The 55,811-nt window shown below is 69.2% G+C and carries 55 protein-coding genes (2 of these 55 only partly in view); 26 read left to right on the top strand and 29 right to left on the bottom strand.

Features of this window, described 5'->3' with window-relative positions; translation table 11 throughout:
* The 8 genes from phoU to KF889_10235 form a co-directional block, all read right to left on the bottom strand.
* Window positions 1-606, bottom strand: the 5' portion of a protein-coding gene (phoU, locus tag KF889_10270; GenBank protein ID MBX3499818.1) for a phosphate signaling complex protein PhoU. It extends 99 nt beyond the left edge of the window; only the first 606 of its 705 coding nucleotides appear in the window; its start codon is at window positions 604-606; its stop codon lies beyond the left edge, outside the window.
* Window positions 607-626: 20 nt separating this feature from the next.
* Window positions 627-1,442: a phosphate ABC transporter ATP-binding protein gene (locus KF889_10265; GenBank protein MBX3499817.1), complete on the bottom strand. Its 816-nt coding sequence runs from the start codon at window positions 1,440-1,442 to the stop codon at window positions 627-629.
* A 15-nt stretch (window positions 1,443-1,457) separates the two neighbouring features.
* Window positions 1,458-3,194, bottom strand: coding sequence for a phosphate ABC transporter permease PstA (gene pstA, locus KF889_10260; protein MBX3499816.1), 1,737 nt, complete (start codon window positions 3,192-3,194; stop codon window positions 1,458-1,460).
* Between the two features lie 32 nt (window positions 3,195-3,226).
* Complete coding sequence (locus KF889_10255; protein MBX3499815.1) at window positions 3,227-5,845, bottom strand: ABC transporter permease subunit; 2,619 nt, start codon at window positions 5,843-5,845, stop codon at window positions 3,227-3,229.
* 93 nt (window positions 5,846-5,938) lie between these two features.
* Entirely contained in the window at window positions 5,939-6,916 is a 978-nt protein-coding gene (locus KF889_10250; protein MBX3499814.1) for a phosphate ABC transporter substrate-binding protein, read from the bottom strand.
* A 167-nt stretch (window positions 6,917-7,083) separates the two neighbouring features.
* Window positions 7,084-8,466, bottom strand: a complete 1,383-nt coding sequence (locus KF889_10245; protein ID MBX3499813.1) for a hypothetical protein — start codon at window positions 8,464-8,466, stop codon at window positions 7,084-7,086.
* Between the two features lie 137 nt (window positions 8,467-8,603).
* The gene (locus tag KF889_10240; GenBank protein ID MBX3499812.1) at window positions 8,604-8,978 is read right to left on the bottom strand and encodes a hypothetical protein; all 375 of its coding nucleotides are present in this window, start codon (window positions 8,976-8,978) and stop codon (window positions 8,604-8,606) included.
* A gap of 75 nt (window positions 8,979-9,053) precedes the next feature.
* A complete protein-coding gene (locus tag KF889_10235; GenBank protein ID MBX3499811.1) occupies window positions 9,054-11,342 on the bottom strand; it encodes an NADP-dependent malic enzyme in 2,289 nt (762 codons plus the stop codon).
* Between the two features lie 164 nt (window positions 11,343-11,506).
* Here KF889_10235 and mutS point away from each other — a divergent pair, with 164 nt between their 5' ends.
* Both mutS and KF889_10225 read left to right on the top strand, forming a co-directional pair.
* Window positions 11,507-14,140 (top strand): DNA mismatch repair protein MutS, encoded by a 2,634-nt coding sequence (gene mutS / locus KF889_10230; protein MBX3499810.1) that lies wholly within the window; start codon window positions 11,507-11,509, stop codon window positions 14,138-14,140.
* A gap of 265 nt (window positions 14,141-14,405) precedes the next feature.
* On the top strand, window positions 14,406-15,395 hold the full coding sequence (locus KF889_10225; protein ID MBX3499809.1) for an MBL fold metallo-hydrolase: 990 nt from the start codon (window positions 14,406-14,408) through the stop codon (window positions 15,393-15,395).
* A 230-nt stretch (window positions 15,396-15,625) separates the two neighbouring features.
* Here KF889_10225 and KF889_10220 read toward each other — a convergent pair whose 3' ends face one another.
* The gene (locus KF889_10220; protein ID MBX3499808.1) at window positions 15,626-16,642 is read right to left on the bottom strand and encodes a methionine synthase; all 1,017 of its coding nucleotides are present in this window, start codon (window positions 16,640-16,642) and stop codon (window positions 15,626-15,628) included.
* Window positions 16,643-16,703: 61 nt separating this feature from the next.
* Between KF889_10220 and KF889_10215 the strand changes: the two genes are divergently transcribed.
* Window positions 16,704-17,453 carry an S-methyl-5'-thioinosine phosphorylase gene (locus KF889_10215; protein ID MBX3499807.1) on the top strand — a complete coding sequence of 250 codons (750 nt, stop codon included), beginning with the start codon at window positions 16,704-16,706 and terminating at the stop codon, window positions 17,451-17,453.
* 26 nt (window positions 17,454-17,479) lie between these two features.
* The gene (locus KF889_10210; GenBank protein ID MBX3499806.1) at window positions 17,480-18,451 is read left to right on the top strand and encodes a tripartite tricarboxylate transporter substrate binding protein; all 972 of its coding nucleotides are present in this window, start codon (window positions 17,480-17,482) and stop codon (window positions 18,449-18,451) included.
* Window positions 18,452-18,597: 146 nt separating this feature from the next.
* Here KF889_10210 and nth read toward each other — a convergent pair whose 3' ends face one another.
* Window positions 18,598-19,245, bottom strand: a complete 648-nt coding sequence (nth, locus tag KF889_10205; protein MBX3499805.1) for an endonuclease III — start codon at window positions 19,243-19,245, stop codon at window positions 18,598-18,600.
* Window positions 19,246-19,332: 87 nt separating this feature from the next.
* On the opposite strand from nth, the gene KF889_10200 reads away from it, so the two are divergent.
* Complete coding sequence (locus KF889_10200; protein MBX3499804.1) at window positions 19,333-19,833, top strand: DUF2244 domain-containing protein; 501 nt, start codon at window positions 19,333-19,335, stop codon at window positions 19,831-19,833.
* Between the two features lie 83 nt (window positions 19,834-19,916).
* Here KF889_10200 and dapB read toward each other — a convergent pair whose 3' ends face one another.
* Complete coding sequence (gene dapB / locus KF889_10195; GenBank protein MBX3499803.1) at window positions 19,917-20,714, bottom strand: 4-hydroxy-tetrahydrodipicolinate reductase; 798 nt, start codon at window positions 20,712-20,714, stop codon at window positions 19,917-19,919.
* Window positions 20,715-20,776: 62 nt separating this feature from the next.
* Here dapB and KF889_10190 point away from each other — a divergent pair, with 62 nt between their 5' ends.
* Entirely contained in the window at window positions 20,777-21,301 is a 525-nt protein-coding gene (locus KF889_10190; GenBank protein MBX3499802.1) for a hypothetical protein, read from the top strand.
* On the opposite strand, the gene KF889_10185 is transcribed toward KF889_10190, so the two are convergent.
* From KF889_10185 to dnaK, 3 genes are all read right to left on the bottom strand, one after another.
* Window positions 21,258-21,881, bottom strand: coding sequence for a DNA-3-methyladenine glycosylase I (locus KF889_10185; GenBank protein ID MBX3499801.1), 624 nt, complete (start codon window positions 21,879-21,881; stop codon window positions 21,258-21,260). The two genes, KF889_10190 and KF889_10185, sit on opposite strands and share 44 nt — an antisense overlap.
* Before the next feature lie 20 nt (window positions 21,882-21,901).
* A complete protein-coding gene (gene dnaJ, locus KF889_10180) occupies window positions 21,902-23,032 on the bottom strand; it encodes a molecular chaperone DnaJ (GenBank protein ID MBX3499800.1) in 1,131 nt (376 codons plus the stop codon).
* A gap of 109 nt (window positions 23,033-23,141) precedes the next feature.
* A complete protein-coding gene (dnaK, locus tag KF889_10175; GenBank protein MBX3499799.1) occupies window positions 23,142-25,082 on the bottom strand; it encodes a molecular chaperone DnaK in 1,941 nt (646 codons plus the stop codon).
* A gap of 256 nt (window positions 25,083-25,338) precedes the next feature.
* Here dnaK and KF889_10170 point away from each other — a divergent pair, with 256 nt between their 5' ends.
* Window positions 25,339-26,115, top strand: coding sequence for an AAA family ATPase (locus KF889_10170; protein MBX3499798.1), 777 nt, complete (start codon window positions 25,339-25,341; stop codon window positions 26,113-26,115).
* A 20-nt stretch (window positions 26,116-26,135) separates the two neighbouring features.
* Here the strand turns inward: KF889_10170 and grpE are convergent, their stop codons facing one another.
* Window positions 26,136-26,771 carry a nucleotide exchange factor GrpE gene (gene grpE, locus KF889_10165; GenBank protein MBX3499797.1) on the bottom strand — a complete coding sequence of 212 codons (636 nt, stop codon included), beginning with the start codon at window positions 26,769-26,771 and terminating at the stop codon, window positions 26,136-26,138.
* Between the two features lie 113 nt (window positions 26,772-26,884).
* Window positions 26,885-27,991 (bottom strand): heat-inducible transcriptional repressor HrcA, encoded by a 1,107-nt coding sequence (gene hrcA, locus KF889_10160; GenBank protein ID MBX3499796.1) that lies wholly within the window; start codon window positions 27,989-27,991, stop codon window positions 26,885-26,887.
* 62 nt (window positions 27,992-28,053) lie between these two features.
* Here hrcA and KF889_10155 point away from each other — a divergent pair, with 62 nt between their 5' ends.
* The 4 genes from KF889_10155 to KF889_10140 are packed head-to-tail and all read left to right on the top strand — an operon-like array spanning window position 28,054 to window position 31,042.
* On the top strand, window positions 28,054-28,503 hold the full coding sequence (locus tag KF889_10155; GenBank protein ID MBX3499795.1) for a hypothetical protein: 450 nt from the start codon (window positions 28,054-28,056) through the stop codon (window positions 28,501-28,503).
* 19 nt (window positions 28,504-28,522) lie between these two features.
* On the top strand, window positions 28,523-29,242 hold the full coding sequence (gene rph / locus KF889_10150) for a ribonuclease PH (GenBank protein MBX3499794.1): 720 nt from the start codon (window positions 28,523-28,525) through the stop codon (window positions 29,240-29,242).
* Between the two features lie 10 nt (window positions 29,243-29,252).
* A complete protein-coding gene (locus KF889_10145; protein ID MBX3499793.1) occupies window positions 29,253-29,870 on the top strand; it encodes a non-canonical purine NTP pyrophosphatase in 618 nt (205 codons plus the stop codon).
* Window positions 29,867-31,042, top strand: a complete 1,176-nt coding sequence (locus KF889_10140) for a coproporphyrinogen III oxidase (protein MBX3499792.1) — start codon at window positions 29,867-29,869, stop codon at window positions 31,040-31,042. Before KF889_10145 ends, KF889_10140 begins: the two co-directional genes overlap by 4 nt.
* Window positions 31,043-31,118: 76 nt before the next feature.
* Here KF889_10140 and KF889_10135 read toward each other — a convergent pair whose 3' ends face one another.
* Window positions 31,119-32,318 (bottom strand): porin, encoded by a 1,200-nt coding sequence (locus KF889_10135; protein MBX3499791.1) that lies wholly within the window; start codon window positions 32,316-32,318, stop codon window positions 31,119-31,121.
* A 478-nt stretch (window positions 32,319-32,796) separates the two neighbouring features.
* Here KF889_10135 and KF889_10130 point away from each other — a divergent pair, with 478 nt between their 5' ends.
* The 3 genes from KF889_10130 to KF889_10120 all read left to right on the top strand — a co-directional run bounded on the left by KF889_10130 (window position 32,797) and on the right by KF889_10120 (window position 36,682).
* The gene (locus tag KF889_10130; protein ID MBX3499790.1) at window positions 32,797-33,378 is read left to right on the top strand and encodes a DUF3576 domain-containing protein; all 582 of its coding nucleotides are present in this window, start codon (window positions 32,797-32,799) and stop codon (window positions 33,376-33,378) included.
* A gap of 164 nt (window positions 33,379-33,542) precedes the next feature.
* Window positions 33,543-36,137: a leucine--tRNA ligase gene (leuS, locus tag KF889_10125; protein ID MBX3499789.1), complete on the top strand. Its 2,595-nt coding sequence runs from the start codon at window positions 33,543-33,545 to the stop codon at window positions 36,135-36,137.
* On the top strand, window positions 36,134-36,682 hold the full coding sequence (locus KF889_10120; GenBank protein ID MBX3499788.1) for a hypothetical protein: 549 nt from the start codon (window positions 36,134-36,136) through the stop codon (window positions 36,680-36,682). The genes leuS and KF889_10120 overlap by 4 nt, the downstream gene beginning before the upstream one ends.
* 85 nt (window positions 36,683-36,767) lie before the next feature.
* Here KF889_10120 and KF889_10115 read toward each other — a convergent pair whose 3' ends face one another.
* The 3 genes from KF889_10115 to KF889_10105 are packed head-to-tail and all read right to left on the bottom strand — an operon-like array spanning window position 36,768 to window position 38,722.
* A complete protein-coding gene (locus KF889_10115; protein ID MBX3499787.1) occupies window positions 36,768-37,670 on the bottom strand; it encodes a shikimate dehydrogenase in 903 nt (300 codons plus the stop codon).
* 3 nt (window positions 37,671-37,673) lie between these two features.
* The gene (locus KF889_10110) at window positions 37,674-38,261 is read right to left on the bottom strand and encodes a Maf family protein (GenBank protein MBX3499786.1); all 588 of its coding nucleotides are present in this window, start codon (window positions 38,259-38,261) and stop codon (window positions 37,674-37,676) included.
* Complete coding sequence (locus KF889_10105; protein MBX3499785.1) at window positions 38,261-38,722, bottom strand: copper chaperone PCu(A)C; 462 nt, start codon at window positions 38,720-38,722, stop codon at window positions 38,261-38,263. Before KF889_10105 ends, KF889_10110 begins: the two co-directional genes overlap by 1 nt.
* Before the next feature lie 133 nt (window positions 38,723-38,855).
* Between KF889_10105 and KF889_10100 the strand changes: the two genes are divergently transcribed.
* Genes KF889_10100 through dnaQ form a run of 5 tightly spaced genes read left to right on the top strand, consistent with a single transcriptional unit; the run spans window position 38,856 to window position 41,784 of the window.
* Window positions 38,856-39,830, top strand: a complete 975-nt coding sequence (locus KF889_10100) for a quinone oxidoreductase (GenBank protein MBX3499784.1) — start codon at window positions 38,856-38,858, stop codon at window positions 39,828-39,830.
* 39 nt (window positions 39,831-39,869) lie between these two features.
* On the top strand, window positions 39,870-40,100 hold the full coding sequence (locus tag KF889_10095) for an AbrB/MazE/SpoVT family DNA-binding domain-containing protein (protein ID MBX3499783.1): 231 nt from the start codon (window positions 39,870-39,872) through the stop codon (window positions 40,098-40,100).
* Complete coding sequence (locus KF889_10090) at window positions 40,090-40,428, top strand: type II toxin-antitoxin system PemK/MazF family toxin (GenBank protein MBX3499782.1); 339 nt, start codon at window positions 40,090-40,092, stop codon at window positions 40,426-40,428. The genes KF889_10095 and KF889_10090 overlap by 11 nt, the downstream gene beginning before the upstream one ends.
* Before the next feature lie 4 nt (window positions 40,429-40,432).
* Complete coding sequence (gene coaE / locus KF889_10085) at window positions 40,433-41,104, top strand: dephospho-CoA kinase (GenBank protein ID MBX3499781.1); 672 nt, start codon at window positions 40,433-40,435, stop codon at window positions 41,102-41,104.
* Window positions 41,101-41,784, top strand: coding sequence for a DNA polymerase III subunit epsilon (dnaQ, locus tag KF889_10080; protein MBX3499780.1), 684 nt, complete (start codon window positions 41,101-41,103; stop codon window positions 41,782-41,784). Before coaE ends, dnaQ begins: the two co-directional genes overlap by 4 nt.
* A 69-nt stretch (window positions 41,785-41,853) precedes the next feature.
* On the opposite strand, the gene secB is transcribed toward dnaQ, so the two are convergent.
* Window positions 41,854-42,324, bottom strand: a complete 471-nt coding sequence (secB, locus tag KF889_10075) for a protein-export chaperone SecB (GenBank protein ID MBX3499779.1) — start codon at window positions 42,322-42,324, stop codon at window positions 41,854-41,856.
* A 143-nt stretch (window positions 42,325-42,467) separates the two neighbouring features.
* Here secB and KF889_10070 point away from each other — a divergent pair, with 143 nt between their 5' ends.
* Window positions 42,468-43,256: a gamma-glutamyl-gamma-aminobutyrate hydrolase family protein gene (locus KF889_10070; protein MBX3499778.1), complete on the top strand. Its 789-nt coding sequence runs from the start codon at window positions 42,468-42,470 to the stop codon at window positions 43,254-43,256.
* A 48-nt stretch (window positions 43,257-43,304) separates the two neighbouring features.
* Complete coding sequence (gene gtdA, locus KF889_10065; protein MBX3499777.1) at window positions 43,305-44,354, top strand: gentisate 1,2-dioxygenase; 1,050 nt, start codon at window positions 43,305-43,307, stop codon at window positions 44,352-44,354.
* A gap of 39 nt (window positions 44,355-44,393) precedes the next feature.
* Here the strand turns inward: gtdA and KF889_10060 are convergent, their stop codons facing one another.
* From KF889_10060 to KF889_10050, 3 genes are all read right to left on the bottom strand, one after another.
* Complete coding sequence (locus KF889_10060) at window positions 44,394-44,789, bottom strand: hypothetical protein (GenBank protein MBX3499776.1); 396 nt, start codon at window positions 44,787-44,789, stop codon at window positions 44,394-44,396.
* Between the two features lie 65 nt (window positions 44,790-44,854).
* Window positions 44,855-45,571 (bottom strand): EI24 domain-containing protein, encoded by a 717-nt coding sequence (locus KF889_10055; protein ID MBX3499775.1) that lies wholly within the window; start codon window positions 45,569-45,571, stop codon window positions 44,855-44,857.
* 51 nt (window positions 45,572-45,622) lie between these two features.
* A complete protein-coding gene (locus KF889_10050) occupies window positions 45,623-46,381 on the bottom strand; it encodes a DUF1223 domain-containing protein (GenBank protein ID MBX3499774.1) in 759 nt (252 codons plus the stop codon).
* 372 nt (window positions 46,382-46,753) lie between these two features.
* Between KF889_10050 and KF889_10045 the strand changes: the two genes are divergently transcribed.
* From KF889_10045 to KF889_10035, 3 genes are all read left to right on the top strand, one after another.
* Window positions 46,754-47,497, top strand: a complete 744-nt coding sequence (locus KF889_10045; GenBank protein MBX3499773.1) for an ABC transporter ATP-binding protein — start codon at window positions 46,754-46,756, stop codon at window positions 47,495-47,497.
* A 139-nt stretch (window positions 47,498-47,636) separates the two neighbouring features.
* Window positions 47,637-48,512 (top strand): metal ABC transporter permease, encoded by an 876-nt coding sequence (locus KF889_10040; protein ID MBX3499772.1) that lies wholly within the window; start codon window positions 47,637-47,639, stop codon window positions 48,510-48,512.
* 136 nt (window positions 48,513-48,648) lie between these two features.
* Window positions 48,649-49,713, top strand: coding sequence for a DNA polymerase III subunit delta (locus KF889_10035; GenBank protein ID MBX3499771.1), 1,065 nt, complete (start codon window positions 48,649-48,651; stop codon window positions 49,711-49,713).
* 117 nt (window positions 49,714-49,830) lie between these two features.
* On the opposite strand, the gene KF889_10030 is transcribed toward KF889_10035, so the two are convergent.
* Complete coding sequence (locus KF889_10030) at window positions 49,831-50,547, bottom strand: haloacid dehalogenase type II (protein MBX3499770.1); 717 nt, start codon at window positions 50,545-50,547, stop codon at window positions 49,831-49,833.
* A gap of 103 nt (window positions 50,548-50,650) precedes the next feature.
* On the opposite strand from KF889_10030, the gene KF889_10025 reads away from it, so the two are divergent.
* Both KF889_10025 and KF889_10020 read left to right on the top strand, forming a co-directional pair.
* Entirely contained in the window at window positions 50,651-51,097 is a 447-nt protein-coding gene (locus KF889_10025; protein ID MBX3499769.1) for a hypothetical protein, read from the top strand.
* Window positions 51,084-51,272 carry a hypothetical protein gene (locus KF889_10020; protein ID MBX3499768.1) on the top strand — a complete coding sequence of 63 codons (189 nt, stop codon included), beginning with the start codon at window positions 51,084-51,086 and terminating at the stop codon, window positions 51,270-51,272. Before KF889_10025 ends, KF889_10020 begins: the two co-directional genes overlap by 14 nt.
* Here the strand turns inward: KF889_10020 and KF889_10015 are convergent.
* The 4 genes from KF889_10015 to dapA form a co-directional block, all read right to left on the bottom strand.
* Window positions 51,245-52,774 carry a bifunctional 3-(3-hydroxy-phenyl)propionate/3-hydroxycinnamic acid hydroxylase gene (locus tag KF889_10015; GenBank protein MBX3499767.1) on the bottom strand — a complete coding sequence of 510 codons (1,530 nt, stop codon included), beginning with the start codon at window positions 52,772-52,774 and terminating at the stop codon, window positions 51,245-51,247. The two genes, KF889_10020 and KF889_10015, sit on opposite strands and share 28 nt — an antisense overlap.
* Before the next feature lie 9 nt (window positions 52,775-52,783).
* Window positions 52,784-54,205, bottom strand: coding sequence for a 4-hydroxyphenylacetate 3-hydroxylase (locus KF889_10010; GenBank protein MBX3499766.1), 1,422 nt, complete (start codon window positions 54,203-54,205; stop codon window positions 52,784-52,786).
* A gap of 107 nt (window positions 54,206-54,312) precedes the next feature.
* Window positions 54,313-55,134, bottom strand: a complete 822-nt coding sequence (locus KF889_10005) for an isocitrate lyase/phosphoenolpyruvate mutase family protein (GenBank protein MBX3499765.1) — start codon at window positions 55,132-55,134, stop codon at window positions 54,313-54,315.
* Between the two features lie 240 nt (window positions 55,135-55,374).
* A protein-coding gene (gene dapA / locus KF889_10000) for a 4-hydroxy-tetrahydrodipicolinate synthase (GenBank protein ID MBX3499764.1) crosses the window boundary here: on the bottom strand, window positions 55,375-55,811 show its end. Its footprint extends 478 nt past the window's final position; 437 of the gene's 915 nt are visible here — the last part of the coding sequence; its start codon lies off the right edge, out of view; it ends in the stop codon at window positions 55,375-55,377.

The following is a 55,811-nucleotide window of genomic DNA, read 5'->3' as shown; positions in this document are numbered from 1 at the left end:
GTGATCGCCGATGCGCTCGATGTTCTTGGCCATGAACATCAGATGGGTGCCGGCCGTGATCGTGCGCGGGTCTTCCATCATGTAGGTCAGCAGCTCGCGGAACAGGCCGTTGTAGACGTCGTCGATCTCCTCGTCGCGCAGCCACACGGTGCGCGCCGCGGTCACGTCGTCCTTGGCGAAGGCGTCGAGCACGTCCTTGAGGCAACTCTGCACCAGTCGCCCGATGCGATCGATGCCCGACACCGCGCGCGGCGGCGAGCCGCTCTGGGCGAGGACGATGGCGCGCTTCGCCGTGTTCTTGGCGTAGTCGGCGATGCGCTCGAGCGAGGCAGTGATCTTGATCGCCGACAGGATGTGGCGCAGGTCGACGGCCATCGGCTGGCGCAGCGCCAGCATGCGCAGCACGCGTTCCTGGGCGTCGCGCTCGAGCGCGTCGACGCGCGCGTCGCCGGCGATGACCTCCTCTGCGACCGCCGTGTCGCGGTCCCGTACCGCGAGCAGTGCGCGCGACAGCAGGGACTCCGCGAGCCCGCCCATTTCGCTGATCGTCGCGTCGAGGGCCTGCAGCTCCTCGTCGAAGCTCTTGACCAGATGCTCGTTCGCCATCGCTCTTCTCCCCGCCTCGCTCAGCCGAAGCGGCCGGTTATGTAGGCCTGCGTGCGGTCCGACTTCGGATTGGTGAACATCGTCTTGGTGTCGCCGTACTCGATCAGCCGTCCGAGGAACATGAACGCGGTGTTCTGCGAGACGCGCGCTGCCTGCTGCATCGAGTGCGTGACGATCACAATGGTGTAGTGGCCGCGCAGCTCGTCGATCAGCTCCTCGATCCTCGACGTCGCGATGGGATCGAGCGCCGAGCAGGGCTCGTCCATCAGCAGCACTTCGGGGTCGCCGGCGATGGCGCGGGCGATACAGAGGCGCTGCTGCTGGCCGCCCGACAGGCCGAGCGCGCTCTCGTTGATGCGGTCCTTGACCTCGTCCCACAGCGCGGCGCCGCGCAGCGCGCGCTCCACGGTGTCGCCCAGCAGGCCGCGGTCGCGCACCCCGTCGACGCGCAGCGGATAGATAACGTTCTCGAAGATCGACATCGGGAACGGGTTGGGTTTCTGGAACACCATGCCCATGCGCTTGCGCAGCGCGATGACGTCGACGCCGGGGCCGTAGATGTCGCGGCCGTCGATCTTCATGTCGCCTTCGATGGTCAGCCCGTCGATCAGGTCGTTCATGCGGTTGATCGAGCGCAGCAGCGTGGACTTGCCGCAGCCCGACGGGCCGATCAGCGACGTCACCATGCCGCGCTGGATATCCATGGTCACGTTGAACAACGCCTGCTTCGGGCCGTAGTAGAGGTCGAAGTCGTCGACCTCGAGCGCCACGCCATGCGTGCCGGGCGCGATGTGGTAGATCGTCTCGCCGTACTCGCTGATGTTCATGTCGGGCATCGGAAGTCCCTGTGTCTAGAACTGGCTGCCGGCGAAACGACGGCGCAGGCGGTTGCGGACGTAGATGGCGGTGGCGTTCATCACCACGATCAGGAGGATCAGCAGCAGCGTCGTCACGAAGACCATCGGCTTGCCGGCTTCGGAGTTCCGCGACTGGAAGCCCACGTCGTAGATGTGGAAGCCCAGATGCATGAAGCTGCGCTCGAGGTGGATGAACGGGAAGTAGCCGTCGATCGGCAACTCGGGCGCGAGCTTGACGACGCCCACCAGCATCAGCGGGGCGACCTCGCCCATGCCGCGCGCCATCGCCAGGATGATGCCGGTCATGATGCCGGGCATGGCGCGCGGCAGCACGATCGTGCGGATGGTTTGCCACTTCGACGCGCCGCAGGCCAGCGCGCCCTCGCGCATGGAGCGCGGCACCGCCGCCAGCGCCTCCTCGGTGGCGACGATGACGACCGGAACCGTGAGCACCGCCAGGGTCAGCGACGACCACAGCAGGCCGCCCGTGCCGAAGGTCGGATTGGGCAGCCGCTCCGGGAAGAACAGGCTGTCGATCGTGCCGCCCATGAGGTAGGCGAAGAAGCCGAGGCCGAACACGCCGTAAACGATCGACGGCACGCCCGCGAGATTGTTGACCGATATCCGCACGATCGACACCAGACGGCCCTGCCTGGCGTACTCCCTCAGGTAGAGGGCCGTGACGATGCCGAAGGGCGCGACGAAGACGACCAGCAGCAGCGTCATCGCCACCGTGCCGAAGATCGCCGGCAGGATGCCGCCCTCGGTGTTGGCTTCGCGCGGCTCGGTGGACAGGAACTCCCACCAGCGTGCGAGATAGATGCCGACGCGATCGCCGAGGTCGGTCTCGTTGGCGCGGAAATGACGCACGACGCTCGACAGCGCGATCGTCTTCTCCTTGCCGCCGATCTCGACGTAGGTGACGGTGTCCTTGGCGTCCTCGTCGCGCAGAGCCTTCGCCTGGGCGGCGAATGTCTCGTACTGCTTCTGCCACTCGGCGATGCGCGCGTCGGCCGCCGTCTTGGCCCGCGCGTATTCCGCCGAATCGGCTCCTTGCGAGAGCTCGACCGACCGCAGACGCAGGCGCTCCCGGTTGATCCGATGGTTGATGTCGCCGATGAGGTCGCGTTCGATGTGCCGGATAGCCTGGCGGCGCGCCTGCGCCGTCGCGTGCGGCTCGGCGAGGCCGGCCGGAGTCAGCCGGTCGGCTGGCAGTGCGACGCCACCCACCATGGCCGCCTTCAGCGAGCCGACCAACAGACCCCATTCGAGCCGCTCCACGGTGAGCAGACCGGCAGGGTGCTCCACCTTGGCGATCTCGAAGTCGGAGACCCAGCGGAAGTCGTCGTTGTAGATGTCGTAGTTGCCGACGCGATAAAGCGTGCGTTCGGCGAGGCCATCGGCACCGGCGATGGCGGCTCGCCGCTCCGCTGGCAGCTTGGCGAGGGTATCGGCCGGCACGCGATAGGCCTCGACCCGGCCGGCCTCGCCGGCGACGCGCGCGCCGTCGACCAGGGTGAGCGCCGCAATCCGCTTGGGCCAGAAGGTGGCGACGCCGTTCCACAGGACCAGCCCGAGCAGCGAGGCGATCATCAGAATGCCGAGCGCCAGCATGCCGCCGAACGCCCACTGGAATGGCTCGCCGGTCGCCCGGAGGTCGGTGGCGTGCGCGCGCCGGTAGGCCGGCCGCGCCTCGCTGCGCGCGACCGGGTCGCTGGCGGTGTCGGTCATGGCGACGTCCATCGGGGTCTCCCCTGTCTGCGCTAGAGCGACATCGCCCGCCTGCGGAAGCGCTGGCGCACCACTTCGGCGAGCGTGTTGACGATGAACGTCAGGACGAACAGCGTAAGCGCCGCGAGAAACAGCATGCGGTAGAGCGAGTCGTTGCGCACCGCCTCGGGCAGCTCGACGGCGATGTTGGCGGACAGCGCGCGCAGGCCGTTGAACAGGTTCATGTCGATGATCGCGGTGTTGCCGGCGGCCATGACGACGATCATCGTCTCGCCGACCGCGCGGCCCATGCCGATCATCACGGCGGCGAAGACGCCGCTCGCCGCCGTCGGCAGGATGACCCTGGTGGCGGTCTGCCACAGCGTCGCGCCGCACGCCAGGCTGGCGCCGCGCAAGTGCTCGGGCACCGAATTGAGGGCGTCCTCGGCGATGGTGTAGATGATCGGGATAACGGCGAAGCCCATGGCGAAGCCGACGACGAGCGTGTTGCGCTGGACGTAGGTGTCGACCATGCCCCCACGGGGGTCGTAGCCGAACGATGACAGCAGCGACGCCACGATCCAGGCCAGGAAGATTCCGGCGGCGGCCAGGGCGGCCCAGCGGCCGACGTCCATCACTGCGCCCCGCAGACGCGGCACCGCGCGCATCCGTTCGTCGAGCGCGGCGCCCGCGAACCGCCGCAGTCCCCAGGCCGCCACGAAGAACATCAGCGGCGAAAGCACGATCGTCATGAAGCCCACGGACGATCCCTGCCGGCCGGACAGCCACTGCTTGAAGTCGCCGAAGAGACCCGCCTCGACCGTCGGCCCGATCGCCACCGAGAGCCAGCCGCCGACGATGACGCCCGCGAACATCAGCAGGAACTTCGGCACGCCGCCATAGAGCAGGACGACGCGCTCCGGCAGCATCTGCCACAGATAGGCCGATACGATCAGGCAGAGCGGTATCAGCAGGAACAGGAGAAGGACGGAGACGATCCAGGACTCGACCAGCGGCGCGAGGATGAGCGCGGCGATGAAGCCGAGGACGACCGACGGCAGCGAGGCCATCATCTCCATCGCCGGCTTGACCACGGCGCGGACACTGTGGTGCAGGAATTCCGACGTGAAGATCGCCGCGGCGAGCGCCACCGGAATGGCGAACAGCATGGCGTAGAACGTCGACTTCAGCGTGCCGAAGATCAGCGGTACCAGCGAGAATTTCGGCTCGAACGAGTCGGTTCCCGACGAGGACTGCCAGGTGAGATCGCGCCCTCCGTAGCCTTCGTACCAGACCGGCCCGAAGATCGAGCCCAGCGTGGTTTCCGGATGCGGCACCGAGACACCCCAGCTGGCGTAGCGGCCGTCGTCGCCCAGCGCGATCACGCCGTCGTCGCGCGGCGCCATAGCGACCGCCTTAATCGTCAGCGGCTGTCCGTCCGACGCGAGCTTCAGCAGCGTCTGCTCGGAGGTCGAATGGCGCAGCCACACAGCGCCCGACGCGTCCGCGGTGACGAACATCTTGGTGCGGCGCGACACATCGATGGCCACGATCGGCGCGCCCTGCGACTCCAGCCGATGCGACCGGACGAGGGTATAGCCATCCGTCGTGCGCGCGCCCTGGACCTGGAGGCGGAAGTACACGTCGACCGATCCGTCGGAGCCGCCGGCAAGGATCGATTGCTCGCCGATCAGGAATGCCAGGGTCGTGAGGCCAACGCCCTCCGGCTTCAGCCGTATGGTCTCGGCGAGCGTCGGCTTGGCGAAGTCGCGCGTGTCGTAGCGCAGCATCCGGCCGGAGCGCTCGGCGACGTATACTTGGTCGGCCTTGTCGGTCATTAGCACGCCGCTGACCACCGTGCCGGTCGGAAGGGCGGGAAGATCGGCCGTTTCGACGCTGGTCGTGGCCTTGCGCGTCAACATGTTCACGCGGGTCTCGGCGCGGCTGAGCCGGACCTCGCCATTGGCGTCGACGGTGACGAACGAGCGCGTCGGCCGCTCGACGGTGCCGCCCGTGCGATAGTAGATGGCGACCAGAGGCACATCGCCGATCTTCTGCGGCGCGTCCAGCGTCGATGTCACCGAGAGGATGCGAACCTGCTGGCCGGGCAGCGGCGAGTACACTGACTTCCCGTCGGTGAGATCCTGCGCGTCGAGCTTGACGAGCCCGGCCGGCATCTCGCTCGCCGGCGCGACGCGCGTCTTCACCTCCAGGCGGCCGAAGCGCACCGTGCCGTCGGCGAAGCCGAAGACGACGTCGCCGCCGCTGAGCGTGGCGCCGAACGCGCTGGCGGTCGCGCCGCCGAGATCGAAGGGCGAGCCCGCAAGCGCCTTGCCGGTCGGGATGTGGAAAGCGCCGACGGCGCCCGTCGACGTGACGGATATCGCCAGGCGGCGGTACTCGTCGACCTTCTCCAGCACCACGGTACCGGATGCCGGCGTGTAGCGGCCGACGTGCCGCTCGGTGACCGAGCCGCCGGTAAACAGCGGCACGACGACCACCAGCAGGAACAGCATGATCGCGAAAACGGCCGCGATGACGCCAAGTCCGCCGACCGTGATCGTCCAGTCGGCCGCCTTGTCGATCAGGATGACCGACCGGCGTGTGGTCTTGTCGCGCCTGCCCACGAGGCTGTGGGCGGAAGCCGGCGTCTGGGTGGTGTCGGTCGGCATGGAGTTCCCTTCCCCTTCCCGGGGGCCGCGCGCCGGGCTGGCGCCGCGCAGTCAACGGCCGGCTGATGCCGGCCGTTGACTGCGCTGTTGTCGCTACTTGACGATCTTCATCACCTTGAGGTCGTCGATGGCGATGGCGCTGGTGACCGGGTAGTAGCCGTCCTTGATCGTCGCGGCCTGGCCTTCCTGCGAGTAGATGAACTTGATGAATTCCGCCCGCAGCGGGTCGACCGGCTGGTTCGGGTTGATGTTGACGTAGATGTAGAGGAAGCGGGCCAGTGGGAACTCGCCTGAGTAGGCGCCCTCGGCGTCGGCTTCGATGCACTTGCCGCCCGGCTTGGCCGACAGCGCCAGCGCCTTCACGTCGGCGGTCTTGTAGCCGATGCCGGAGTAGCCGATCGCGAACTTGTCGGAGGCGACGCCCTGCACCACCGTCGAGGAGCCCGGCTGCTCCTTGACCGAGTCGCGATAGTCGCCGTTGAACAGCGCGACTTCCTTGAAGTAGCCGTAGGTGCCGGACGCCGAGTTGCGGCCGTACAGCGAGATCGGCTTGTCGGCCCATTCGCCGGTCAGGCCGAGCTGGCCCCAGGTGGTGATCTCCTTGTCGGCGCCGCCCTTGCGGGTCTTCGAGAAGATTGCGTCGAGCTGCGCCAGGCTCACGCACTTCAGCGGATTGTCCTTGTGGACGAACACCGCCAGCGCGTCGACGGCGCTGCGGATCACCTGCGGCTTGTAGCCGAACTTCTTCTCGAAGGCGTCGACCTCGGCGCTCTTCATCGGCCGCGACATCGGACCGAACTGCGCGGTGCCGGAGACCAGCGCTGGCGGCGCGGTCGACGAACCCTTGCCTTCGATCTCGATCTTCACGTTCGGGTACATCTTGTTGAAGCCTTCGGCCCACAGCGTCATCAGATTGTTGAGCGTGTCCGAGCCGATCGACTTCATGTTGCCGGAAATGCCGGCGACGGGCGTGTACTTCGGCAGGTTGGGGTCGACGCCCTGGGCCTGGGCGATCGACGTCGCCAGGCACAACGCCGCGGCCGTGACGGCGGCGAAGGTTCTATTGGACATGGGATCTCCTTTATTCATCAGGCGACACACGCGGCCCACGATGCCGCTGCGCGCCGAAGGCCAGCCGCTTTCGAACGGCGCTGGAGTCCTATGAACCGGCCGCGACTGTTCTATTTCTGAATTGTTACGGTTTGATGAATTCGACCAACAGGTGGATAACTTGTCGCCTACGCCGCCAGCGCTATCGGCAGGGAAACTGCGAAAGTCGACCCCTTGCCGACCTCACTGACGATCTCCAGCCGGCCGCGATGGCGGTTGAGCGCGTGCTTGACGATCGCCAGGCCCAGCCCGGTGCCGCCCATCTCGCGCGAGCGCGCGGTGTCGACGCGATAGAAGCGCTCGGTCAGGCGCTCCAGATGCTGCGGCGCGATGCCCTCGCCGTGATCGGTCACGGCGACCCGCAACCGGTCCGCCTCGGCGCGCGCCACGACTTCGACCGACGATCCGGGCGCCGTGTATTTCACGGCGTTGTCGGCGAGATTCTGGAACACCATGGTCAGCTCGTCGGCGTCGCCGATCACGATGGGCAGCTCGTCGGGGATGTCGAAGGCGACCGTGACGCCGCGCTGGCGCGCCTTCATGTCGATCAGGTCGCGCACGCCGCGCAGCACGCCGCCGACGTCGACGCGCGCCGTCGGCGGCTCGTGCTCGCGCTGCTCGATGCGCGAGAGCGACAGCAGGTCCTCGACCAGCCGGCGCATGCGGTCGGTCTGCTCGGCCATGATGGCGAGGAAGCGTTCCCGCGCCCTGGCATCGTCGCGCGCCGGGCCCTGCAGGGTCTCGACGAAGCCGACCAGGCCGGCCAGCGGCGTGCGCAGCTCGTGGCTGGCATTGGCGATGAAATCGGCGCGCATGCGCTCGGCGCGGCGCAGCGCGCTGATGTCGTGCAGCACGACCAGCGCCAGCGAGCCGTCGGCGGTGGCGCGCGGCAGGCGCTTGACGTGGGCCGAGAAGATGCGCTCGGGCGGGCCGGCGAGCACCAGCTCGACCACCGCGGTGTCGGTCGGCGCCTGCGCCTCGAGCGCGGCATCGACCGCGTCGAGCAGGGCGGGATGGCGCAATGTCGCCGACAGGTCGCGCCCGGCGGCCAGCGGCCCCACGAGGTCGCTGGCGGCCCGGTTCCAGCGCGCCAGGCGGCGGCGGCGATCGACGGCGAACAGCGGGTCGGGCAGGCCATCGACGATGGTCTGGGCCGAGACCTCGAGCCCGGCCACCGCCTCGCGCTGGCGCCGCCACATGCCGTCGAGCGCCTGCACGCCGGTGGCCAGCTCCTCGGCCGCGGGCGACAGCACGAAGCGCGGCACATCGGGCTCGCCGCCGCCCGCCAGGGTCTCGACGTAGCGCGAGAACCGCACGAAGGAGTGCAGGTAGCGCCGCACGATGACGGCGGTGCACAAGCCGATCGCCGCCATGGCGCCCAGCGCGCGGTCGACCGGCAGCCAGCCCGCTGCCATCATGCCGGTCAGCACGATGACGGCCGGCGCCAGCACCACGGCATTGGCGATCAGGTGCCGGCGCAACGGCAGGACGGGTTCGGGCTCGGCGGCCATCGGTGACACTATAGCGCCCGATCTTGCCGCCGGGTTACGGGCGGCAGGCCGAAGGCCGACGCCGCGCCCGACGCGGCCGATTCCATCGGAATACCGTTCCCTTCCCCTTCCTTTCCCTTCCCCTTCCCTTCCTTTCCTCACGGTCCCGGCACCGTGCCGGCACCGGACTCGTCCTGTGCCGGACCCGGCAGCGCCGAAGCTTTTTCCCGCACGTTGAACACCTGGTGCCGGGTGAAGCTCGGAATGACACCGTACTCGACCCCGTCGACCACGTAGCGGCGCACGAAGCCGTGCGCGACCAGCGCCTCGAGCACCTGGGCGAAGTCGAGATCGTCGTAGGGCAGGACCTGGATCTTCAGCTCCGCCGGCCGCCACTTGAAGCGCCCGGCGCGGTCGACGACGCACCACATGCCGCTATAGGCCAAGCGCAGCGGCAGGCCGCTCTCGCGCTCGGCGCACCACAGCTCGTGGTGGCGGAAGAAATCGGGCTTGATCGTTCGGATTCGGGCCATCGCCGCACCTCATGGTTCAGGTGCGGCGATGAAAGCACAAATATAATTTCCTGAAAATAGGAAATTAATCTCCGCTCAGCGTGGCGACATCGAGTGGTAGGCGGCGAGCGCGGCGTGGGTCACCAGGTCACCGCTGGTGGCGCCCATCTGCACGATCTGCACCGGCTTCTGCAGCCCGTCGATCACCGGGCCGAACACCGTGACGCCGCCCAGCATCTGCATCAGGCGCGAGGAGATGTGGGCGGAGTGCAGCCCGGGCATGATCAGGATGTTGGCCGGGCCGGTCAGGCGGCAGAACGGATAGACGCTCTTCATCAGCTCGTAGTCGAGCGCCATGTCGGCCTGCATTTCGCCCTCGAACTCGAAATCGACCTGCGAGCGCTCCAGCACGCGCAGCGCCTCGCGGATGCGCGCCGTGCGCTCGAACTCGCGCGAGCCGAAATTGGTGAAGGACAGGAAGGCGACCCTGGGCTCGTGGCCCATGTGGCGGGCGTTGCGCACCATCTGGCGGGCGATGGCGGCGAGCTGCTCCGACGTCGGCGTCTCGTTCACCGAGGTGTCGGCGAGGAACACGGTGCGCCCGCGCGAAACGACGATCGAGTAGCCGATCGGCACCTTGTCGCGCTCGGCGTCGATGACGCGGGTGACGTCGGCGTAGCATTCCGGGAAGCGCCGCGTGATGCCGGTGACCAGCCCGTCGGCGTCGCCGGCCGCCACCATGCAGGCGCCGAAGACGTTGCGGCCCTGGTTGACCATGCGCTGCACGTCGCGGCGCAGATAGCCCTGGCGCTGCAGGCGGGCATAGACAAGGTCGGTATAGGCCTGGTTCTTGGTCGACAGGCGCGCGTTGTGGATCTCCATGCCGTCCACGTCCTCGATGCCCAGCGACTTCATCGTCTCGCGCACGATCTCCTCGCGGCCGATCAGGACCGGCGTCCCATACCCCGCATCCCGAAAAGCGATGGCGGCGCGGATCGTGCGCTCCTCCTCGCCTTCGGCGAAGGCGATGCGCCTGGGATTGGCGCGCACTTCCTCGAGCACGCCCTGCAGCCAGCTCGAGCCCGGATCCAGCCGGCCGGCGAGCTGGCGGTGATAGGCCTCCATGTCGATGATCGGCTTGCGCGCCACGCCGCTGTCCATCGCCGCCTGGGCCACCGCCGAGGAGACGTCGACGATCAGCCGCGGATCGAACGGCACCGGCACGATGTACTCCGGCCCGTAGCGCAGCCGGCGGCCGGCATAGGCGCGGTCGACCTCGTCGGGCACGTCCTCGCGCGCCAGCTTGGCCAGCGCCTCGGCGGCGGCGATCTTCATCGGCTCGTTGATCGTCGTGGCGCGCACGTCGAGCGCGCCGCGGAAGATGTAGGGGAAGCCCAGCACGTTGTTGATCTGGTTGGCGTAGTCGCTGCGCCCGGTGGCGACGATGGCGTCGCCGCGCACGGCGGCGACCTCCTCCGGGGTGATCTCCGGATCGGGATTGGCCATGGCGAAGATGATCGGCCTGGCCGCCATGCTGCGCACCATGTCGGCGCTCACCGCGCCCTTCACCGACAGGCCGAAGAACACGTCGGCGCCCTTGATCGCGTCCTCGAGCGTGCGCGCCTTGGTGCGCACGGTGTGCGCCGACTTCCACTGGTTCATGCCCTCGGTGCGGCCCTGGTAGAGCACGCCCTTGGTGTCGCAGACCACGACGTTCTCGTGCGGCACACCCATCGCCTTGATCAGCTCGATGCAGGCGATCGAGGCGGCGCCGGCGCCGTTGACCACCATCCTGATGTCCTTGAACGCGCGCCCGGTGATGTGCAGCGCGTTGATCAGGCCGGCGGCCGAGACGATGGCCGTGCCGTGCTGGTCGTCGTGGAACACCGGGATGTCCATCAGCTCGCGCAGCCGCTGCTCGATGATGAAGCACTCCGGTGCCTTGATATCCTCCAGGTTGATGCCCCCGAAGCTCGGGCCCAGCAGCTTGACGCAGTTGATGAAGGCGTCGGGATCCTTGGTGTCGACCTCCAGGTCGATGCCGTCGACATCGGCGAAGCGCTTGAACAGCACCGCCTTGCCTTCCATCACCGGCTTGCCGGCGAGCGCGCCGAGGTCGCCCAGGCCGAGCACCGCGGTGCCGTTGGAGATGATGGCGACGATGTTGCCCTTGGCGGTGTAGTCGTAAGCGGTCGCCGGATCCTTCTGGATCTCCAGGCAGGGCGCGGCGACGCCCGGCGAGTAGGCGAGCGACAGATCGCGCTGGGTGACCAGCGGCTTGGTGGCGACGATCTCCAGCTTGCCGGGCCGGCCCTCGGCGTGCATGCGCAGCGAATCGGCACCCAGGTCGCGATTCTGTTCCGGCTCGTTCGGCTCGGCGGCCATCTCGGCATTCCTCCGTTTATCCCCGATACATAGCCGACAGCCGATGACGGGGAAACACCCGCCATGCTAGCGTCGCCAGCACAAATCCTGCGCCATTGACTGCTCAAATCGTGCCAGAGGCCCCCACCCCTCCCGACGCGACGGCCGCCTCTCTCGCATCGCCGATGATGCGGCAGTACCTGGAGGTCAAGCGCCGCCACCCCGACCATCTGGTGTTCTACCGGATGGGCGATTTCTTCGAGATGTTCTTCGACGACGCCGTCACGGCGGCGAAGGCACTGAATATCACCCTGACGCGGCGCGGCCAGCACGACGGCGCCGAGATCCCGATGTGCGGCGTGCCGGCGCACAGCCACGAGGCCTATCTCTCGCGCCTGATCCGCCAGGGCTTCAAGGTGGCGATCTGCGACCAGACCGAGGATGCGAGCGAGGCGCGCAGGCGCGGCGGCGGCAAGGCGCTGGTCAACCGCGACGTGGTGCGCGTCATCACGCCGGGCACGCTCACCGAGGATTCGCTGCTCGACGCGCGCGCCCACAATTACCTCGCCGGCCTGTCCGAGGCACAGGGCGAGCTCGGGCTGGCCTGGCTCGACCTGTCGACAGGCGGCTTCGCCACCCAGCCGATCACGGCGGACGCGCTGGGCGCCGCCCTGGCCCGCCTCGAGCCCGGCGAGCTGCTGCTGCCCGACCGCCTGCTGGCGCGCGACGATATCGCCGCGGCGACGCAGGACTGGAAGACGGCGCTCACGCCCATGCCGTCGAGCCGCTTCGACAGCGACAACGCGCGCAAGCGGCTGGAGCGGCTGTTCGGCGTCGCCGCGCTCGACGCCTTCGGCAGCTTCTCGCGCGCCGAGATCGCCGCCTGCGGCGCGCTGGTCGACTATGTCGAGCTGACCCAGGCCGGCAAGGTGCCGGCGCTGTCACCGCCCGCGCGCGAGCGCGACGACGCGGTGATGGCGATCGATCCGGCGACGCGGCGCAATCTCGAGCTGACACGCGCGCTCGACGGCGGCCGCGACGGCACGCTGCTGGCCACCATCGACCGCACGCTGACCGGCCCGGGCGCGCGCCTTCTCGCCGAGCGCCTCGCCGCACCGCTGACCGATCCCGCCGCCATCGCCCGACGGCTCGACCTCGTGAGCCTGATGGTCGAGGCCACGGCGCTGCGCGAGACCCTGCGCGAGAAGCTGCGCCGCGTGCCCGACATCGAGCGCGCCCTGCAGCGCCTGTCGGTCGGCCGCGGCGGGCCGCGCGATCTGGCGGCCTTGCGCGACGGCCTGCGCCAGGCCGGCGAGATCGCGCAGGTGCTGCAGGGCGACGGCGCGCGCATCAGGCCGGCCGAGCTGCCTGATCTGATCGAGGCGATGTCGGATCACGCGAAGCTGGTCGAGACGCTGGCCGCGGCGCTGGCCGACGACCTGCCGCTCCTGGCGCGCGACGGCGGTTTCATCCGCCAGGGCCATGCGCCGGAACTCGACGAGCTGCGCGGCCTGCGCGACGACAGCCGCCGCACCATCGCGGCGCTGGAGGCGAAGTATCGCGAGGGCACCGGCATCGCCTCGCTGAAGATCCGCCACAACAACGTCATCGGCTATCACATCGAGATCACCCAGGCCAATCTCGGGCGCTTCGAGCCCAACGGCCATGGCTTCATCCATCGCCAGACCATGGCCAGCGCGACGCGCTACACCACCGGCGAGCTGGCCGACATCGAGGGCAAGATCGGCCGCGCTGCCGACGCGGCGCTGGCGCTGGAGCTGAAGCTGTTCGAGGCGCTGGTCGGTGCCGCGATTGCCGAGGCCACGCGCATCGCCGGCGCCGGCCGCGCGCTCGCCGCGCTCGACGTCGCCACGGCGCTGGCCACGCTCGCCGTCGAGGAGCGCTGGACGCGGCCGGTGATCGTCGAGGGCAGCGAGTTCGCGATCGCCGGCGGACGGCATCCCGTGGTCGAGGCGGCCTTGCGCCGGCAGCGCGAGGGCGCCTTCGTCGCCAACGACTGCGATCTCGGCGACGGAAGGCGCGTGTGGCTGCTGACCGGCCCCAACATGGCCGGCAAGTCGACCTTCCTGCGCCAGAACGCGCTGATCGCCATCCTGGCGCAGCTCGGCGGCTACGTGCCGGCGGAGAGCGCGCGCATCGGCGTGGTCGACCGCCTGTTCAGCCGTGTCGGCGCCGCCGACGATCTGGCGCGCGGCCGCTCGACCTTCATGGTCGAGATGGTCGAGACCGCGGCCATCCTCAACCAGGCGACTTCGCGCAGCCTGGTGATCCTCGACGAGATCGGCCGCGGCACCGCCACCTTCGACGGCCTCTCCATCGCCTGGGCGACGCTCGAGCATCTGCACGAGGTCAACAAGTGCCGCGCGCTGTTCGCCACGCACTACCACGAGCTGGGCGCGCTGGCGGCCCGGCTCGAGGCGCTGAAGCCGCACACCATGCGGGTCAAGGAGTGGCAGAACGAGGTCGTGTTCCTGCACGAGGTCGCGCCCGGCGCCGCCGACCGCTCCTACGGCATCCATGTCGCCAAGCTCGCCGGCCTGCCTGCTGCGGTGGTCGGCCGCGCCGAGGAGGTCCTGGCGGCGCTGGAGAAGGGCGACCAGTCGGGCGCCGTCGCGCGCCTGGCCGACGACCTGCCGCTCTTCGCCGCCGCCCCGGCGCGTCCCAAGGGATTGTCCGAAGGCCCGCGCGCGTCGCTGGTCGAAGCCGAGCTGCGCACGGTCAACCCCGACGAGCTGACGCCAAAGCAGGCGCTCGACCTGCTCTACGCCCTGCGCCAGCGCCTGCCGCCGCGCGATTAACCGAGTTCTCTCCCTTCTCCCCGCGAAGGCGGGGAGAAGGTGCCCGAAGGGCGGATGAGGGGCTTCGCGGTGCCGCCACGACAAAGGTTGGTGATGTTGCGCGAGAAGCCCCTCATCCGCCTCGCTGACGCTCGGCACCTTCTCCCCGCCTTCGCGGGGAGAAGGGTAAAGACGCCACATGCGATCACCTGGGAGTGACAGACGCTGCCGCACTGGGCTCAAGCCCCACTGGCAATCGCCCGTCGTGATCGCCATCTAAGGGTCCATGGCGGAACTCCGTCCCGATCACCATACGGCGCGCGGGTTTCGCAATCCCGCCGGCTCGGCGCCCAAGAAGCGGCACTTCCTCACCGTCCTGCGCTACCTGTGGCGCACCCGGCACGTCGATCGCAGCCCGGTCGCGCCCGATGGCTTCGTGCAGTCGAAGTCGGCGACCCTGCGCGGTCTGCAGGCGCATGCGAACCGCGACAGCATCACCTGGCTGGGCCACGCCTCGTTCCTGATCCGCCTCGGCGGCCACACGGTGCTGACCGATCCGTTCCTGTCCGACTACGCCTCGCCGATCGACGGCGTCGGCCCGCGCCGCTACACGCCGCCGGCGCTGCGCGCACACGAGCTGCCGCCGATCGACGTGCTGCTGCTGTCGCACAACCACTACGACCATCTCGACACGCGCGCGCTCTCGGCCCTGCGCGAGCGCGGCACAATGCGCGCGATCGTGCCGCTGGGCCTGGCGACGACCCTGCACGATCTCGGCTTCATCGACGTGGTCGAGGTCGACTGGCGCCACGAGGTGCGCGTCGGCACGAGGTCCAACGCGCCGCTGCGCATCGTCGCCGAGCCGGTCGTGCATTTCTCCGGCCGCGGCGTGTTCGATCTGAACCGCACGCTGTGGTGCGGCTACGTGCTGGAGGGCAACGGCAGGCGCGTGTTCTTCGGCGGCGACAGCGCCTTCGGGCCCATCTTCACCGAGATCGGCCAGCGCCACGCGCCGATCGACCTGGCGCTGCTGGGCATCGGCGCCTACGAGCCGCGCGATCTGTTCCGCACCAGCCACGCCACGCCGGAGGAAGCCGTCGCGATGGCGCGCGCGCTGGGCGCCCGGCGCGTGCTGGGCATGCATTACGGCGCCATCGTGCTGTCGGCCGAGCCGCCCTTCGAGCCGCCCGAACGCTTCCGCGCCGCGGCGCTGAGCGGCGGCTATGTCGACGACGACATCTGGCTGCCGCGCATCGGCGAGACGCGGGCGTTGTAATCGGCCGCTGTCGTCCTGAGCGCAGCGAAGGACCTCGCGGTAGTGCGTTCAGTCACGGCGTTTGCATGTGACCGCACCACCGCGAGGTCCTTCGCTCCGCTCAGGACGACAATGCATTCCTTCCCCCGGAGGGGGAAGGTGCCCGGGATGTCGAAGACGGACAGCGATGTCATTGAGACATCCCCCATCCGTCGCTGCGCGCCACCTTCCCCCTCCGGAGGAAGGGAAGATCAAAGACTCTTGCGCACCATCGCCGCGCCGGCGGCCAGCGCGCGCAATTTGGCGTAGGCGGTGTCGCGTGCCATCGGCGCCATGCCGCAATTGGTGCAGGGCATGATGCGTTCGGCATCGACGTGCTTCATCGCCGCGCGGATGGTCGACGCGACCTGCTCGGGCGTCTCGACCGCGTCGCTGGCGACGTCGATGGCGCCGACCAGCACCTGCTTGGTCTTGAGCAAGCCGATCAGCTCCAGCGGCACCTTCGAGGCGGCGCATTCCAGCGAGACCTGCTGGATGCGGCTGCGGTCGAGCGCCGGGAAGACCTGCTCGTACTGGCGCCATGACTGGCCCAAGGTCTCCTTCCACTTGATGTTGGCCTCGATGCCGTAGCCGTAGCAGATGTGCACCGCGGTGGCTGAGCGCAGGCCTTCCGACGCGACGTGCAGCGCGTCGATGCCCCACTGCACCGCCTCGTCCATGTAGACGTTGAAGGCCGGCTCGTCGAACTGGATGACGTCGACGCCCAGCGCCTCGAGCTCGCGCGCTTCCTCGTTGAGCAGGCGCGCGAAGGCCATCGCCATGTCGACCTTGTCGCGATAATGCTCGTTGGCCAGGGTGTCGACGATGGTCATCGGCCCGGGCAGGGTGAACTTCAGCTTGTTCGTCGTCGCCGCGCGCGCCGCCTTGGCTTCCGCCGAATGCACCGGGCCGGTGCGCCGCAGCGCCGACACCACGGTCGGGCAATCCGCCTCGTAGCGGTTGTTGCGGATGCCGATGCGCTTCTTGCGGGCGAAGTCGACGCCTTCGACGCCGACCAGGAAGCCGTGCACGAAATGCTGGCGCGCCTGCTCGCCGTCGCTGACGATGTCGATGCCGCAGCGCGCCTGCTCGGCCACCGACAGCATGGTGGCGTCGAGCTTGGCCACGGCCAGCGCCTCGCCTTCCAGCGCCCAGGGCGCCCACAGCACACCGGGTTTCGCCAGCCAGACCGGCTTGGGCAGGCTGCCGGCGATCGTGGTTTCCAACATAGCGTTCCTCCCGCGGGAAACCGTAGCATGAGGGACCAATCCGTCGCGCCTGGAGATCGTCATGTTCGCCATCATCGCCCGCTCCCGCCCCGGCTCGCTCGCCGGGCTGACGATCGAGCGCCGCGGTCATGTCGACACGGCCTATGGCCGGCCGTCGGCGCCGCTGATCCACGGCGCGATCGCCGGCAAGTCGGTGGTGGTGCTGCTGCGCCACGGCGACGACCACGAGATCCCGCCGCATCGCGTGAACTACCGCGCCAACATCCAGGCGCTGTACGATTCCGGCGTCGAGGGCATCGTCGCCATCGCCACCGTCGGCGGCATGCGCGAGCATCTCGGGCCGGGCACCCTGCTGATCCCCGATCAGGTGATCGACTACACCTCCGGACGCGCGCACACGTTCTACGATGCCGACGACGGCACCACGCACCACGCCGATTTCACCTGGCCGTTCAGCGAGAACATCCGCCGCCGCCTGCTGACATCGGCGCGCAGCGCCGGCATCCGCATCGAGGATGGCGGCTGCTATGGCTGCGCCAACGGCCCGCGACTGGAAAGCGCCGCCGAGATCCGCCGCATGCAACGCGACGGCTGCGACGTGGTCGGCATGACCGGCATGCCCGAGATCGCCCTGGCGCGCGAGCGCGGCATCCCCTACGGCGCGATCAACATCGTGGTCAACTACGCCGCCGGGCTCGGCGACAGCGCCCAGGCCGTGGCGCACGATCAGCTGCTGGAGTACGGTCGGACTGCGATGACGACGGTCGCGCGGCTGCTGGCGACGTTCATCGAGAACAAGGAAAAGGCGTAAGCCGGACAACTGAAGGGGAGGGCTTCATGATCACCCGTCGCGCGGCGCTGGCGGGCGCCGCTGTCATCGCCGCGTCGGGCGGCGCGCGTGCCCAGGCGTTTCCATCCAAGCCGCTGCGCTTCCTGATCCCCTACCCCGCCGGGGGCATCGTCGATGTCGTGGGCCGCACCCTGGGCGAGAAGCTGGCCGGGCTGCTGGGCGAGCAAGTCGTCATCGACAACCGGCCCGGCGGCAACGCCGCGATCGCCACCGACATCGTCGCCAAGGCGCCGGCCGACGGTCACACCTGGCTGCTGGCCACGGTCGGCCACGTCGTGACGCCGCACCTGCAGAAGGTCGAGTACGACCCCATCGGCGACTTCGCCGGCGCGGCCTATCTGTGCAACGTGCCGGCGATCGCCGTGGTGCCCGCTTCATCGACGTTCAAGTCGATGGCCGAGATCGTTGCCAGGGCCAAGGCCGAACCGGGCAAGCTGACCTATCTGAGCCCCGGCGTCGGCACCTCGATGCATCTCAACATGGAGCTGATGCGGGTGCGCACCGGCGCGGCGGTGGCCGGCGTGCCCTATCGCGGCATCCCGCCGGGGATGACCGACCTGCTGGAGGGGCGGCTGGATTTCGGCCTGTTGCCGCCGGTGCTGGCGACCGCGCATATCCGCGCCGGCAAGCTCAGGCCGCTGGCGGTGGCCGCGTCACAGCGCCTGAAGTCCGTGCCCGACGTGCCGACCTTCGCCGAGGCCGGCCTGGCCGATTCGGTGGTCGAGTCGTGGTATGCGACCCTGGTGCCGGCCAGGACACCCAAGGACGTGATCACCCGCATCCACGCCGCCACGGTCGAGGCGCTGAAGGACGCTCAGGTGCAGGCCAAGCTCGAGGCCGCCGGCGCCTTGCTGCCGCCCAAGCCGCTGTCGCCGGCCGAGGTCGATGCCCTGCTGAAGCGCGAGCTGCCGCGCTACGGCGAGCTGGTGAAGGCGGCGGGCATCAAGACGGGGGGTTGAGCGCGTCCGGCGAAAGCATTTCCTTCCCCCGGAGGGGGAAGGTGCCCGCAGGGCGGAAGGGGGATGTCGAAGACGGACACCGGCTTCGTTGAGGCATCCCCCATCCGGCGCTGCTTGCCACCTTCCCCCTCCGGGGGAAGGTCAAATCACTCGACCGTCGTCTTGGCCCTGTAGAGGCAGACGTCGCGCACGACGCAGACCGGGCAGTCGGGCTTGCGCGCCTTGCAGATGTAGCGGCCGTGCAGGATCAGCCAGTGATGCGCGTGCCGCAGGAACTCCGCCGGCGTGCGCTTGAGCAGCTTGAGCTCGACCTCCAGCGGCGTCTTGCCCGGCGCCAGCCCGGTGCGGTTGCCGACGCGGAAGACGTGGGTGTCGACGGCGATGGTCGGCTCGCCGAAGGCGATGTTGCGCACCACGTTGGCGGTCTTGCGGCCCACCCCGGGCAGCGCCTCCAGCGCCGCGCGGTCGTTGGGCACCTCGCCACCATGCTTGTCGATCAGGATCCTCGACAGGGCGATGACGTTCTTCGCCTTGCCGCGATAGAGCCCGATGGTCTTGATGTGGCCGATCAGCTGCGCCTCGCCCAGCGCCAGCATCTGCTGCGGCGTGTGGACGATCCTGAACAGCTCCTTTGTGGCGCGGTTGACGCCGACATCGGTGGCCTGGGCCGAGAGCACGACGGCGACCAGGAGCTGATAGACATTGCCGCTTTCCAGCTCGCCCTCGGGCTCGGGCATGGCGGCGCGCAGCCGGCTGTAGAATTCATGGATGGCGGCAGGCTTGAGCTGCGGCATGCGGGCACGGCCTTGTGAGACTTGGCGCGACGAAGTTTGGCGCGATGAGGCTTGGCGCGCCCCCGGACGCGCCCCTAATCTGGTGCCATGTCGCAGCCGGTCCCTCAAGCGATCCATTTCGACGCCACGCTGCTGCCGCACCGCAGCTTGCCGCGCGCGGGCTTCCACGCGCTGATCGCCGCGCTGATCGCCGCCAACGTGGTGATCGGCGTGCCGCTGTTCCTGCTCGGCGCCTGGCCGGTGATCGGCTTCATGGGGCTGGACATTGCGCTGGTCGTGTACCTGTTCCGGCTCAGCTACAGGAGCGGCCGGCTGTCGGAGACCTTGCGGCTGACCGACACCGACCTCATCGTCACGCGCATCGATCCGGAGGGCGTGGTCGAGGAGACGCGGCTGGAGGCCGCCTGGCTGCGCGTCGAGATGGACGACCCGCCGCAGCACGAGAGTCGCCTCACCCTGGTGTCACGCGGCACCCGCCTGGTGGTCGGGCGATTCCTGACGCCGGATGAGCGGCTGGAGGTCGCGCTTGAGCTGCGTGCGGCGCTGGCGCGCACGGCGGGCCGGCGCTTCGATCACGAGTGGGCTTAGGCCGTTTGGGCCGTGCCGCTCCAGCGGCGCTCATGAGATGCCGCAGGAGGAGCGCCGCTGGAGCGGCGCGGCCCAAACGGCGCTTAAAGCCCCAGCACGTCCTTCATCGTGTACAGCCCGGCCTTGCGGCCCTCGGTCCACAGCGCCGCCTTCACCGCGCCGACCGAGTAGATCTCGCGGCTGAAGGCACGATGCGTCAGCTCGAGGCGTTCGCCGATGCCGCCGTAGTACACGGTGTGGAAGCCGACCTCGTCGCCGCCGCGCAAGGTGGCGAAGCCGATCTCGCCGCTGGGCCGCGCGCCGGTATGGCCGTCGCGGGTCTTGCGCCAGACCTCCTCCAGCTTGACCTCGCGGCCGGCCGCGGCCGCCTTGCCCAGGGCCAGCGCCGTGCCCGACGGCGCGTCGATCTTGTGGCGGTGGTGCATCTCCAGGATGTCGATGTCGTAGGCGGGATCGAGCAGGCGCGCGGTCTGCTCGACCAGCGCCAGCAGGATGTTGACGCCCAGCGACATGTTGGCCGCCCACATCACCGGCACCCTGGTCGCGGCCTCGTGCACGACCTTGGTCTGCGCCGCGTCCAGCCCGGTGGTGCCGATCACCATGGCGACGCCCTTCTGCGCCGCAAGTGCGGCGTGCTCGGCGGTCGCCGCCGGCACCGTGAAGTCGATCGCCACCTTGGCCGCGGCGATGCCGGCGGCCGCGTCGTCGCTGATCTTCACGCCGAGCGCGTCGATGCCCGCCAGCTCGCCGGCGTCGCGGCCGGAGAGGTTGCTGCGCGGTCCCTCGACCGCCGCCACCAGCTTCGCCCCCGGCGTCTTGGCGATCTGCCGCACCAGCATCTGCCCCATGCGCCCGCCGGCGCCCATGATCGCGATATCCATCGCATCCCTCCTCGATCCGGCTTCCGTTGTATCGTGGATCATTGCGCCGCCCAAGGTGTGCCATGGCCATCGTCGTTCCCGTGATTGCCCTGGTCCTGATCGTCGGCATCCTCGGTGTCGTGATCTGGTCGATGGCCAGGCGTCCGAAACCCGGCGAGCAGCCGCAGCCGCGCAACGCCACGCCCGAGGAGATCGAGGGCTATGCCGTGGAGCTGCGCGACAGGCTCGATCGCCGACCGTTCGGCGAGCAGTTGGTGCGCGATGTCTGGCGGAGGCTGATGGGCGCCAGGCCGGATAGCGGCGTGATCTACGAGTACCATCGCGATTTCTGCGGCCAGGGCCTGATCCGCACGGCAAAGGGCGTGAAGCTGTGCGATGTGCAGGATGGTGGCGCGTACTTCGGCGAACCGATCGCGCAATGGTTCGAGGAGGAAGAGTTCGTCGCCTTCCTCGCCAGGCAGTCGGACTACAGCTGCAGCGGCTGGGACGAGAGCGAGCCGGTGTTCTTCACGACCGACAGCTGGTACCGCAACAACCAGCGCCTCACGCGCGCCGTGCTGGAGCGCTACCGCGCGACGGGCGGCTGACGCAGTGGCAGCCCGCGACGTGGTCGTCGACCATGCCGGTGGCCTGCATGAAGGCGTAGCAGATGGTCGAGCCGACGAAGCGGAAGCCCAGCTTCATCAGCGCCTTCGACATCGCGGCACTTTGCTCAGTCTGCGCCGGCACGTCCTTCAGGGTCTTCGGTCGGCGCACCAGCGGCCTGCCGCCGGTGAACGACCACAGGAACTCGACCGGATCCTCGCGCCTGGCCAGCGCCAGCCAGGCCCGGGCGTTGCCGACCGAGGCCTCGATCTTGCCGCGATGGCGCACGATGCCCCGATCGGCGCTGAGCTTGTCGAGCTTGCCCGGCGTGTAGCGCGCGATCCTCGCCGGATCGAACCCGTCGTAGACCTTGCGGTAGTGCTCGCGCTTGCGCAGCACGGTGATCCAGCTCAGGCCGGCCTGGCAGCCCTCGAGGATCAGCAGCTCGAACAGCGCCTGCGGGTCGCGATGCGGGCGGCCCCACTCGCTGTCGTGGTAGGCGCGGTAGAGCGGATCGTCGCTCACCCAGCCGCAGCGCGGCTTGCCGTCGTCGAGTGTGACGACATCGTGCTTCCAGACCATGGGTGGATTCGACGGCGCGATCAGTCGTCGCCGCCGAACATCTCCTTCACCTTGTTGAAGAAGCCCTCGGATTCGGGCGACGTGCCGGCATCCTTGCCGGCTGCCTCGAACTCCTTGAGCAGCTCCTTCTGCCGGGCGGTGAGGTTCACCGGGGTCTCGACCACGGTCTCGATGTAGAGGTCGCCCTTCTGGGTCGAGCGCAGCACCGGCATGCCCTTGCCGCGCAGGCGGAACTGGTGGCTCGATTGCGTGCCGGGCGGGATCGAGATGCGCGCCGTCTTGCCGTCCAAGGTCGGCACCTCGATGTGCCCGCCCAGGGTGGCGGTGACCATGCTGATCGGCGCGCGGCACAGCAGGTCGGCACCGTCGCGCTCGAACATCTTGTGCTTGCGCACGCTCAGGAAGACGTAGAGGTCGCCCGGCGGGCCGCCGCGCGCACCGGCCTCGCCCTCGCCGCTGAGCCGGATGCGGGTGCCGTCCTCGACGCCCTGGGGGATCTTGACCTGCAGGGTCTTGTCCTTGCGCACGCGGCCGGCGCCGTTGCAGGCGCGGCACGGCTTCTCGATCTTCTGGCCGGCGCCATGACAGGTCGGGCAGGTGCGCTCGACGGTGAAGAAGCCCTGCTGCATGCGCATGCGGCCGCGCCCGTGGCAGGTCGGGCAGGTCACCGGCTTGGAGCCGGGCTCCGCGCCGCTGCCGTGGCAGGCCTCGCAGGTCACCGAGCTGGGCGCGCGCACATTGGCTTCGGCGCCGGCATAGGCCTCTTCCAGCGAGATCTCGAGGTTGTAGCGCAGGTCGGCGCCGCGGCCCGGGCCAGAGCGCTGGCCGGCGCCCATGTTGCCGAACATCTGCTCGAAGATGTCGGCGAAGCCGCCGCTGAAGTCGAAGCCGCCGGCGCCCGGGCCGCCCGGGCCGTTGGAATTGCCGTCGAAGGCGGCCGGACCGTAGCGGTCGTAGGCGGCGCGCTTCTGGTCGTCCTTCAGGACGTCGTAGGCGTGGTTGATCTCCTTGAACTTCTTCTCGGCTTCCTTGTCGCCCGGATTGCGGTCCGGGTGGTACTTCATCGCCAGCTTGCGGTAGGCCTTCTTCAGGTCGTCCGCGCTGGCGGTACGGCTGGCGCCGAGCAGTTCGTAGTAGTCCTGAGCCATCACGCGTATCCGCGGCCGCCGCGAGCCGCCATTGCATCAAGGTCCGCAACACGCGAACGCCCCCACCCGGGGCTGATAGCACGGATGGGGGCGCCGATCACCTTCGACCGCCTCAGTCGCCCGAGCCGGTCTTCTTGTTCTTGCTGGCGTCGGTGACGTCCTCGAAATCGGCGTCCACGACCTTGTCGTCCTTGTTGGCCGCGTCGCCGGGGCCGGGCTGCGCGCCGGGAGCGGCCTGCTGATCGGCCTCCTGCGCCTTGTACATGGCCTCGCCCAGCTTCATGGCGGCCTGCGCCAGCGCGTTGGTCTTCTCCTTGATGGCCTCGACGTCCTCGCCGGCCAGCACGCTCTTCAGCGATTCCAGCGCGCCCTCGATCGCCGCCTTGTCGGCCGCCGGCACCTTGTCGCCGTGCTCGCCGAGGTTGCGGGTCGTGGCGTGCACCAGGCCTTCGCCCTGGTTGCGGGCATCGACCAGCTCGCGCTTCTTCTTGTCCTCGGTGGCGTGCTGCTCGGCGTCCTTGACCATCTTCTGGATCTCGGTCTCGCTCAGGCCGCCCGACGCCTGGATGCGGATCTGCTGCTCCTTGGACGTCGCCTTGTCCTTGGCGGTGACCGAGACGATGCCGTTGGCGTCGATGTCGAAGGTCACCTCGACCTGCGGCACGCCGCGCGGCGCCGGCGGGATGCCGACCAGGTCGAACTGGCCCAGCAGCTTGTTGTCCGAGGCCATCTCGCGCTCGCCCTGGAAGACCCGGATCGTCACCGCCGTCTGGTTGTCGTCGGCGGTCGAGAAGATCTGGCTCTTCTTGGTCGGGATGGTGGTGTTGCGCTCGATCAGGCGGGTGAACACGCCGCCCAGGGTCTCGATGCCCAGCGACAGCGGGGTGACGTCGAGCAGCAGGACGTCCTTGACCTCGCCCTTGAGCACGGCGCCCTGTACGCCGGCGCCGATCGCCACGACCTCGTCGGGATTGACGTTGCGCGCCGGATCCTTGCCGAAGAACTGTTTCACCGTGTCGATGACCTTGGGCATGCGCGTCATGCCGCCGACGAGGATGACCTCGTCGATCTGGCCGGCGGTCACGCCGGCGTCCTTCATCGCCGCGCGGCACGGCTCCAGGGTGCGCTGCACAAGGTCCTCGACCAGCGCCTCGAGCTTGGCGCGCGAGAGCTTCATCACCAGGTGCTTCGGGCCACTGGCGTCGGCGGTGATGAACGGCAGGTTGATCTCGGTCTCCTTGCTGTTGGAGAGCTCGATCTTGGCCTTCTCGGCCGCCTCCTTCAGGCGCTGCAGGGCGAGCTTGTCGCCGCGCAGGTCGATGCCCTGGTCCTTCTTGAACTCATCGGCGAGGTAGTTGATGACGCGCTGGTCGAAGTCTTCGCCGCCGAGGAAGGTGTCGCCGTTGGTCGCCTTGACCTCGAAGACGCCGTCGCCGATCTCCAGCACGGAGATGTCGAAGGTGCCGCCGCCCAGATCGTAGACCGCGATCAGGCCGGTCTTCTTCTTGTCCATGCCGTAGGCAAGGGCGGCCGCGGTCGGCTCGTTGATGATGCGCAGCACGTCCAGCCCGGCGATGCGGCCGGCGTCCTTGGTGGCCTGGCGCTGGGCGTCGTTGAAGTAGGCCGGCACGGTGACCACGGCCTGGGTGACGGTTTCGCCCAGGTATGACTCGGCGGTCTCCTTCATCTTCATCAGGATGAAGGCGGACATCTGGCTGGGGCTGTACTGCTTGCCGTCGACCTCGACCCAGGCGTCGCCGTTCGACGCCTTGACGATCTTGTAGGGGGCCAGGCCGATCTCCTTCTGGACCATCGGGTCGTCGAAGCGGCGGCCGATGAGGCGCTTCACGGCATAGAGCGTTTTGTTCGGGTTGGTCACCGCCTGGCGCTTGGCCGACTGGCCGACCAGACGCTCGCCGGAATCGGTGAAGGCGACCATGGATGGGGTGGTGCGGGCGCCCTCGGAGTTCTCGATCACGCGAGGGTCGTTGCCCTCCATGATCGCGACGCAGGAATTGGTCGTACCGAGGTCGATACCAATGACTTTAGCCATGATGCATTGCCTCTCTTGTCAGCGGCGGGATCCGTTCGGCCCTGACGGCACCGGGACGTCCCCCTGGAGTTCGGATACAGATTCGACGGCAAAAAGCCGCGATTTCCAAAGGGCTATATAGTGTCTCCGGATACCCCTGCAACGGTCCGCGAGGCCGATGCTTACGGCATTTTTGCGGCCGGGCCATGCCCTGCCCTTCGGCTGGGCCTGTCTGGAAGCCCTCCAGACTGCCGCCCGTTGCGGATAGGGTGCCGCCATGCCCCGCGCCACCCATTCCCGCCTGCCGCCGCCCTTCCTGAAGCGCGTGACGCTCCTGCCGGAGCGCGTCGAGGACTGGTCGCGGCATCCCTTCAACCTGCCGCTGTTCGCCGACCGCCGGTTCGATCTGGGTTTCACGCACAAGGTCACGGTGATCGTCGGCGAGAACGGGGTCGGCAAGTCGACCCTGCTGGAGGCCATCGCCGGGCAGATCGGCTTTGCCATGCAAAGCGGCACGCGCAATTTCCTCTCGCAGGAGGCGGCGCCCGCCCTGTCGCGCTGCCTGCGCCTGGCCTGGCTGCCCCGCGTCACCAGGGGCTTCTTCCTGCGCGCCGAGAGCTACTTCAACTTCATCAGCCAGATGGACGAGCTCGACCGCGACCCCCAACCCGGTCCGCGCATCGTCGACGCCTATGGCGGCCGCTCGCTGCACACCCGCTCGCACGGCGAGGCCTTCCTGGCCCTGTTCGAGCACCGCTTCGCCCATGCCCAGGGCATCTACATCCTCGACGAGCCCGAGGCGGCGCTCTCGCCCCAGCGCCAGATCCGCTTCCTCAACATTCTTCGGCGGATGGAGGAAGCTGGCCGGGCGCAGGTGCTCATCGCCAGCCACGCGCCGCTGATCATCGGCTATCCCGGCGCCGACCTGCTGATCATGGAACCCCAGGGCATCCGGCGCGGCCGGCCCGAGGACACCTCGCACTGGCGCGTCGTGCGCGACTATTTCGCCGATCCGGACGGCTTCATGCGCGCGGCCATGGAGACCGCCGGCTGAACGCGCGCCGCGAAGACGCCTTACTTGGTGGTGTCGTTGGCCGGGGCGGCCGGCGGCCCGCCGGTGGCGACCACGACCATGGCGGCGCGCAGCAGCCGGTCATTGATCACGTAGCCGTCCTGGTAGACCTGGGCCACGGTGTTGCCGGGCCGCGACGGATCGGGGACCTGCGCCACGGCCTGGTGCAGGTTGGGGTCGAATGGCTTGTCCTGGGCCTCGATCTTCTTGACGCCATTGCGCTCCAGCACGGCCTGCAGCTCGCGCTGGGTCGCCTCGACGCCCTGCACCACGCCCTTCAGCCGATCGTCCAGCCCCTCGCCGCCCGGCGGCAGGGCCTGCAAGGCGCGGCCGAGATTGTCGCCCACCGAGAGCACGTCCTTGGCGAAGCGCTGGACGGCGAATTTGTGCGCCTCCTCGACGTCGAGCTTGGCGCGGCGCCGCGCGTTCTGGGCGTCGGCGACGGCGCGGATCCACTGGTCCTTGGCCTCGGCCAGCTGCGTCTCCAGCTCGGCGATCCTGGCCTCGGCCGCCTCCTTGATGACGCGCGCGGGGTCATCGGCATCGCCCCGCGGCGGCTCGGGGATGTCGAGGCTGAACTCCGGCTCCAGGCCCGGATCCTCGGGCGGCGGCTTATGGGAGGCGGTGTCGGACGGCATGATCTGGCGAGCCATACAGGGTTGAAACGCCGACGGCGAGACACTGTGCCTCGCCGTCCTGTCCGCCCTGACTTAGGTGGTCGCCCGCCCGGGGTCAACCCGGTGCGACAGGCTCAGCCGACCAGCCGGCCGACGACCTTCGCCGTGTAATCCACCAGCGGGATGATGCGGGCGTAGTTCATGCGCGTGGGCCCGACCACGCCGATGGCGCCGACGATCTTCTCGCGCTCGCCGCGCAGCGGGGCGACGATCACCGAGCAGCCGGTATTGGCGAATAGCGGGTTGTCGGCGCCGATGAAGATCTGCACGCCCTCGGCACCGCCCGCCAGGTCGAGCAGGCGCATGAAGCTCTCGCCGCGTTCCAGCGATTCGAAGAGGCGGCGGATGTTCTCGAGATCGGCCAGCGCCGTGACGTCCTCGAGCAGCCGCGCCTGGCCGCGCACGATCAGCGAGGAGCCCGGCCCGCCGCCCCAGGTCGCCAGCCCGGCCTCGATCACGCGCTGGGTCAGCGCGTCGAGCTGGGCGCGCTGGCCGGCGAGCTCGGCGGCGATTTCTTCCCTGGCCTCCTCGAAGGTGCGGCCGACCAGGCGCGCGGCGAGATAGTTGGCGGCCTCGATCAGGGCCGAGGGCGGCATGCCGATGGGCAGCTCGATCAGGCGGTTCTCGACCGTGCCGTTCTGGGTCACCAGCACGACCAGCGCCCGGCCCGGTCCCAGCGCCACGAACTCGATGTGCTTCAGCGGCTGCTCGCTGCGCGGCGCCACCACCATGCTGGCGCAGCGCGACAGGCCCGACAGCAGCGAGCTGGCGTGCTCCAGCACCTCCTGCACGCTGCGGCCGTTGCCTGCACAGCGCGCCTCGATGCCGGCCCGCTCGTCCTCGCTCAGCACGCCGACCTCGAGCAGCCCGTCGACGAACAGGCGCAGTCCCGCCTCGGTGGGAACGCGGCCGGCTGAGGTATGCGGCGCGAACAGCAGGCCGGAATCCTGCAGATCCGCCATCACGTTGCGGATGGTCGCCGGCGAAAGATGCTCGGTCAGCCGGCGCGTGAGCGTGCGCGAGCCCACCGGCTCGCCGGTCTCGACGTAGGACTCGACGATGCGCCGGAAGACCTCTCGGGCGCGATCGTTGAGCTCGGCAACCGGCGCGGCGGTGCCGACCAGGGTGCGGCTGGCCGATGGGCGGGGCACCGGCTCGAGTCGCGTGATGGGCCGTTGCATGCCCTAGAATCTAGGCAGCGGGCCCGATAGCGTCAACGCCGGGCCGGTGCGAGACTGCGGCGATGGACGACAGGGTCATCGACGCCCCGCCTGCCCGGCTCGTCTTCCGGGCCGATCCGCTGGCCGCGGCCATCGTGCCGCTGCTGTTCGCGCTGATCGTGGGCGCCATCGTCTGGCTGACCGAAGGCCGTGCCTACGCCCAGTGGGTGTGCGCCGGTATCGCCGTCTTCGCCGTCATCGACCAGGTCCAGCTGCGGCTGCGCCCACCGCTGGAGATCGACGGCCGCCGGGCCACCGCCCGACCGCGGCGCGGCGGCGCCATCCGCTTCGGCGGCGAATCGATCGGTTCGGTCGCGGTGCGCTCGCACGGCATCTTCGGCCGGGGTGTCGTCATCCGCCCCGGCCTCGACGCCGCCCGGGGCGCGACAACGGAAACCTTCATCGGCCCCTTGCGCGACCCTGTCGGCGCATGGCACGCCCTCGACCGGCTCCGCCGGACGGGCGGACGATGACCACAGGAAGACCATGTCCATCCGACCTTCCGGCCGCGCGCCCGATCAGCTGCGCCCGATCGAGCTGATTCCCGGCTTCTCGCGCCATGCTGAAGGGTCCTGCCTGGCGAAGTTCGGCGATACCCATGTGCTGTGCACCGCCTCGGTCGAGGAGCGCGTGCCGCCGTGGATGCGCGGCAGCGGCCGCGGCTGGGTGACGGCGGAGTACGGCATGCTGCCGCGCTCGACCCATACGCGCACCGACCGCGAGGCGGCGCGCGGCAAGCAGTCGGGCCGCACCCAGGAGATCCAGCGCCTGATCGGCCGCGCGCTGCGTGCCGTGGTCGATCTCGAGGCGATGGGCGAAATGCAGGTGAAGGTCGACTGCGACGTGCTGCAGGCCGATGGCGGCACGCGCACCGCCAGCGTCACCGGCTCGTGGGTGGCGCTGGCGATCGCCATGAACGGGCTGCAGAAGGCCGGCAAGCTGAAGAAGTATCCGATCACCGGCCAGGTCGCGGCGATTTCCTGCGGTGTCTACAACGGCACGCCGGTGCTCGACCTCGACTACCCCGAGGATTCGGCGGCGCAGGCCGACGCCAATTTCGTGCTGACCGCCGCCGGCGGCCTGGTCGAGGTGCAGGGCACGGCGGAGAAGGATCCCTTCAGCGAGGCCGAGTTCCTCGCCCTGCTGGCGCTGGCCAAGCGCGGCATCGGCGAGCTCTGCGTGCATCAGCGCACCGCGCTGGAGCGAAGCTGAGGCGCGATCGATGACGCCGCGCCGCTTCAGCGGTTCGCAGCTGGTGGTAGCCACGCACAACGCCGGCAAGGCGGCCGAGATCGGCGGCATGCTGGCGCCTTTCGGCGTGCATGTGCTCTCGCACGGCGAGCTCGGGCTGGAGGTGCCGGAGGAGACCGGCACGACCTTCCTCGAGAATGCCGAGCTGAAGGCGCGCGCAGCCGCGCGCACCGCCAACCTGCCCGCACTGGCCGACGATTCGGGCCTGTCGGTGCACGCGCTCGATGGTCAGCCGGGCCTGCACACCGCCGATTGGGAGGGCCCGAACCGCGATGCGATGACCGGCATGGCACGCATCCAGCGCGAGCTCGCCCGCCGTGGCGTGCCCGACACGCCCGAGGCGCGCGCCGCGACGTTCAATTGCGCCCTGGCATTGGCGTGGCCCGATGGCCATGTCGAGAGCGTGCTGGGCCAGGTGCGCGGCACCATCGTGTGGCCGCCGCGCGGCAGCAATGGCCACGGCTACGATCCCACCTTCCAGCCCGATGGCTGGGCGATGACCTGTGGTGAGATGGAACCCGCGGTGAAGAACAGCATCAGCCACCGCGCCGATGCCTTCGCCAGGCTCGTGGCGCGGTGCTTCCGGTGAACGACGCGCGACGCCAGCTCGGCGTCTACGTGCACTGGCCGTTCTGCGTCTCGAAGTGCCCCTATTGCGACTTCAACAGCCACGTCCGCGACGGCGTCGACCAGACGCGCTGGCGCGAGGCGCTGCTCGCCGAGCTTGCTCACTATGCCAAGAGCACGACAGGCCGCAGGGTCGACAGCGTCTTCTTCGGCGGCGGCACGCCGTCGCTGATGCCGCCGGCGACGATCGCCGCGGTGATCGGTACGATCCGCGATCTGTGGCCCCTCGCCGGCGACGTCGAGATTACCATGGAGGCCAACCCGACCTCGGTCGAGGCGGCGCGCTTCGAGGCCGTGCGCGAGGCCGGCGTCAATCGCGTGTCGCTGGGCGTGCAGGCGCTCGATCCCGGCTCGCTGCGCTTCCTCGGCCGCGCGCATTCGGTGGACGAGGGCCTGGCGGCGATCGCCACGGCGCGCGCCGTCTTCGCGCGCTATTCCTTCGACCTGATCTACGCGCGGCCCGGCCAGACGCCGGCGGCGTGGCGCGCCGAGCTGACGCGCGCGCTGGAACTCGCCGGCGAGCATCTCTCGCTCTACCAGCTCACGCTCGAGCGCGGCACGCGCTTCTGGCAGGATCACGCGCACGGCGCCTTCGCCATGCCCGACGAGGACACCGCCGCCGTGCTGTACGAGGAAACCGGCGCGCTGATGGCCGCGCACGGCCTGCCGGCCTACGAGATCTCCAACTATGCCCGACAAGGCGCGGCCTGCCGTCACAATCTGATCTACTGGCGCTACGAGGACTATGTCGGCGTCGGGCCGGGGGCGCATGGCCGCTTCGCCGTCGATCGCGCCGATACCGCGCGCGGCAAGCGCGCCACGCGCCAGGCCAGCGGACCCGAGGCCTGGCTCGAGCAGGTCGAGGCAAGGGGCCACGCGACCGCCGAGGATCGCCTCGTCGATCGGGACGAGATGCCGCGCGAAGCCCTGATGATGGGCCTTCGGCTGGTCGAGGGGATCGATCGAGGGCGCTTCCGCGCGCTCACCGGCCGCGATCCCCTCGACGCCATTGATTCGCAGGCCCTGTCCCGCCTGATCGAAGGCGGCTTTCTGGCGCTCGACGCCGAGCGCCTGCGCGCCACCGCCGCCGGACGCCAGCGGCTCGATGCCGTGCTGGCGCGCCTGCTGCGCTGACGGCATCCGGAGCGCAAAAAAGAAGAGAGCGGGCCCGAGGCCCGCTCTCCGATGCTTTCGACGCTGGACGTCGCGACTAGAACGTGAGGGCCGTTCCGAGCAGGAACTGCCAGCTGTCCGTGCGCTCCGACTGGTTCTGGCCCGACGCCGCCTCGTAGTAGAAGCCGCCGACCAGCCTGATGCCCGGTCCGATGGCGTAGGTGCCGCCGACCATGAACAGGTGAACCTGGTCGGTGCCGACCGCGCCGCCCGGACCCGCCAGTGCCGCGACGCTCTCACGCCGCGTACCGCCGTGGTAGGTGAAGCTCACCGCCCACGGGCCGGTCTCGTACGAGACGCCGGCCGACCAACGGATGTTCTCGTTGCCCGCGATCAGGCCGTTGTTGTCCCAGGTCAAGCTGCCGCCGACCGTGAAGCCGGCATAGCTGATCTGAGCGCCGCCACCAACCGCGTGGTAGTGCCGCTGCAGGCCGTTGTTGAGGATGCCCCGGTCGTAAGCGGCACCGTCGTAGCCCAGCGCCACGGCGATGCCGAGGTTGCCGAACTTGTTCACGTAGTTGAGGCCGAGCGACACGCCGTTGACATACGCGTTCTGCATGTTGGTGCAGAGCGGTGCGTTGCCGGCGCCACCGGTGAAGCCGCAGGTCGCGGCCGCATTGAGCGGTCCGAAGCCCGCCGTGTTGTTCGCCGTCATGTACGGCGTGTACGACACACCGGCCTGGAAGCCGAAGAAGCGCGGCGTGTAGTAGTTGAACTTGTTGGCGTCCTGGAAGATGCCGGGAGCAGCCGCGTTGGCGTGCAGCGCGCCGTTGGCGCCGCTGATGGTCGCCGAGCCCGCCCCGAAGTTGAACTGCGTCGAGCCGTAGCCCGGCAGCACGTTGGGCGCAGCGTAGAACATGCGGTACGACACGACGTCGATGCCGCCGAACTCGATACGACCCCAGTCGCCGAAGGCGAAGATGTACTCTTCGTCCATCGTGTCCGTGGTGGTGCCGGCGGCCTGCGACCAGCCTTCGAGCTCGAAGCGCACACCGATGGTGGTGCCGTTGTCGAGCTTGGTCTGGCCGATGAACCAGATCTCGCCTTCGTACTTGTAGTTCGGCGTGCGGAAGTCGGTGGCCGTGGCGCCGGTTCCGATGCCGCCGTAGTGACCGACGTTGAAATACTGCTGCATATAGCCGCCGACACCAATCTTGATCGGATCGGCCGCCATCGCCGGCACGGCCGCGAGGCCGCCTGCGATCAAAGCGGTCGTCCCCAGGAGGACTTTCTTCATTTCTCCCTCTCTCTCTCTGCTGCGTCTCGCGATCAGGACCGACGGCGACCGGTTTTAGAAGGGCTAGCCACACAACTCGGCCAAAACCGCTCCTGCCACTCGACGGGCCATGGCGGATTAAACTCGCCGCCCTATCAGGGGTCAAGAAACCAAAGGCAGATGCGCCAATTCGGTGGCGAGGTGTGGCACGGACGCCACAAATCGGCCGCCGAGCCACCAGTTTGGCGTACCCCCAGAAGGGTCAATATATTGAGGTAGATTCGGGGTTGGCGCTAAATATGGTATGTTTCATAACAGGACAAATTGCTATCCTATTGAAATTACTGACTTATTGTAGGCTGGGCGATCGGGCTCCACCCGCGTCCGCCGGGCTGGCCGCCGACTAGCTGTTTCCGGCGACCGACTTCCCCTATATAAGTTGGCCTTGGCGCGCCGAATGGCCCAAGAGCCGCCGCGCCGTCACAGGGAGCCCTCATCAATGTCCAGAGGCCATCGTCGCCCGATCCGGCGCGCTCTGCGCGTTGCCTCCATCGCGGTGTTCGCTGCGTCGTCGGCGGGATTGGCGGGTTGCGGCGGCGACGACACGGCGCTGCCGGATCAGCTCACCCGCCCGAAATCAGAGCGCCAGTATGGCCTGAGCCGCGGCGCGGCCGAAGGCGGCGGCCTGTTCGGTCCCGGCGGCCTGTTCGGCTCGCGTGACGAGAAGCGCAAGGGCCTCGACGAGCCGGGCATCGCCGTCAACGCCTTCCTGTGGCGCGCCTCGCTCGATGTGATCATTGACAACAAGTGGCCGATCGCCTCGGCCGACCCGTTCGGCGGGCTGATCATCACCGACTGGTTCCAGTTCACCGAGTCGCCCAGCGAACGGCTGAAGCTGCAGGTGCTGATCCTCGACCGCGACCTGCGCGCCGACGCCATCCGCGCCTCGATCATCCGCCAGCAGCAGGCGGGTGGCCGCGGCTGGGTCGACGCCCCGGTCGATCCCAAGACCGCGTTCGAGTTCGAGAACGCGATTCTTACCCGGGCCCGCCAGCTGCGCATCGCCGCCACGGGCAACTGACCGTTACCGGCGAGCGAGTTGACAATCGCGCGGCGGGCCCTAGCCTGCCCGCCCATGATCGGATATCAGCGGCTTCCCCGACTTATCGCCGCCGGCCTGTAAGGGCCGGTCGGGTGCCCGCGCGCCCTCGAGAAGCCCTGCTATCGTTCGCCATTGGTCCGATCATGTCCTCCAGCCCATCCCCCGTGCGCTACAATTTCCGCGAGACCGAGGCCAAGTGGCAGAAGGCCTGGGAGGAGCGCGGCACGTTCCGCGCAAAAATGGATCGCGCCCGGCCCAAGTACTACGTGCTGGAGATGTTCCCCTACCCGTCGGGGCGCATCCACATGGGCCACGTGCGCAACTACACCCAGGGCGATGTGGTGGCGCGCTACCGCAGGGCGCGCGGCTTCAACGTGCTGCATCCCATGGGCTGGGACGCCTTCGGCCTGCCGGCCGAGAACGCGGCGATGGAGAAGAGGGTCCACCCGCGCAAGTGGACCTACGAGAACATCGCCACCATGAAGGCGCAGCTGAAGTCGATGGGCCTGTCGCTGGACTGGAGCCGCGAGCTGGCGAGCTGCGATCCCAGCTACTACCGCCACCAGCAGAAGATGTTCCTGGATTTCTGGCGGGCCGGCCTCGCCTATCGCAAGGAATCCTGGGTCAACTGGGATCCGGTCGACAACACCGTGCTGGCCAACGAGCAGGTGATCGACGGCAAGGGCTGGCGCACCGGCGCCACCGTGGAGCGCCGCAAGCTCTCGCAGTGGAACCTGAAGATCACGCACTTTGCCGAGGAGCTGCTGACGCGCCTGGATTCCATGCCGCGCTGGCCCGAGAAGGTGCGCCTGATGCAGGCCAACTGGATCGGCAGGAGCGAGGGCGCGCGCGTCTTCTTCGAGCTGACCGGCGAGGGCGCCCTGCCGGGCGAGACGCTGGAGATCTTCACGACGCGGCCCGACACGCTGTTCGGCGCCTCGTTCGCGGCGATATCGCCGGATCATCCGGTGGCGGCGCGCCTGGCCAAGGACGACCCGGCACTGGCGGAGTTCATCGCCGAGTGCCGCAAGACCGGCACCAGCGCCGCCGAGATCGAGACCGCCGAGAAGACGGGCTACCGCACGCGGGTCCTGGCGAAGGACGTGGTCAAGGAGGGCGCGACCCTGCCGGTCTACGTCGCCAATTTCGTGCTGATGGAGTACGGCAGCGGCGCGATCTTCGGCTGCCCGGCGCACGACCAGCGCGACCTGGATTTCGTGCGCAAGTACGGCTTGCCGGTGATCCCGGTCGTGCTGCCCAGGGATGCCGATCCGAAGACCTTCGCGATCGGCGCCGAGGCCTATGACGGCGACGGCACGATCTTCAACTCGGGCTTCCTGGACGGCCTGTCGGTGGCCGACGCCAAGCGCACGATCATCCGCCACCTGGAGAGCAAGGGACAGGGCAAGGGCACCGTGCAGTACCGCCTGCGCGACTGGCTGGTGTCGCGCCAGCGCTACTGGGGCTGCCCGATCCCGGCGATCCACTGCGATTCCTGCGGCGTGGTGCCGGTGCCGGCCAAGGACCTGCCGGTGACCCTGCCCGACGACGTCGAGTTCGACACGCCGGGCAATCCGCTGGACCGCCATCCGACGTGGAAGCACGTCGCCTGCCCGTCCTGCGGCAAGCCGGCGCGGCGCGAGACCGACACCTTCGACACCTTCATCGATTCGAGCTGGTACTTCGACCGGTTCACCTCGCCGCAGCTGGACAGCGCGCCGTTCGACCGCGAGGAGAACCACTACTGGATGCCGGTCGACCAGTACATCGGCGGCGTCGAGCACGCGATCCTGCATCTGCTGTACTCGCGCTTCTGGACGCGCGCGATGCGCGAGGTGCAGATGACCAGCCGCGACGAGCCGTTCGACGGGCTGTTCACCCAGGGCATGGTCTGCCATGAGACCTATCGCGCCACCGACGGCACCTGGCTGTTCCCGGACGAGATCAGGAGGCTGGAGGGTGGCGCCATCGTGCGCGCCTCGGACGATTCGCCGGTGATCATCGGCCGCTCCGAGAAGATGTCGAAGTCGAGGAAGAACGTCGTCGATCCCGACCAGATCATCCGCGACTACGGCGCCGACACCGCGCGCTGGTTCATGCTGAGCGACAGCCCGCCGGAGCGCGACCTGGAATGGACCGAAGCCGGTGTCAGCGGCTCGTGGCGTTTCCAGCAGCGGCTCTACCGGCTGCTGAGCGAGGCGATCGGCAGCGGCGCCGCGGCGGCGAAGGCCAACGGCGCCTTCTCCGACGCCGCGATGGCGTTGCGCCGCGCCGCCCACAAGGCGGCCGCCGGCATCTCGGGCGACATCGAGGCCTTCCATTTCAACAAGTCGGTGGCCCGCCTCTACGAGCTGGCCAACGCCATCGAGGGCTTCAAGGCGAAGGACGATGCCGATCGCGCCGCGCTGGGCGAGACGCTCGACATCTTCGTGCGCCTGATCGCGCCGATGACGCCGCACCTGGCGGAAGAGCTGTGGACCCTGCTGGGCCGCGACGGGCTGGTCGCCGACGCGCCGTGGCCGACGCCCGACGCCGCGCTGCTGGCCGACGAGGACGTCACGGTGGCGGTGCAGGTCAACGGCAAGCTGCGCGCGACCCTGAAGCTGCCCAAGGACACGCCGAAGGATCGGGCCGAGGCCGCGGCCCTGGCCGAGGCGGACGTGATCAAGGCGATGGCCGGCAAGCCGGCGAAGAAGATCGTCGTCGTGCCCAACCGCATCGTCAACGTGGTGGTGTGAGCGGCCACCGCGCCATCGTCGAGGCGACGCGGCGCGGCCTGATGTTCGCGGCGCTCGCGGCGCTTTCCGCCTGCAGCCTGCGCCCGCTCTACGGCGGCGACGAAGGAACGCCGCCGGCCGGTGCGCCGGCAGGCGGCGTGCGCGGCGACCTCGCCGCGATCCGGATCGCCACCATCGCCGAGCGCAGCGGGCAGGTGCTGCGCAATGCGCTCATCGACCACCTCACTCCCGGGGGCGAGCCGCGCCAGCCGCTCTATCACCTGGTGGTGACGCGCAGCGAGTCCGAGCAGACGCCGCTGCGCCGTCTCGACGAGGTGGCAATGCTGCAGACCCTGCACGTCAGCGCCAGCTGGAGCCTGCGCGATCCCGCCGGCGCCACGCTCACCGCGGGCTTCAGCCGCACCGTGGCGCGGTTCGATCTGACGCGCTCGCAGCCGGCCACCGAGGCCGCGCGCGAGAACGCGCGCGAGCGCACGGCGCGCGACCTCGCCGAGGACATCCGCATGAAGCTGGCGCTGTATTTCCGCCAGCGCCGCGGGCTGTAGCTTCGGGTTTACCGTCATTCCGAGCGCAGCGAGGAATCTGGACGTCTCCCTGGATTCCTCGCTGCGCTCGGAATGACAGAGCGTCTCAGCGCGCGCCGAGATCGCCGGCGGCGGCGCGGCGCAATGCCGGCGTCACCTCGGGCAGCGCGACGTCGAACCATGCGCCGAAGCCCGGCCGCGCCTGGTGCAGCAGCATGTCGAGGCCGTCGACCGTGAGGTTGCCGCGCGCTCTGGCGGCCGCGAGCAGCGGGGTCTCGAGCGGCAGCACGTAGACGATGTCGTCGACCACCGCCGAGCCCGGCAGCGCGGCGAGATCGAGCTCCAGCGGCGGCATGCCCTTCATGCCCAGCGATGTCGTGTTGACCAGTAGCCCCGCGCCGCCCAGTGCGGCCTCGCGCCGATCCCAGTTGTCGATCACCACCGTGCGGCCGTCCTTCGGCGTCACCTGCGCGCCGAGGTCGATCGCCGTTTGACGCGTGCGATTGAGCAGGCGCAGCTCAGGTACACCGGCATCGACCAGCGCGTGACATACCGCGCGCGCCGCACCGCCGGCACCCAGCACGACCGCCGGCGCCGCGTCCGGCTTCCAGCTCGGCGCACCGGCGCGCAGGGCGGCGATGAAGCCGAAGGCGTCGGTGTTGCGTCCCTCCAGCGTGCCGTCGGCGCGCTTCACCACGGTGTTGACCGCGCCGATCCGCGTCGCGCCGGCATCGACGTGATCGAGCATGCCCAGCACATCGATCTTGTGCGGCAGGGTGAGGTTGCAGCCGCGCGCATGCGGCGTGCTGCGGATGAAATCGAGCGTGGCGCGCAGCGCCGCGCCGCCCGGCGCCACGGCGAGACGGCCGTAGAAGCCGTCGATGCCGCGCTCCTGCAGCCAGTAGCCGTGGATCAGTGGCGAGCGCGAATGCTCGACCGGCCAGCCGACAATGAAGGCGAAGGGTCGGTCCTGTGCGGCGGCGAGCAGGGTGGCGAAGTCGGGCGTCATGGTTCAGTTCCGGGCGACCCCGGCACCGCGCAGGAAGTCGAGCAGCGGCAATAGTGGCAGACCCAGGATGGTGAAGTAATCACCTTCGATACGCTCGAAGAGTTGCGGGCCCGGGCCCTCGAGGCGATAGGCGCCGACGGAGGTGGTGAGCGACTCGCCGCAGAGCGCGACGTAGTGGTCGAGGAAGGCGTCGGAGAACGCGCGCATGGTCAGGTGCGCCGCGGTGAGATGGCGCCAGATCACGCGCTCGTCGCGCGCGACGCAGATCGCGGCGTGCAGCGTGTGCGTGCGCCCGCGCAGGCGCAGCAGATGCGAACGCGCCTCGGCGAGATCGACCGGCTTGTCGTACAGCGCGCCGTCGCAGGACAGCGTCTGGTCGGCGCCGATCACCAGCGCGCCGGGCCGCAGACGCGCGCCCGCCAGGGACTTGAGATCGGCGAGCGCCGCCGCCAGGGCAGCGCCGGGGATGTCGCCCAGCCGCGCCTTTTCCGCCGCCTCGTCGATGTCGGGCGCCAGCGCCTCGTGATCGAGCCCGACACCCGACAGCAGCGCGCGGCGCGCGATCGAGGTTGAGGCGAGGACGAGGCGCATCAGTGCTTGTGCTCGTTGGCCGGCTGGGCGCCCAGCGGCAGGATCGGCACCGCGACCTCGATGCGGCCGGCCTTCTCGAACACCAAAGTGAGCGGCGCGCTGTCGCCGGCCTTCAGCGGTGCCTTGAGCTCCATCAGCATGATGTGGAAGCCGCCCGGCGCGAGGGTCGCCTTGCCGTTGGCCGGCACGTCGATGCCCGGCACCTCACGCATGCGCATCACGTCGCCATCCTTGATCACCGTGTGCAGCTCGGCCCGGGCGGCCACCGTCGACTCCACGCGCAGCAGGCGGTCGGCGCTGGCGCCGCCGTTGACGATCGTCATGTAGGCGCCGCCGGCGCGCGCTGCCGGCGCGGTGGCGCGCGCGAAGGGCTGCTCGATGCGCAGCGGGCTCGTGCCCTGGGCGACGGCGATGGTGGGCAGCGCGAGGGCGGCGATGAGCAGCAGGCAACGGCGACGCATGACGAACTCCTGACGGATCAGGCCGCGACGCCTACGCGGCACAAGACAATCGCGCAAGCGTTGCGCTGTCGCGGTGGCAAGCGGCGCGAGGCTGCACTAGGCTCCGCGTCGCGACAGGCGAGGGGAGGCTCCCATGGTCAAGGCAGTGCAGATCCGGCAGGCTGGCGGACCCGAGGTGATGGAATACACCGATGTCGAGGTCGGCAAGCCCGGCGCCGGCGAAGTGCGCATCCGTCATACCGCGATCGGCCTGAACTTCATCGACATCTATACGCGCTCCGGTCTCTATCCGGTGCCGATGCCCAACTGCATCGGCCGCGAGGGTGCCGGCGTGGTGCTCGAGGTCGGGCCGAGGGTGAAGGGCTTCAAGAAGGGCGACCGGGTCGCCTATTGCGGCAGCGGGCCGGGCGCCTATGCCGAGGAGCGTGTGCTGCCCGCCGCCCTCCTGCTGAAGGTGCCCAACGGGATCAGCGACAAGCAGGCCGCCGCGATGATGCTCAAGGGCATGACGACGGAGTACCTGATCCGCCGCACCCACAAGTGCAAGAAGGGCGACATCGTGCTGTTCCACGCCGCCGCCGGCGGTGTCGGGCTGCTGTTTGGCCAGTGGGCCAAGGCGATCGGCGTCAAGGCGATCGGCACGGTGTCCTCGCCGGAGAAGGCGGCGATCGCCAAGAAGCATGGTTACACCTGGGTGATCGACTACTCGAAGGAAGACGTGGTGGCGCGGGTCAAGGAGATTACCAAGGGCAAGGGCGTGCCCGCGGTCTATGACGGTGTCGGCAAGGACACCTGGGACATCTCGCTGAAATGCCTCGCCCCACTGGGGACGCTGGCGAGCTTCGGCAATGCCTCGGGGCCGGTGCCACCGGTGGCGCCGGCGGTCCTCGGCGGCAACCTTTCGGCCTTCCTGACCCGGCCGAGCCTGGGCGCCTATACCTCGACGCGGAAGGATCTCGAGGGCAGCGCCAAGGCGCTGTTCAAGATGGTCAAGAGCGGCAAGATCAAGATCACCATCGACCAGACCTATGCGCTGAAGGATGCTGCGCAGGCGCATCGCGACCTCGAAAGCCGCAAGACGACCGGTCAGACGGTTCTGATCCCCTAGCGCGGTTGACTTCCTTACTTCCATGGTGGAAAGTAAGGAATGCGGCTGATCAGCAGGATCACCAGCAAAGGACAGATCACCATCCCCAAGGCCGTGCGTTCGGCGCTCGGCCTGCAGGATGGCGACTTGGTATCCTTCGCGCTGGGTGACCAGCAGGCGGTATTGCACAGGATCGCCCCGCAATCGGAGGCCGCGCCCGGCGGGGCGGTCGGCACCGACCTCACCGAGTGGGCCAGCCCGGCCGACGAGGACGCCTACCGTGATCTTTGACCGCTACGACGTGGTGGCGCTGCCGCATCCGCTGAACGACGCGCAGCCCTCCGCCCGGAGGCCCGCGGTCGTGCTGTCGACCCGCACTTTCAACATCAGCCAGGGCCATACGCTGTGCGCCATGGTAACCAGCTCGGCCGGCGGCTGGTCGAGCGACGTGCCGATCGTCGACCTGCAGACCGCCGGCCTGCCGGTGCCGTCGGTGGTGCGGCTCAAGCTGTTCGTGGTCGAGAACGCCAAGGCCGAGCGCCGCCTGGGAGAGCTGGCGCGCAAGGACGCCAAGGCGCTGCGCCGCGCCCTGCGCTCGGCGCTGGGCGAGGACGAATGAGCCGATGATGATCGTCGGCCTGACGGGCTCCATCGGCATGGGCAAGTCCACCGCCACGCGTTTGCTGCGCAGCATGGGCATCCCGGTCTACGACGCCGACGCCGCGGTCCACGCCGTGCAGGCGCCCGGCGGCGAGGCCCTGGCGCCGATCGAGGCGGCCTTCCCCGGCTCGGTGAAGAACGGCGTGCTCGACCGCGCCGCCTTGGGCGCCAAGGTGTTTGGCGACCCCGCCGCCTTGCGCCGGCTGGAGGGCATCGTCCATCCGCTTGTCGGCCGCCGGCAGCGCGCCTTCCTCAAGAAATGGGCGTTGCGCCGCGCCCCGATCGTCGTGCTCGACATCCCGCTGCTGTTCGAAGGCAACGGCCATCGCCGGGTCGATGCGACGATGGTCGTCAGTTCTCCTTACTTCCTGCAAAAACAGCGCGTCCTCGCGCGCCCCGGGATGACGGCCGAGAAGTTCGACGACATCCACCGCCGCCAGGTCCCCGACAGCATCAAGCGCCGGCACGCCGATTTCGTCCTGCCCAGCAACGCCGGCATCGGGCCGACCCGCGCGGCGCTCGCCCGGGCCCTGAAGGAACTCCGCAATCGCAAGGGCCGCTTCTGGCCGGGCCGGCCGCTCTACGAGCGACGCACGGCCGAGCTCGCCCGCAGCCGCCGAGGCCGCCCGCCATGACCCGTGAAATCGCCTTCGACACCGAGACGACCGGGCTCGATCCGCGGGCCGGCCACCGGCTGGTCGAGATCGGCTGCGTCGAGCTGATCCACGGCATGCCCAGCGGCCGGTCCTGGCACAGCTACCTCAACCCCGAGCGCGACATGCCGGAGGAAGCCTTCGCCGTTCACGGCCTGTCGGTCGACTTCCTGCAGGACAAGCCGCTGTTCGGCGACGTCGCCGAAGGTTTCCTCGAGTTCGTCGCCGACGCCACGCTGGTGATCCACAACGCCGCCTTCGACCTGGGCTTCATCAACGCCGAGCTCGACCGGATCGGCCGGCCGGCGCTGAGCAACGCCTTCGTCGATACGGTAAGCGTGGCGCGGCGCAAGTTCCCCGGCCAGCGCAACAGCCTGGATGCGCTGTGCGAGCGCTTCGGCATCGACAACGCCCATCGTACCCGGCACGGCGCGCTGCTCGACGCGGAGCTGCTCGCCGAGGTCTATGTCGAGCTCAATGGCGGCCGCCAGCGCGGCCTCGACCTCGCCGCCACCACCACCACCGTCACCGTGCAGGTGAGCGAAGGCGCGGTGGCGGTCAGCGTCGTGCGCGAAGCGCGCGTGCATGCGCCGTCGGCCGCCGAGCTGGCGGCGCACGAGGCCTTCCTGAAGAAGCTCAGCGAGCCGATCTGGCTGAAGTGACAACGGCGCAGCTACTGTCATCCCGAGCGCAGCAAGGGATCCAGGCAACGCCCGGGATGACGGGGCCGCCTACGCGTGCCCGACCGGCGTGCTGGGGGTCTGCGCCATCTGCTGCTGGTAGAGCGCGGCGAAATCGACCGGCTGCAGCAGGAGCGGCGGCAGGGCCGCCTGGCTCAAGGTCGCGGTGATGATGGCGCGGGCGAAGGGGAACAGCAGCATCGGCACGTGGATGCCGATGATCGGCCCGATCGCTTCCTGCGGCACGGCGCCGACGCTGACGACGCCGGCATAGGCCAGCTCCATGATGAAGATCATCTGGCCCTGGTCGTCCTTGCCGTCGAGCTCGACGCTCATCGTCACCTCGAACATGCCGGGCTGCTCGAGGTTGCGCGCATCGCAGCGGACGTTGAGGTTGTACTGCGGCGGCGCGGTGAGCTGCAGGCTCTGCGGCGCGCGCGGGTTCTCGAACGACATGTCCTTGATGTACTGGCCGTGGATGGTGATCGGCGCCTGGCCGGCCGGCTGGTTGGTGTCGCTCATCTCGGATCTTCCTGCGAAGGGGGCGCGGCCCGCGTAGCACGCGCCGCCCGGCCGGTACAAGGCAAGCCGCCCCGAATGGACATGCGATCCCTGCGGCTATTGCGCTTGCCCGCCCTTGCGGCGCGGCGGAAAATGTTCCCGCCATGTCGCGTCCCCTTGTCGGTATCTCCGCCTGCCGCCGCCAGATCAAGGCGTGGACCATCCACTCGGTCGGCGAGCGCTATGTCAGGGCCGTCGTCGAGGCGGTCACCGCCACCCCGATCCTGCTGCCGGCCGTCGGGGTCGGCGATCAGGGCCTCGATCTCGATCGCATCCTCGACGCCGTCGACGGCGTGCTGCTGACCGGCAGCCCCTCGAACGTCGAGCCGTTCAACTATGGCGGCCGCGATCCGCGGCCGGGCGTCGCGGCCGATCCGGCGCGCGATTCCACCACCCTGCCGGTGATCCGCGGCGCCATCGCGCGCGGCATCCCGCTGCTCGCCATCTGCCGCGGCATCCAGGAGGTCAATGTCGCCCTGGGCGGCACGCTGCACGCGCATGTCGAGGAGATTCCCGGGCGGATGGACCACCGCTCGCCGCGCGTCGACAGCCTCGAGGACAAGGTGGCGCCGGCGCACGCCATCGACATCGCCGAGGGCGGTCTCCTGCAGCGCATCACCGGCCTGAAGCACGCCGAGGTCAACTCGCTGCACGGCCAGGGCATCGCCCAGGTGGCGCCTGGCGCGCGCGTCGAGGCGGTGGCGCCCGACGGCCAGGTCGAGGCGATCAGCCTGCCGGGCGCGGCGGGCTTCATGCTCGCGGTGCAATGGCATCCCGAGCACCGCGCGCTGGAGAACCCGCTGTCGCGCGCCATCTTCCATGCCTTCGGCGAGGCCTGCCGCGCGCGGATGGCCGAACGCCACGGCCTGCCGCTACGCGCCGCAGCCGAGTAGCGCCGGCGCGCGCTATAGTGGCCATCCCCGATCGGGATGGAGCGCCCCATGACTGCCGAGCCCGCGCGCACCGGCGCCAATGCCCGCCGCGATTTCTACGAGCGCATCGGCGCACTCTCGATGGCGCCGCTGTGGGAGTCGATGCACCAGCTCGTGCCGCCTTCGCCTTCGCCGAAGTACGTGCCGGCACACTGGAGCTACGAGCGGGTGCGGCCCTACCTGATCGAGTCGGGCGCGCTGATCACCGCCAAGGAAGCGATCCGCCGCGTGCTGATCCTCGAGAATCCGGCGCTCAGGGGCACGGCCTGCGCCACGCCCACGCTCTACGCCGGCCTGCAGCTGATCCTGCCCGGCGAGATCGCGCCCAGCCATCGCCACACGCAATCGGCGCTGCGCTTCATCGTCGAGGGCGAGGGCGCCTATACCGCGGTCGACGGCGAGCGCACCATCATGCGCGAGGGCGACTTCGTCATCACGCCGTCGTGGACCTGGCACGATCACGGCAACGATTCGTCCAAGCCGATGGTCTGGCTCGACGGCCTCGACATCCCGATCGTGGCGATGTTCAACGCCGGCTTCGCCGAGAACGGCGCCGAGGACGAGCAGGCGGTGACGCGGCCGGAAGGCGATTCCGACGCGCGCTACGCCGCGGGCCTGCTGCCGGTCGATCACAAGGCCTCGCGCCAGGCCTCGCCGATCTTCAACTATCCCTATGCCCGTACCCGCGAGGCACTGGCGCGCCTGGCCAGGGCCGGCGCGCCCGATGCCTGCCACGGCCACAAGCTGCGCTACGTCAACCCCGCCACCGGCGGCGCGCCGATCGCCACCATGGGCACCTTCATGCAGCTGCTGCCCGAGGGCTTCGCGACCGCGCCCTATCGCAGCACCGACGGCACGGTGGTCTCGGTGGTCGAAGGCGAGGGCGAAACGACGATCGGCGAGCAGGTCATCCGCTGGAAGAAGCGCGATCACTTCATCGTGCCGAGCTGGATGACGGTGACGCACAAGGCTTCGGCCGAGTCGGTGCTGTTCAGCTTCTCCGACCGGCCGATCCAGGAACGGCTGGATCTGTGGCGCGAGGACCGCGGCGGGAAGTAGCCGTACCCGGGACCGCCGGCGGTCCGATGAAGGCAGCCGCTACGCCGTGCGCTTCTGCGCCGCGACCGAGCCGGCGCAGCGATGGACGGGCAGGGCGCGCAGGCGCGGATCGCGCGCTTCGGCGTGGCGCACCTGCCAGCCGCCGCCCGCCTGGTACAGGAACAGGTCGAGGTCGCAGGCATCGCTGCGGAAGCGCAGCAGGCGCGACGGGCCGTCCTCGCGGGCGAAGACCGGGCGGCCGAAGGTCTGCGCGACGCGACGCTCGTCCATGCCACGCAGCGTCTCCATCGCGATCGGCTGGCCGGCGTTGCTCGAGGTGAAGACGCCGGGCTCGGCGGTGCTGAGCGAATACTGGCTGACCGTGCGGCCGCCGCTGGAATCGCTGACGCAGGCGGCGAGCGAAAGGGCGCAGAGCGCGAGGGCAGCGAGGCGCATCGTTCCTGGTCTTGCGGGCATGCGGACGGCGACACCTTACGCGCCCGGTGCGGGCGCGCAAAGCCTCAGGCAACGCGCTGCGCCGATGCGTCCGGGAAAGACGGCGGCACCACCGGCTGTCGCAACGCCCCGGCGACATGCACCATCATCGCCGTGCCGACCACCGGGGCGAGCAGGTTGAGGAACGGCACCGTGCCCATCAGCATGATCAGGATGCCGGTCAGCCACACGCGTCCGCTGTCGGCCGAGCGCAGCCTCTTGGTCTCGGCCGCCGTGCGCCGGCGCAGGCCGACGCCCTCGTGGTACATCGCCCCGGCCATGTGACCGTTGACGGCATAGAACAGGATCAGGCCGGTGGGCGGGATGAACAGCAGAACGAGATAGATCGGCAGCAGCAGCAGATTCACGCCCAGCATCAGCAGCAGGAACTTCACGCCCGACCAGATGCCGCTCCAGATCGGCGTGCCGCGCGCCACGCCCAGCTGCGGATAGTGGCGCGCCTCGACGGCGTCGGCGACCTCGTCGAGGAACAGGCCGACCATCATGCCGAAAAAGGCCGGGAACAGCAGGAGCGGCGCGACGAAGGCCATCAGGCTGGCCAGCCAGCCGAGTGCCCAGTCGAGCCAGCCGATATCGACGCTCGGGATCGATCGCCCGGCCCAGCGCAGCAGCAGCCACAGAACGATGTAGAGCACCAGCGCCAGGGCGAGGGATTTCAGCACCACCCAGCGCAGCTTCGGGTCGAGGAGCTGGCCGAAGGATTTCTCGATAGCGGAGAACATGGCGACAAATATAGGGGGCCGGCGTGACCGGCCCAAGGCGTCTCGCCAAGCTCAGTTGGTGGCCAGACGGTCCAGCCGCGCCGCGCCCAGGATGGGTCCGTGCTCGGTCGTCTGCACCAGCACCACCATGGCTGCGCCCGGCGCCAGCTTGTCGGCGGGCACGGTCAGGCGGGTCGCCTCGCCGGTCCAGGTCGCCAGCTTCTCGATCGAGCGCACCACGTTGAAATTGGTCAGCGTCGTGCCGCGGTTCTCGCCGCGGCCTACCGGCGTGACATGGCGGGGATCGACGCTCAGCAGCCAGATGTCGGACAACGGCACGCCCGACATCCTGGGCAGCTCGACCAGGCCGCGCCCGCCGCTCAGCGCGTCGAGCACCGGATTGCACCGCGCCCCGGCGCGCTCGGCGGCCTGCCGCAGCATCTTGTAGACGCGGGCGGGATTGGTGCCCGGATCGTGCGCGGCGCCGTTGAACACCATCTCCGGCGTATAAACGTAGCGCTGTCTCAGGGCCTGGGCGTAGCTGTGCTGGCGCGCGGTCGTCGCCGCGGTGGCGAACGGATCCTTCCAGCCGATGTAGTCCCAGTAATCGACATGAAACGAAAGCGCGATCACGTCGGGCCGGCGCGCCAGCTCGCCCAGCAGCCGGTCGGCCGGCGGGCAGGAGGAGCAGCCCTGCGAGGTGAACAGCTCGACCACGACCGGTGCGTTGGGCAGGGGGTTCGCAGCCAAGGTCGAGCGATGCGAAGCGAAGCCCAGCCCGCCCAGCGCCGCACCGGCGGCAAAACGAGCGAACTGGCGTCGGGTGGTCATGCTGCGAATGTGCCTATTGCATGGGGCCGGCGCCAATCACTTCCCGGCCAACCCGTTCACGAAACGAACCAATCCGGTTCAAATGCCGGTGAAGCAAGGCCGGCCCAGGCTGGACGGCACAACTATTTACAGATGTAGAGGCGGTTTGTCCCTCGGCCGAATCGCCTTGCAACAGGTCGGTCGATACGCCAAATCTCGCTCAGCCTATGTTATAATATTGCGCTCTGACACGGCAGACCCGATGGCCACGCACCACCACCACCTGTCCTCCGATCTGGCGACGGCTCTGATCTCCTTCAGCGCCGCACGGCGGATCGCCTGGGCGCTGGTGCCGGTCGCGGCGATCTGGCTGGCCGTGCTGTGGGCGCTGGCATGAGCGCCGCGCTCAGCCTGCGCGACCTGACGGTCGCCTACGAGCGCCATCCGGCGATCCATCACGTCAGCCTCGACGTCGCCGAGGGTGCGCTGACCGCCGTGGTCGGGCCCAATGGCGCCGGCAAGAGCACGCTTCTGAAGGCGGTGATCGGCGAGGTCGGCAAGGTCGAGGGCAGCGTCGATCTCGCCGGCCGCAGCCGCGCCAAGATCGCCTACCTGCCGCAGATCTCCGACATCGACCGCAGCTTCCCGATCTCGGTGCTCGAGGTCGTGCTGCTGGGCAGGTGGGCGCGCATCGGCGGCTTCGGCGGCGCCAGCGCGAAGGACAGGCACGACGCGATCCACGCCATCGAGGCGGTGGGCCTGCGCGGCTTCGAGCAGCGGCCGATCTCGACGCTCTCGGCCGGCCAGTTCCAGCGCGTGCTGTTCGCGCGCGTGCTGTTGCAGGACGCCGAGATCATCCTGCTCGACGAGCCGTTCAACGCCATCGACGCGCGCACCACCACCGACCTGATGGCGCTGGTGCAGCGCTGGCACGCCGATCGCCGCACGGTGCTGTGCGTGCTGCACGACATCGAGCAGGCGCGCGCCCGCTTCCCCGACGCCATCCTGCTGGCGCGCGAGCTGGTCGCTGCCGGCCCCACCGCCGAGACCTTGAGCGCCGCCAACCTGCTGCGCGCGCGCGCCATGGCGGAAGCCTGGGACGAGGACGCCGATGCCTGCCTGCGCGCGGCCGACTGAATTTCCCTTCCCCCGGAGGGGGAAGGTGCCCGAAGGGCGGAAGGGGGATGTCGAAGACGGACTCCCGCGTTCGTCTTCGACATCCCCCATCCGGCGCTCCGCGCCACCTTCCCCCTCCGGGGGAAGGTAAGGATCGCGAATGCAAGCCCTCTACGATTTCCTGCTCGGGCCGTTCGTCGAGTTCGGCTTCATGCGCCGCGCGCTGGTGGCGTGCCTGGCGCTGTCGGTGGGCAGCTCGACCATCGGCGTGTTCCTGATCCTGCGCCGCATGAGCCTGATGGGCGATGCGCTGGCCCATTCGCTGCTGCCCGGCGCCGCGGTCGGCTTCCTGCTCGGCGGCCTGTCGCTGCCGGCAATGGGCGCGGGCGGCTTCGCCGCTGGCATCCTGGTGGCGCTGCTGTCGGGCGTCGTCGCGCGCTTCACCTCATTGCGCGAGGACGCGAGCTTCGCCGCGTCCTATCTCACCGCGCTGGCGCTGGGCGTGACCATGGTCTCGCTCAGGGGCTCGAGCGTCGATCTGATGCACATCCTGTTCGGCTCGATCCTCGCCGTCGACGATCTGTCGCTGCTGCTGGTGGCGACGACCGCGACCATCACCCTGGTCGGCATGGCGATCATCTACCGCCCGCTGGTGGTGGAGTGCTTCAACCCCGGCTTCCTCGTGGCGATGGGCGAGAAGGGCGCGATCTTCCACTACGCCTTCCTGGCGCTGGCGGTGCTCAACATGGTCGCCGCCTTCCAGGCGATCGGCACCCTGATGGCGCTCGGCCTGGTGCTGCTGCCGGCGATCGCCGCCTCGTTCTGGACGCGCGACGTGCCGTCGATGGCATTGGTGGCCGCACCCATCGCCCTGTTCTCCAGCTATGTCGGGCTGCTGGTGTCGTTCCACAGCGACCTGCCCTCGGGCCCGTCGATCGTGCTGACGGCGGCTTCCTGCTACATCGCCTCGCTGCTGCTGGGCGCGCGCGATTCGGTGCGTCAACGCCTCTCGCGTCCGGCCCACCTGCACGGCTAGAGCGACGAGCCCGAATTCGGCGCCGCCCTGTCATCCCGAGCGCAGCGAGGGATCCGGACATCTCCCTGGATCCCTCGCTGCGCTCGGGATGACACTCCTGATTCAATCCGCCCAGACATTGCTCTAAGCTGCCAGCATGGAGATCAAGGCGGCACAGGCCGAAGCCTTCCTGCGCGGCTATGCCAGGAAACCCGACGCCGCGCTGCGCGCCGTGCTGCTCTTCGGCAGCGACGACGGGCTGGTCGCCGAGCGCGGCAAGGCCCTGGCGCTCAGTGTCTGTCCCGACCTCGCCGATCCGTTCCGCGTCGTCGACATCACCGGTGACGCCCTGAAGCAGGATCCGGCGCGGCTGGCCGACGAGTTCCAGTCGATGTCGCTGATGGGCGGCCGCCGCGTGGTGCGCGTGCGGCCCGCTGGCGAGGAATGCCTGGCCGCCGTCGAGGCGCTGCTCGAGGCGCCGGCCGGCGACGCGCTCATCGTGCTCGAGGCCGGCAACCTCGCGCCGGCATCGGGCCTGCGCAAGAGCGTCACCGGCAGCGACGCCGGCGCCGCCATCGGCTGCTATCCCGACAGCGAGGACGCGCTGGGCGGGCTGGTCGAGCGCGTGCTGGGTGAGTTCGGCCTGCGCGCCGATGCCGAGACGCAGGAATTTCTCATCGACAATCTCGGCGGCGATCGCGCGCTGTCGCGCTCGGAGCTGGAGAAGCTCGCGCTCTACAAGGGCCCGGCCGGCGAGGGCGCATCGCCCGAGGCGCGCACCATCTCCCTCGACGAGGCGATGGCGGTGATCGGCGACACCGCGGCGATCGGCCTCGACGACGTGGTCGACCGCACCTTCGACGGCGACTATGCCGGCATGGACCGCGCGCTCGACCGCGTCATCGGCGAAGGCGTGAAGGCACCGCAGATCGTGCGCGCCGTGCAGCGCCACGCCGACATGCTGCATCGCCTGGGCGCTGCGGGCGGCAACATCGAAGGCGCCTACGCCCGCATCTTCCCGCGCCCGCATTTCAGCCGCCGCAACACGATCCTGCGCCAGGCGCGGACGTGGCCCGACACGCGCATGGCCGACGCGCTGGGCCTGATCCTCGAAGCCGACATGCACACCAAGACCACCGGCTTCCCCGACGAAGCGATCGCGCGACGGCTGTGCCTGCGCCTGGCGCAGGCGGCGCGTGGGTTGCAGCGCCGGCGGGCGTAGCACTCCTCGTCATCCTGAGCGCAGCGAAGGATCCTGCGGTATCGCGGTCACGTCGAAGCACTGTGCCCATTCGCACGACCGCGAGATCCTTCGCTGCGCTCAGGATGACGGAGGGAATCAACACCCCAGCTTGCGCGCCAGGTCGACGATGTCGGCCGCCGGAATGTCGACCGCCTCGGGATCGGCGGCGAGGTCGGTGGTCTGGCCGGGACCGTGCTCGGCGGGGCGCGGCCAGAAGGCGGTGCGCAGGCCCTGCGCCTTGGCCGCCTTCAGATCGTTGTTGTGCGCGGCGCACATCAGCACTTCGTGCGGCATCAGGTTGAGCAGCTCGCAGGAGCCGAGATAGGCGCGTGGCGTCGGCTTGTAGGCGCGCGCCGCCTCGGCGCCGAGGATGCAGTCCCACGGCAGGCCGGCGCGCTTGGCCATGTTCACCATCAGCGCCACGTTGCCGTTCGAGCACGGTGCGATGATGTATTTCGTCTTCAGCAGCGTGAGACCCGGCACCGAGTCAGGCCACGGATCGAGGCGGTGCCAGACCTTGTTCATGTGCTCGATGTCGAGCCCGGTCAGGCCCTTGATGGCGAAGCGGTCGAGCAGCACGTAGAGGCTCTCGCGATGCAGCGTGTCGAGCTGCGTGAACGGCCGGCGGCCGGAGCGCACCTCCTCCATCGCCGGCTGGTACATCCTGCGCCAGGCGACCGAGAACTCGGTCCAGTCGACGCCGCTGATGTTCTTCGCGGCGCCGAAGGCCGACAGATCCTTGATCAGGCTCGAGCGCCAGTCGACCACCGAGCCGAAGACGTCGAAGATGCAGGCCTTGATGTCCGCGATCATGGATGATCCTCCCGCCGTCAGTATGGCAGGCGAGTCGGTCGCACAAAAGCAGGCGCGCCAGCTCGCGGCCGTCTGGTAAACCTGTGCTGGGACGAGGTAGCAATTGACCCTACCTATCAATAGTGTCGGAGAACTGCCCCCTGGCATCCACCGGGCGCGCTGGGACGAGGTCGCGCAGACATTCGGTCAAGGCGTTCAGGCGCGGCGCCATGCATTGATGAAGCTTCGCTTCTTGTACGATCTGTCGAGGACAACCCACCACCTGGCACGGTTCCTGACCTTCGGTAGCTTTGTCTCTGGCAAGCGGGCACCACGAGATGTCGACATCATCCTCGTTATGGCCGAAGCCTTTCGCGTCGAGGACACCTCACGCGAAGCCCAGACGCTGTTCTCACATGCCGACGCCGAGGCACGTTTCGGGGCAAGCATCTTCTGGATTCGCGAAGGGTCGCTGACGCCGGCGGAGTTGGCGGAGTTCCTCGATACATGGCAGATTGGCCGTGATGGACGCAGGCGAGGTCTGCTGGAGATCGTCGATGATCGTCGATGACACTGAGTTGGCTGTTGCACGCGAGCGCGTGGCGCGTCTTGAGCGACTGCTGGAAACACTTCGCAAGTCAGCGCGGCCCGAGGAGTGGTCGGCGCTCAGCTCCGGCTACCGGCTCGAGATCGAGCGCGCCCAGGGCGAGATTCTCGACTACCTGTCCCGGCCGGTCGCCGCATAGGGCAGGGCGCTGGTCAGGGCGTCGAGTTCGGCCGAGGTGCGCGCGGTGCCGAAGACGTAGCGGTCGGGCCGCAGGATCAGCGCGCCGCATTCGTGCGCGGCCAGCCAGGCCTCGATGGTGGGCCCGCCGGCGTCGATGACCGCGATGTCGCGCTCGTGCCAGTGCCGCCGCGTCTGCGGCGTGACTGCGCCCAGGGCCTGGGCCGTGCCGATCACCGCGAAGCGCCAGCCGATCGCCTCGTCGAGCAGGCGACCGTCGGGCAGGCGCGGCTGTGGGAAGACGACGCCGGCCGGCGGCGGCGCCGCCTGGTGCGCGCCGGGACCGAGCTGCGGCTGCGGGAAGTCGAAGATCTCGGCGCCCCGCTCGCGGAAATGCCGGTCGCGCTCGGCGGCGCCCTGCCGGTCGGTGGCCTGGATGATGCTGCCGAGATAGACCGCGAGATCGATGAAGGCGCGGACATGGGCGATGCGCTCGCTGCCGTAGGTGTCGAGCAGCGAATCGGGCGCGGCGCGGCGCAGCACGGCGTCGAGCTTCCACGCCAGGTTGGCGGCGTCGCGCAGGCCCGCGCACATGCCCTGGCCGAGGAAGGGCGGCGTCTGGTGGCAGGCATCGCCGGCCAGCAGCAACCGGCGACGGCGCCATTGCCGCGCGATCGTCGAATGGAAGGTGTAGATCGCGGCGCGCTCGACCACGGCGTCTTCCGGCGCGATCCAGCGCGACAGCAGGGGCCAGAACTTCTCCGGCCGGATCGCGTCCAGGGGATCGTCGCCGGGCATCAGCATGATCTCCCAGCGCCGCCGCCTTCCGCCGACATGGACGATGGTCATCGGCCGACCCGGATCGCAGAGCTGCATGGTGTGATCGGGCAGCGCCTGGGCGCGCGGCGAGGCGGGGTCGACGAGCAGGTCGAGCACCAGCCAGGGCTGGTGCAGGCCGAGATCCTCGTTGTCGACGCCCATGTGGCGGCGGACCAGCGAACGCGCGCCGTCGCAGCCCACGACGTAGCGCGCCTGGTGCGTCACACCGCTGGAACGGATGGGCGCGCCGGCCGACAGGCGCACGTAGTTGGCATACTCGTCCAGCCGCACCACCTCCTGGCCGAGCGCGACCGTGACGTTGGGCATGGCCGACGCCCCGTCGCGCAGGGCCGAATCCAGCCGCGGCTGGTGGAAGTACCAGTTGTTGACCCAGCCCTGCGGCCCGACGCCTTCCAGGCCACGGCGTTCCATCAGCGTCTCGCCGGCGGCGTTGACGAAGCGCATGCCCTTGCTCGACGGCCGCGCCACGCCCAGCACCGCCTCGGCCAGCCCGGCCGACTGGAAGATGCGCATCGCCTCGCCGTCGAAATGCACCGCGCGCGGCAGCGGATGGACCTCCAGATCGCGCTCCAGCACCAGCACCGAGCGTCCGGCGCGGCCCAGCAGGTTGGCGAGCAGCGCGCCGGTCGGGCCGAAGCCGACGATGGCGACGTCGTGCAGATAGTCCGGATCGGTCGGCAGCATCCCGGCTCTTCAGTGCGTCGTGCCCGGCCGCGCGCCGGCGGCGAGCAGCGCGCGCTGGCGCGCCGTCGCCATGTCGTAGGCACGATGCATCATGATGCGCTGTGCGTTCAAGCCGCCACCGGCCTGCAACGCCACGACCTGCTGCCAGCCGCCATAGGCGTCGGCCGTGAGGTCGCGGATCAGGTTGTAGACCCGCATGCGCGTCTCGACATCGACGTCCGGCCTGGTGTGCAGGTACTTGCGCAGCAGATCGCCGGTAGCGCCGGCGCGCAGATCGGCCTCCAGCGGCAGGGTCAGCACCAGCCCGCCGCCGAGATCGTGCAGGCCGCGCACCGCGGCGTGGAAATTGGCGGCGTAGTGATACTTCGCGACGTTGATGGCGAGGATGTTGGGGTGGACCATGCCCGATGGCGTGGTCTGGAAGTGCCGGCAGGCGTAGTCGAGCGACATGCGCAGGGTCTCGGCATAGGCGATCAGCTCGGCGATGGTGTTCTGCGCCACCGGATCGCGTTCCTTGCCCTGCTGCTCGGTGACCAGCTGGGCCAGGCCGACGAAGATCTCCGACATCTTCACCGCCTCGACCACGCCGCCGGTGCGCTCCCACAGGCCGAGCGACTGGGCGAACACCGTGGCCAGTGGCACCTCGCCGGCGAGGAAGACGCGATCCCACGGCACGAAGACGTCGTCGAACACGACGAAGCCCTCGGGCATCGAATGATGCGCCGAGGCGGGATAGTCGAAGGCGTTGAGCTCGGAGGCGGCGAAGCTGCGGTTGATCACCTTCACGCCCTTGGCATTGACCGGCACGGAGAACGACACGGCGTAGTCGGTCTCGTCCTGGCGCATGCCCTTGGTCGGCATCACGACGAGCTCGTGGATCAGCGACGCCGCGGTGATGTGCAGCTTGGCGCCACGCACCACGATGCCGTCGTTGCGCCGCTCGACGATGCGGACATAGAGATCGGGATCGTCCTGCTCGTGCGCGCGGCGCTTGCGGTCGCCCTTGGCATCGGTGATCACCTCGGCGGCGCGCAGGTCGTTGTCGCGCGCCTGGCGGTACATGGTCTCGATGTTGGCGGCATATTGCGGGTTCACCTTGCGCACCTGCTCGACCACGCTCATCAGCGCCATGTAGACGCTCGACACGCCGCCGACGATCGACAGCTCGCGCATCATGGCGATGCGCGACCACAGATCCTGCTCGCTGCGCGGGATCTGGAAGATACGATGCGCGGTGCTGCCGTCCTCGGCGGTATAGGTCATGCGCGCCCGGCGCTCGGGCGAATCGTGGCGATAGTCGCGCGCGGCGACATCGAGCGGCACGCGGAAGCGCGGATGGGTGGTGACGTCGGCGATGCGCTCGCCGCCCCAGTAGGTCTCGCGCCCGTCGCGCAGGCTGTCGATGTATTGCGCCGCGGTCTTCAGGCCCATCTCGTCGCTCCCTCCACCGGTTGGCAGCATAGGAGCGACGGCCCGCGGGCAGCGTCAAGAGGGCCCGCCGGCTCAGAAAGCCGGCCGGCGAGACGCCGGCGGTCCCATCAGGACAAGGAGCGGAAGAAGTCGTTGACGTTGCGGCCGCCGGCGAAGCTGTTGAAGGTGCCTTCCCTGGCGAGCTCGTCGGCCGCCGCCATGAAGGCGCTGAAGCCGACGCGCGCCAGCGCGCCGCCGGTCGAGATCCGCCGCACGCCGAGATCGGCGAGCTGCTTCACCGGCAGGCCCTGCCAGCCGACCAGCACGTTGACCGGCTTGGGCGCCACCGCCTTGACCTGCTCGGCGATATCCTCGGCGCTGCGCACGCCGGGCGCGTAGAGCACGTCGGCGCCGGCCTCGGCGAAGGCCACCAGCCGCTTGATGCTCTCGCTCTTGGCTTCGGGATGACGCACCAGCCAGGCCTCGCTGCGCGCCGTCAGCATCACCGGCAGGCCGGTGGCGTCGATCGCCGCGCGCGCCGCGCGGATGCGCGCCACCGCCTCGGGCAGGTCGTAGAGCGGCTTGTCCTTGAGCGACGTGTGATCCTCGATCGACAGGCCCGACACGCCGGTCGCGACGCAGCGCTTGACGTTGGCGGCGACGCCTTCGGGATCGTCGGCATAGCCCGATTCGAAATCGGCGTTCACCGGCAGGTCGGTGGCGGCCGACAGCACGCGCAGATGCTCGAGCATCTCCTCGAGGCTGACCGACCACTGGAAGTCGGCCTTGCCGATGGTCCAGGCGAAGCCGGCCGAGGTGCTGGCCAGTGCCTTGAAGCCCAGGCTCTTGAGATAGAGCGCGCTGCCGATGTCCCAGGGATTGGGGATGACGAAGGTGCCGCTCTCGTGCAGCGCGCGATACTTGGCGATCTTGCCGGCTTGCGTGGTCATGTCGGATCTCCGGTGAGCGTGTGATGAACGCCGTGCCGTAGCATCCCGGGCGCGCATGACGTTTCTGTCGAGGCCGAAGATGTCCCGAGACAATCGCGCGGTTCTACCTTCCCCCGGAGGGGGAAGGTGGCAGCGCGCAGCGCGGACGGATGGGGGATCTCTCAACGACACCTGAGTCCGTCTTCGACATCCCCCATCCGCCCTTCGGGCACCTTCCCCCTCCGCGGGAAGGTAAGGCGGTCACGCCGCCTTCGCCTGCCGCCGGCCGTGCTCGGCGGCGAGGCGCGCGGCCAGCGCCGGGCTGGCGGCGGTCATCGGCAGGCGCAGCTCGGGGCTGGCGATCAGGCCCTCGAGCCACAGCCAGTGCTTGATCGCCGCCGGGTTGGGTTCGGCGAACATCAGGTTCACGAGATCGGTCATGCCGCGCCACACCTCGAGCGCGCCCGCAGCGTCGCCGGCCAGCAGCCGCTCGCGCACGCGCGCGAAGCCGGCGGTCTGGGCATGCGCCGCGGCGAGGATGCCGCCATCGGCACCCTGCGCCACCATGGTGCGGAACTGCGCGTCCTCACCCGTCAGCACCGAGAAGCCTTCGGGCTTGCTGCGGATCAGCTCGAAGCTCTGCATGGCATCGCCGCAGCAATCCTTGACGCCGACGATGGTGGGCCGCTCGGCCAGGC

The organism is Alphaproteobacteria bacterium, assembly GCA_019635875.1.
In the GTDB taxonomy this organism is placed as follows: domain Bacteria; phylum Pseudomonadota; class Alphaproteobacteria; order Reyranellales; family Reyranellaceae; genus JAFAZJ01.
This window is presented reverse-complemented; position numbering and strand designations above follow the sequence as displayed.

Coding starts and splice junctions, on each gene's coding strand:
- KF889_10265 (MBX3499817.1), bottom strand. CDS start 1,442: ATGCCCGACATGAACATCAGCGAGTACGGCGAGACGATCTACCACATC.
- pstA (MBX3499816.1), bottom strand. CDS start 3,194: ATGACCGACACCGCCAGCGACCCGGTCGCGCGCAGCGAGGCGCGGCCG.
- KF889_10255 (MBX3499815.1), bottom strand. CDS start 5,845: ATGCCGACCGACACCACCCAGACGCCGGCTTCCGCCCACAGCCTCGTG.
- KF889_10250 (MBX3499814.1), bottom strand. CDS start 6,916: ATGTCCAATAGAACCTTCGCCGCCGTCACGGCCGCGGCGTTGTGCCTG.
- KF889_10245 (MBX3499813.1), bottom strand. CDS start 8,466: ATGGCCGCCGAGCCCGAACCCGTCCTGCCGTTGCGCCGGCACCTGATC.
- KF889_10240 (MBX3499812.1), bottom strand. CDS start 8,978: ATGGCCCGAATCCGAACGATCAAGCCCGATTTCTTCCGCCACCACGAG.
- KF889_10235 (MBX3499811.1), bottom strand. CDS start 11,342: ATGGCCGCCGAGCCGAACGAGCCGGAACAGAATCGCGACCTGGGTGCC.
- mutS (MBX3499810.1), top strand. CDS start 11,507: ATGATGCGGCAGTACCTGGAGGTCAAGCGCCGCCACCCCGACCATCTG.
- KF889_10225 (MBX3499809.1), top strand. CDS start 14,406: ATGGCGGAACTCCGTCCCGATCACCATACGGCGCGCGGGTTTCGCAAT.
- KF889_10220 (MBX3499808.1), bottom strand. CDS start 16,642: ATGTTGGAAACCACGATCGCCGGCAGCCTGCCCAAGCCGGTCTGGCTG.
- KF889_10215 (MBX3499807.1), top strand. CDS start 16,704: ATGTTCGCCATCATCGCCCGCTCCCGCCCCGGCTCGCTCGCCGGGCTG.
- KF889_10210 (MBX3499806.1), top strand. CDS start 17,480: ATGATCACCCGTCGCGCGGCGCTGGCGGGCGCCGCTGTCATCGCCGCG.
- nth (MBX3499805.1), bottom strand. CDS start 19,245: ATGCCGCAGCTCAAGCCTGCCGCCATCCATGAATTCTACAGCCGGCTG.
- KF889_10200 (MBX3499804.1), top strand. CDS start 19,333: ATGTCGCAGCCGGTCCCTCAAGCGATCCATTTCGACGCCACGCTGCTG.
- dapB (MBX3499803.1), bottom strand. CDS start 20,714: ATGGATATCGCGATCATGGGCGCCGGCGGGCGCATGGGGCAGATGCTG.
- KF889_10190 (MBX3499802.1), top strand. CDS start 20,777: ATGGCCATCGTCGTTCCCGTGATTGCCCTGGTCCTGATCGTCGGCATC.
- KF889_10185 (MBX3499801.1), bottom strand. CDS start 21,881: ATGGTCTGGAAGCACGATGTCGTCACACTCGACGACGGCAAGCCGCGC.
- dnaK (MBX3499799.1), bottom strand. CDS start 25,082: ATGGCTAAAGTCATTGGTATCGACCTCGGTACGACCAATTCCTGCGTC.
- KF889_10170 (MBX3499798.1), top strand. CDS start 25,339: ATGCCCCGCGCCACCCATTCCCGCCTGCCGCCGCCCTTCCTGAAGCGC.
- grpE (MBX3499797.1), bottom strand. CDS start 26,771: ATGCCGTCCGACACCGCCTCCCATAAGCCGCCGCCCGAGGATCCGGGC.
- hrcA (MBX3499796.1), bottom strand. CDS start 27,991: ATGCAACGGCCCATCACGCGACTCGAGCCGGTGCCCCGCCCATCGGCC.
- KF889_10155 (MBX3499795.1), top strand. CDS start 28,054: ATGGACGACAGGGTCATCGACGCCCCGCCTGCCCGGCTCGTCTTCCGG.
- KF889_10145 (MBX3499793.1), top strand. CDS start 29,253: ATGACGCCGCGCCGCTTCAGCGGTTCGCAGCTGGTGGTAGCCACGCAC.
- KF889_10135 (MBX3499791.1), bottom strand. CDS start 32,318: ATGAAGAAAGTCCTCCTGGGGACGACCGCTTTGATCGCAGGCGGCCTC.
- KF889_10130 (MBX3499790.1), top strand. CDS start 32,797: ATGTCCAGAGGCCATCGTCGCCCGATCCGGCGCGCTCTGCGCGTTGCC.
- leuS (MBX3499789.1), top strand. CDS start 33,543: ATGTCCTCCAGCCCATCCCCCGTGCGCTACAATTTCCGCGAGACCGAG.
- KF889_10115 (MBX3499787.1), bottom strand. CDS start 37,670: ATGACGCCCGACTTCGCCACCCTGCTCGCCGCCGCACAGGACCGACCC.
- KF889_10110 (MBX3499786.1), bottom strand. CDS start 38,261: ATGCGCCTCGTCCTCGCCTCAACCTCGATCGCGCGCCGCGCGCTGCTG.
- KF889_10105 (MBX3499785.1), bottom strand. CDS start 38,722: ATGCGTCGCCGTTGCCTGCTGCTCATCGCCGCCCTCGCGCTGCCCACC.
- KF889_10100 (MBX3499784.1), top strand. CDS start 38,856: ATGGTCAAGGCAGTGCAGATCCGGCAGGCTGGCGGACCCGAGGTGATG.
- KF889_10095 (MBX3499783.1), top strand. CDS start 39,870: ATGCGGCTGATCAGCAGGATCACCAGCAAAGGACAGATCACCATCCCC.
- coaE (MBX3499781.1), top strand. CDS start 40,433: ATGATGATCGTCGGCCTGACGGGCTCCATCGGCATGGGCAAGTCCACC.
- dnaQ (MBX3499780.1), top strand. CDS start 41,101: ATGACCCGTGAAATCGCCTTCGACACCGAGACGACCGGGCTCGATCCG.
- secB (MBX3499779.1), bottom strand. CDS start 42,324: ATGAGCGACACCAACCAGCCGGCCGGCCAGGCGCCGATCACCATCCAC.
- KF889_10070 (MBX3499778.1), top strand. CDS start 42,468: ATGTCGCGTCCCCTTGTCGGTATCTCCGCCTGCCGCCGCCAGATCAAG.
- gtdA (MBX3499777.1), top strand. CDS start 43,305: ATGACTGCCGAGCCCGCGCGCACCGGCGCCAATGCCCGCCGCGATTTC.
- KF889_10060 (MBX3499776.1), bottom strand. CDS start 44,789: ATGCGCCTCGCTGCCCTCGCGCTCTGCGCCCTTTCGCTCGCCGCCTGC.
- KF889_10055 (MBX3499775.1), bottom strand. CDS start 45,571: ATGTTCTCCGCTATCGAGAAATCCTTCGGCCAGCTCCTCGACCCGAAG.
- KF889_10050 (MBX3499774.1), bottom strand. CDS start 46,381: ATGACCACCCGACGCCAGTTCGCTCGTTTTGCCGCCGGTGCGGCGCTG.
- KF889_10045 (MBX3499773.1), top strand. CDS start 46,754: ATGAGCGCCGCGCTCAGCCTGCGCGACCTGACGGTCGCCTACGAGCGC.
- KF889_10040 (MBX3499772.1), top strand. CDS start 47,637: ATGCAAGCCCTCTACGATTTCCTGCTCGGGCCGTTCGTCGAGTTCGGC.
- KF889_10035 (MBX3499771.1), top strand. CDS start 48,649: ATGGAGATCAAGGCGGCACAGGCCGAAGCCTTCCTGCGCGGCTATGCC.
- KF889_10030 (MBX3499770.1), bottom strand. CDS start 50,547: ATGATCGCGGACATCAAGGCCTGCATCTTCGACGTCTTCGGCTCGGTG.
- KF889_10020 (MBX3499768.1), top strand. CDS start 51,084: ATGATCGTCGATGACACTGAGTTGGCTGTTGCACGCGAGCGCGTGGCG.
- KF889_10015 (MBX3499767.1), bottom strand. CDS start 52,774: ATGCTGCCGACCGATCCGGACTATCTGCACGACGTCGCCATCGTCGGC.
- KF889_10010 (MBX3499766.1), bottom strand. CDS start 54,205: ATGGGCCTGAAGACCGCGGCGCAATACATCGACAGCCTGCGCGACGGG.
- KF889_10005 (MBX3499765.1), bottom strand. CDS start 55,134: ATGACCACGCAAGCCGGCAAGATCGCCAAGTATCGCGCGCTGCACGAG.